The sequence below is a fragment of the Paraburkholderia sp. BR10937 genome, assembly GCF_040965695.1.
In the GTDB taxonomy this organism is placed as follows: domain Bacteria; phylum Pseudomonadota; class Gammaproteobacteria; order Burkholderiales; family Burkholderiaceae; genus Paraburkholderia.
In genome coordinates, this window is the sequence record NZ_JBFRCL010000021.1 from 1 (window position 1) to 55947 (window position 55947).

Annotated in this window: 50 protein-coding genes and 5 tRNA genes (1 of these 55 only partly in view); 22 read left to right on the plus strand and 33 right to left on the minus strand. The window is 65.2% G+C overall.

Annotated features, from left to right (window positions below):
• Positions 1–141: 141 nt before the first annotated feature.
• A complete protein-coding gene (locus AB4Y44_RS18455; RefSeq protein ID WP_368700471.1) occupies positions 142–840 on the minus strand; it encodes a DUF4136 domain-containing protein in 699 nt (232 codons plus the stop codon).
• A 391-nt stretch (positions 841–1231) separates the two neighbouring features.
• On the opposite strand from AB4Y44_RS18455, the gene pepN reads away from it, so the two are divergent.
• The 3 genes from pepN (at position 1232) to AB4Y44_RS18470 (ending at position 5345) form a co-directional block, all read left to right on the plus strand.
• Positions 1232–3922 (plus strand): aminopeptidase N, encoded by a 2691-nt coding sequence (gene pepN, locus AB4Y44_RS18460; RefSeq protein ID WP_368700472.1) that lies wholly within the window; start codon positions 1232–1234, stop codon positions 3920–3922.
• A 265-nt stretch (positions 3923–4187) separates the two neighbouring features.
• Positions 4188–5204 carry a class 1 fructose-bisphosphatase gene (locus AB4Y44_RS18465; RefSeq protein WP_368700473.1) on the plus strand — a complete coding sequence of 339 codons (1017 nt, stop codon included), beginning with the start codon at positions 4188–4190 and terminating at the stop codon, positions 5202–5204.
• Positions 5205–5269: 65 nt separating this feature from the next.
• Positions 5270–5345: transfer RNA gene (locus AB4Y44_RS18470), tRNA-Thr, on the plus strand.
• A gap of 130 nt (positions 5346–5475) precedes the next feature.
• On the opposite strand, the gene AB4Y44_RS18475 is transcribed toward AB4Y44_RS18470, so the two are convergent.
• The gene (locus tag AB4Y44_RS18475) at positions 5476–6429 is read right to left on the minus strand and encodes a LysR family transcriptional regulator (RefSeq protein ID WP_368700474.1); all 954 of its coding nucleotides are present in this window, start codon (positions 6427–6429) and stop codon (positions 5476–5478) included.
• Between the two features lie 117 nt (positions 6430–6546).
• On the opposite strand from AB4Y44_RS18475, the gene AB4Y44_RS18480 reads away from it, so the two are divergent.
• The 3 genes from AB4Y44_RS18480 to AB4Y44_RS18490 all read left to right on the plus strand — a co-directional run bounded on the left by AB4Y44_RS18480 (position 6547) and on the right by AB4Y44_RS18490 (position 9220).
• Positions 6547–7665, plus strand: a complete 1119-nt coding sequence (locus tag AB4Y44_RS18480; protein WP_368700475.1) for an aldo/keto reductase — start codon at positions 6547–6549, stop codon at positions 7663–7665.
• Positions 7666–8224: 559 nt separating this feature from the next.
• Entirely contained in the window at positions 8225–8374 is a 150-nt protein-coding gene (locus AB4Y44_RS18485) for a hypothetical protein (protein WP_027795377.1), read from the plus strand.
• 255 nt (positions 8375–8629) lie between these two features.
• Entirely contained in the window at positions 8630–9220 is a 591-nt protein-coding gene (locus AB4Y44_RS18490) for a chorismate mutase (RefSeq protein WP_342924120.1), read from the plus strand.
• A gap of 9 nt (positions 9221–9229) precedes the next feature.
• On the opposite strand, the gene AB4Y44_RS18495 is transcribed toward AB4Y44_RS18490, so the two are convergent.
• Both AB4Y44_RS18495 and AB4Y44_RS18500 read right to left on the minus strand, forming a co-directional pair.
• The gene (locus tag AB4Y44_RS18495) at positions 9230–10396 is read right to left on the minus strand and encodes an exonuclease domain-containing protein (protein WP_368700476.1); all 1167 of its coding nucleotides are present in this window, start codon (positions 10394–10396) and stop codon (positions 9230–9232) included.
• A 278-nt stretch (positions 10397–10674) separates the two neighbouring features.
• Positions 10675–10878, minus strand: coding sequence for a cold-shock protein (locus AB4Y44_RS18500; protein ID WP_028205165.1), 204 nt, complete (start codon positions 10876–10878; stop codon positions 10675–10677).
• A 1175-nt stretch (positions 10879–12053) separates the two neighbouring features.
• Between AB4Y44_RS18500 and AB4Y44_RS18505 the strand changes: the two genes are divergently transcribed.
• Positions 12054–13208 (plus strand): porin, encoded by a 1155-nt coding sequence (locus AB4Y44_RS18505; protein ID WP_368700477.1) that lies wholly within the window; start codon positions 12054–12056, stop codon positions 13206–13208.
• Between the two features lie 89 nt (positions 13209–13297).
• Here AB4Y44_RS18505 and greB read toward each other — a convergent pair whose 3' ends face one another.
• Positions 13298–13855 (minus strand): transcription elongation factor GreB, encoded by a 558-nt coding sequence (gene greB, locus AB4Y44_RS18510; RefSeq protein ID WP_368700478.1) that lies wholly within the window; start codon positions 13853–13855, stop codon positions 13298–13300.
• A gap of 128 nt (positions 13856–13983) precedes the next feature.
• On the opposite strand from greB, the gene AB4Y44_RS18515 reads away from it, so the two are divergent.
• Both AB4Y44_RS18515 and AB4Y44_RS18520 read left to right on the plus strand, forming a co-directional pair.
• Positions 13984–14060 (plus strand) — tRNA-Arg (locus AB4Y44_RS18515).
• A gap of 81 nt (positions 14061–14141) precedes the next feature.
• A tRNA-Arg gene (locus tag AB4Y44_RS18520) sits at positions 14142–14218 on the plus strand.
• Positions 14219–14313: 95 nt separating this feature from the next.
• Here the strand turns inward: AB4Y44_RS18520 and AB4Y44_RS18525 are convergent.
• The 5 genes from AB4Y44_RS18525 to AB4Y44_RS18545 all read right to left on the minus strand — a co-directional run bounded on the left by AB4Y44_RS18525 (position 14314) and on the right by AB4Y44_RS18545 (position 19316).
• Positions 14314–14796, minus strand: coding sequence for a phage protein NinX family protein (locus AB4Y44_RS18525; RefSeq protein WP_368700479.1), 483 nt, complete (start codon positions 14794–14796; stop codon positions 14314–14316).
• Positions 14797–14946: 150 nt separating this feature from the next.
• Positions 14947–17313, minus strand: coding sequence for a bifunctional (p)ppGpp synthetase/guanosine-3',5'-bis(diphosphate) 3'-pyrophosphohydrolase (locus tag AB4Y44_RS18530; RefSeq protein ID WP_342924115.1), 2367 nt, complete (start codon positions 17311–17313; stop codon positions 14947–14949).
• 92 nt (positions 17314–17405) lie between these two features.
• Positions 17406–17609, minus strand: a complete 204-nt coding sequence (gene rpoZ, locus AB4Y44_RS18535; RefSeq protein WP_006400783.1) for a DNA-directed RNA polymerase subunit omega — start codon at positions 17607–17609, stop codon at positions 17406–17408.
• Positions 17610–17649: 40 nt separating this feature from the next.
• Positions 17650–18363 (minus strand): guanylate kinase, encoded by a 714-nt coding sequence (gene gmk / locus AB4Y44_RS18540; RefSeq protein ID WP_342924114.1) that lies wholly within the window; start codon positions 18361–18363, stop codon positions 17650–17652.
• Between the two features lie 14 nt (positions 18364–18377).
• Positions 18378–19316, minus strand: coding sequence for a YicC family protein (locus tag AB4Y44_RS18545; protein WP_069262677.1), 939 nt, complete (start codon positions 19314–19316; stop codon positions 18378–18380).
• Positions 19317–19619: 303 nt separating this feature from the next.
• Between AB4Y44_RS18545 and rph the strand changes: the two genes are divergently transcribed.
• The 8 genes from rph (at position 19620) to AB4Y44_RS18585 (ending at position 25557) form a co-directional block, all read left to right on the plus strand.
• Positions 19620–20360, plus strand: a complete 741-nt coding sequence (rph, locus tag AB4Y44_RS18550) for a ribonuclease PH (RefSeq protein WP_342924113.1) — start codon at positions 19620–19622, stop codon at positions 20358–20360.
• A complete protein-coding gene (gene rdgB / locus AB4Y44_RS18555) occupies positions 20353–21000 on the plus strand; it encodes an RdgB/HAM1 family non-canonical purine NTP pyrophosphatase (protein WP_368700480.1) in 648 nt (215 codons plus the stop codon). The genes rph and rdgB overlap by 8 nt, the downstream gene beginning before the upstream one ends.
• Before the next feature lie 44 nt (positions 21001–21044).
• Positions 21045–22214 (plus strand): radical SAM family heme chaperone HemW, encoded by a 1170-nt coding sequence (gene hemW / locus AB4Y44_RS18560; protein ID WP_368700541.1) that lies wholly within the window; start codon positions 21045–21047, stop codon positions 22212–22214.
• Between the two features lie 65 nt (positions 22215–22279).
• Positions 22280–22369 (plus strand) — tRNA-Ser (locus AB4Y44_RS18565).
• Between the two features lie 308 nt (positions 22370–22677).
• Positions 22678–22890, plus strand: a complete 213-nt coding sequence (locus AB4Y44_RS18570) for a hypothetical protein (protein WP_028205175.1) — start codon at positions 22678–22680, stop codon at positions 22888–22890.
• A 203-nt stretch (positions 22891–23093) separates the two neighbouring features.
• Complete coding sequence (locus AB4Y44_RS18575; protein WP_342924137.1) at positions 23094–23528, plus strand: TonB family protein; 435 nt, start codon at positions 23094–23096, stop codon at positions 23526–23528.
• Between the two features lie 388 nt (positions 23529–23916).
• Positions 23917–25233 carry an MFS transporter gene (locus AB4Y44_RS18580; protein ID WP_368700481.1) on the plus strand — a complete coding sequence of 439 codons (1317 nt, stop codon included), beginning with the start codon at positions 23917–23919 and terminating at the stop codon, positions 25231–25233.
• A 144-nt stretch (positions 25234–25377) separates the two neighbouring features.
• Positions 25378–25557 (plus strand): hypothetical protein, encoded by a 180-nt coding sequence (locus AB4Y44_RS18585; protein WP_342924110.1) that lies wholly within the window; start codon positions 25378–25380, stop codon positions 25555–25557.
• Between the two features lie 421 nt (positions 25558–25978).
• Here AB4Y44_RS18585 and waaC read toward each other — a convergent pair whose 3' ends face one another.
• From waaC to map, 7 genes are all read right to left on the minus strand, one after another.
• Positions 25979–26986 carry a lipopolysaccharide heptosyltransferase I gene (gene waaC, locus AB4Y44_RS18590; RefSeq protein WP_368700482.1) on the minus strand — a complete coding sequence of 336 codons (1008 nt, stop codon included), beginning with the start codon at positions 26984–26986 and terminating at the stop codon, positions 25979–25981.
• A 380-nt stretch (positions 26987–27366) separates the two neighbouring features.
• Positions 27367–27684, minus strand: a complete 318-nt coding sequence (locus tag AB4Y44_RS18595; RefSeq protein WP_342924107.1) for a YXWGXW repeat-containing protein — start codon at positions 27682–27684, stop codon at positions 27367–27369.
• A gap of 230 nt (positions 27685–27914) precedes the next feature.
• Positions 27915–28169 (minus strand): cell division topological specificity factor MinE, encoded by a 255-nt coding sequence (minE, locus tag AB4Y44_RS18600; protein ID WP_027795398.1) that lies wholly within the window; start codon positions 28167–28169, stop codon positions 27915–27917.
• 14 nt (positions 28170–28183) lie between these two features.
• On the minus strand, positions 28184–28999 hold the full coding sequence (minD, locus tag AB4Y44_RS18605; protein ID WP_042260914.1) for a septum site-determining protein MinD: 816 nt from the start codon (positions 28997–28999) through the stop codon (positions 28184–28186).
• Positions 29000–29091: 92 nt separating this feature from the next.
• Positions 29092–29970, minus strand: a complete 879-nt coding sequence (minC, locus tag AB4Y44_RS18610) for a septum site-determining protein MinC (RefSeq protein WP_368700483.1) — start codon at positions 29968–29970, stop codon at positions 29092–29094.
• Positions 29971–30208: 238 nt separating this feature from the next.
• Positions 30209–30745, minus strand: a complete 537-nt coding sequence (locus AB4Y44_RS18615) for a GNAT family N-acetyltransferase (protein ID WP_342924105.1) — start codon at positions 30743–30745, stop codon at positions 30209–30211.
• A 142-nt stretch (positions 30746–30887) separates the two neighbouring features.
• Positions 30888–31673 (minus strand): type I methionyl aminopeptidase, encoded by a 786-nt coding sequence (gene map, locus AB4Y44_RS18620; protein WP_368700484.1) that lies wholly within the window; start codon positions 31671–31673, stop codon positions 30888–30890.
• Positions 31674–31890: 217 nt separating this feature from the next.
• Here map and AB4Y44_RS18625 point away from each other — a divergent pair, with 217 nt between their 5' ends.
• On the plus strand, positions 31891–32688 hold the full coding sequence (locus tag AB4Y44_RS18625) for a glycosyltransferase family 2 protein (RefSeq protein ID WP_368700485.1): 798 nt from the start codon (positions 31891–31893) through the stop codon (positions 32686–32688).
• A gap of 85 nt (positions 32689–32773) precedes the next feature.
• Here the strand turns inward: AB4Y44_RS18625 and AB4Y44_RS18630 are convergent.
• The 3 genes from AB4Y44_RS18630 to AB4Y44_RS18640 form a co-directional block, all read right to left on the minus strand.
• Positions 32774–32864: transfer RNA gene (locus AB4Y44_RS18630), tRNA-Ser, on the minus strand.
• A gap of 129 nt (positions 32865–32993) precedes the next feature.
• Positions 32994–34286 carry a serine--tRNA ligase gene (gene serS / locus AB4Y44_RS18635; protein ID WP_368700486.1) on the minus strand — a complete coding sequence of 431 codons (1293 nt, stop codon included), beginning with the start codon at positions 34284–34286 and terminating at the stop codon, positions 32994–32996.
• Between the two features lie 96 nt (positions 34287–34382).
• Positions 34383–35714, minus strand: a complete 1332-nt coding sequence (locus tag AB4Y44_RS18640) for a replication-associated recombination protein A (RefSeq protein ID WP_368700487.1) — start codon at positions 35712–35714, stop codon at positions 34383–34385.
• A 226-nt stretch (positions 35715–35940) separates the two neighbouring features.
• Between AB4Y44_RS18640 and cytX the strand changes: the two genes are divergently transcribed.
• Positions 35941–37257, plus strand: a complete 1317-nt coding sequence (gene cytX / locus AB4Y44_RS18645; protein WP_368700488.1) for a putative hydroxymethylpyrimidine transporter CytX — start codon at positions 35941–35943, stop codon at positions 37255–37257.
• 79 nt (positions 37258–37336) lie between these two features.
• On the opposite strand, the gene bioB is transcribed toward cytX, so the two are convergent.
• The 10 genes from bioB to AB4Y44_RS18695 all read right to left on the minus strand — a co-directional run bounded on the left by bioB (position 37337) and on the right by AB4Y44_RS18695 (position 48937).
• Positions 37337–38422, minus strand: a complete 1086-nt coding sequence (bioB, locus tag AB4Y44_RS18650) for a biotin synthase BioB (RefSeq protein ID WP_368700489.1) — start codon at positions 38420–38422, stop codon at positions 37337–37339.
• A gap of 42 nt (positions 38423–38464) precedes the next feature.
• Complete coding sequence (bioD, locus tag AB4Y44_RS18655) at positions 38465–39175, minus strand: dethiobiotin synthase (RefSeq protein WP_368700490.1); 711 nt, start codon at positions 39173–39175, stop codon at positions 38465–38467.
• Positions 39172–40380: an 8-amino-7-oxononanoate synthase gene (bioF, locus tag AB4Y44_RS18660; RefSeq protein ID WP_368700491.1), complete on the minus strand. Its 1209-nt coding sequence runs from the start codon at positions 40378–40380 to the stop codon at positions 39172–39174. Before bioF ends, bioD begins: the two co-directional genes overlap by 4 nt.
• A gap of 1 nt (position 40381) precedes the next feature.
• Positions 40382–41761 (minus strand): adenosylmethionine--8-amino-7-oxononanoate transaminase, encoded by a 1380-nt coding sequence (bioA, locus tag AB4Y44_RS18665; RefSeq protein WP_368700492.1) that lies wholly within the window; start codon positions 41759–41761, stop codon positions 40382–40384.
• A 416-nt stretch (positions 41762–42177) separates the two neighbouring features.
• The gene (locus tag AB4Y44_RS18670) at positions 42178–43572 is read right to left on the minus strand and encodes a CocE/NonD family hydrolase (protein ID WP_342924095.1); all 1395 of its coding nucleotides are present in this window, start codon (positions 43570–43572) and stop codon (positions 42178–42180) included.
• A 565-nt stretch (positions 43573–44137) separates the two neighbouring features.
• Entirely contained in the window at positions 44138–44599 is a 462-nt protein-coding gene (locus tag AB4Y44_RS18675) for a YchJ family protein (protein ID WP_368700493.1), read from the minus strand.
• 53 nt (positions 44600–44652) lie between these two features.
• Complete coding sequence (locus AB4Y44_RS18680; RefSeq protein ID WP_342924093.1) at positions 44653–45330, minus strand: SDR family oxidoreductase; 678 nt, start codon at positions 45328–45330, stop codon at positions 44653–44655.
• Between the two features lie 88 nt (positions 45331–45418).
• The gene (locus tag AB4Y44_RS18685; protein ID WP_368700494.1) at positions 45419–46615 is read right to left on the minus strand and encodes an acetyl-CoA C-acetyltransferase; all 1197 of its coding nucleotides are present in this window, start codon (positions 46613–46615) and stop codon (positions 45419–45421) included.
• Positions 46616–46667: 52 nt separating this feature from the next.
• Entirely contained in the window at positions 46668–48470 is a 1803-nt protein-coding gene (aceK, locus tag AB4Y44_RS18690) for a bifunctional isocitrate dehydrogenase kinase/phosphatase (protein ID WP_342924136.1), read from the minus strand.
• A gap of 23 nt (positions 48471–48493) precedes the next feature.
• Entirely contained in the window at positions 48494–48937 is a 444-nt protein-coding gene (locus tag AB4Y44_RS18695; RefSeq protein WP_342924091.1) for a MerR family DNA-binding transcriptional regulator, read from the minus strand.
• Between the two features lie 335 nt (positions 48938–49272).
• Here AB4Y44_RS18695 and AB4Y44_RS18700 point away from each other — a divergent pair, with 335 nt between their 5' ends.
• Complete coding sequence (locus AB4Y44_RS18700; RefSeq protein WP_368700495.1) at positions 49273–50343, plus strand: MBL fold metallo-hydrolase; 1071 nt, start codon at positions 49273–49275, stop codon at positions 50341–50343.
• Positions 50344–50422: 79 nt separating this feature from the next.
• On the opposite strand, the gene lolA is transcribed toward AB4Y44_RS18700, so the two are convergent.
• A complete protein-coding gene (gene lolA / locus AB4Y44_RS18705) occupies positions 50423–51130 on the minus strand; it encodes an outer membrane lipoprotein chaperone LolA (RefSeq protein ID WP_342924089.1) in 708 nt (235 codons plus the stop codon).
• 87 nt (positions 51131–51217) lie between these two features.
• Positions 51218–53539, minus strand: a complete 2322-nt coding sequence (locus AB4Y44_RS18710) for a DNA translocase FtsK (RefSeq protein ID WP_368700496.1) — start codon at positions 53537–53539, stop codon at positions 51218–51220.
• Positions 53540–53961: 422 nt separating this feature from the next.
• On the opposite strand from AB4Y44_RS18710, the gene trxB reads away from it, so the two are divergent.
• Together trxB and AB4Y44_RS18720 are read left to right on the plus strand one after the other, a co-directional pair.
• Positions 53962–54957 carry a thioredoxin-disulfide reductase gene (trxB, locus tag AB4Y44_RS18715; protein WP_342924087.1) on the plus strand — a complete coding sequence of 332 codons (996 nt, stop codon included), beginning with the start codon at positions 53962–53964 and terminating at the stop codon, positions 54955–54957.
• A gap of 35 nt (positions 54958–54992) precedes the next feature.
• Complete coding sequence (locus AB4Y44_RS18720; protein WP_342924086.1) at positions 54993–55769, plus strand: Smr/MutS family protein; 777 nt, start codon at positions 54993–54995, stop codon at positions 55767–55769.
• Between the two features lie 98 nt (positions 55770–55867).
• On the opposite strand, the gene AB4Y44_RS18725 is transcribed toward AB4Y44_RS18720, so the two are convergent.
• Positions 55868–55947 carry the 3' portion of a sn-glycerol-3-phosphate ABC transporter ATP-binding protein UgpC gene (locus AB4Y44_RS18725; RefSeq protein WP_342924085.1) on the minus strand. 1039 nt of this gene lie beyond the right edge of the window, so the window shows 80 of its 1119 coding nt (coding positions 1040–1119); its start codon lies off the right edge, out of view — the gene reads right to left on this strand; it ends in the stop codon at positions 55868–55870.

Genomic DNA, 55947 nt, shown 5'->3' on the forward strand with positions numbered 1-55947 from the left:
TCGCGGCGGTGCTGTTCGCCGTACTCGGCGTGCTCGCGATTCTCGGCGAGGAGTTCTGACGTGCTGTTGCGCATGGCAAAAAAAACGCGCCGGACAGAAGTTCCGACGCGTCGCCTGGTGGGCGGGCAAGGCGAAGCGTGCCTATTTTGCCGGCGCGCTCCCCGTCGCGGCCGTACCGCCCTGCCCCGCACCCGCCGGAACCGCAGCGGTCTCGTTCGGCGCGCCGCCGTTCTTGCCGACCGGGATCTTGACCTCCGTGACCGTGCCGTTGGCCAGCGGGAAATTCCCCAGCGCGCTCTGCACGAGAAAGGGCATCACGCGTACGAGCGAGGGATCGTCGCCCGAAGTGCGCGCCTGCACGTTATAGACCTCCTTGCCGCTCGCCTTTTCCGTGATGCGAATGGCGAGCGCATGCGAATACACGGGATAGCTCTGGTTCACGTAGGCGGGCTGGTACGGTCCCCATGCACCCCACGGGTTCCACGGCCCCCAGTACGGGCCCGGCCAGGGGTTGTAGAACACGGGCTGCGCGACCGTCACCGTGTCGGTGCGGCTGCCGTAGGCGAGGCCCACGAGATAGCGCGCCTGCGGCTCGGCCACGAGGCGGAACGCGTGCATGGCGAGCCCGTTGGCGACGAACTGCTCGTAGGTGCTCTGCTCGATGCTCTGGTTCTGCTCGGGGCTGCGTTTGAATGCGAAGGTACGCGTGGCGTCGCTGGCGCCGTCCCATGCGGAGAAGGCGGTCACCTGGCTCGTCACGTAAGTCGTGCAGCCGGAGAGCGTGAGGGCGAGCGCCGCCAGCATCAGGAGGGCGCGGCGGGTCCATCTGTCGTGCATCATGGTCTTCTCGTAGCAGTATTGCTTCAGTTGGAAAAGTGCAGTCGTGGGGGCCGCTCTCTCCGATACGATCTTTGCGCCGCGCTTATTCCGTGTCCGATCCGTGCGCATTCCACGCCGGTCGTGTCCTGTTTTGCGTTCAGCCAGCCGCGCGGCAGGGCCTGATCATACTGACTCGCGGCGCGGCGCGAAAGTTCGGCGACCGGGCCCCGACGGACAAAGCGGCCCGAGCCTTTGTACAATGGGGCGATCCGCCGCGCTCCCGCGACGGCAGGCAGCGCCCGGCGGGCGCACACGCCGCCGCGGCCGGCCCATTCGATCAACACCGAGCGATCAACACCGAGCGATCCACACCGATCGATCCACCCCGATCCGACACGCCCCTATCCAGACCATGTCCGATACCGCCACGCCCACCGTGATCCGCCGTGAAGACTACGCGCCGCCCGCGTTTCTGATCGATACCGTCGACCTCGAATTCGACCTCGTGCCCGAGCGCACGATCGTCAAGAGCACGTTGCGCGTGCGTCGCAATCCCGACGCGCAACCCACCGCGCATCTCGAACTCATGGGCGAGCAGCTCGAATTCATCGGCGCGGCGATCGACGGCAAGCCTTACGCGAATGTGCGCGCGCACGAACACGGGCTCACGATCGAGAACGTGCCCAAAGCTTTCGAGCTCACGCTCACCGGCGCATGCGCGCCCGCCGCCAACACCACGCTCTCGGGCCTGTACGTGTCGAGCGGCAACTTCTTCACGCAGTGCGAGGCCGAAGGGTTTCGCCGCATCACCTGGTTCCTCGACCGGCCCGACGTGATGGCGACCTACACGGTCACGCTGCGCGCAGACAAAACCGCGTACCCGGTGCTGCTCTCGAACGGCAACCTGATCGCCGAAGGCGAGCTGCCCGATGGCCGTCACTATGCGAAATGGGAAGACCCGTTCCGCAAGCCGAGCTATCTGTTCGCGCTCGTGGCGGGCAAGCTCGTGGCGCTGGAAGAGCGCATCCAGAGCGGCTCGGGCAAGGAAAAGCTGCTGCAGGTCTGGGTCGAGCCGCACGATCTCGACAAGACGCGCCACGCGATGGACTCGCTCATTCACTCGATCCATTGGGACGAGCAGCGCTTTGGCCTCGAACTCGATCTCGACCGCTTCATGATCGTCGCCGTGAGCGACTTCAACATGGGCGCGATGGAGAACAAGGGGCTCAACATCTTCAATACGAAGTACGTGCTCGCGAATCCGGAAACGGCCACCGATGTCGACTTCGCCAACATCGAGGCCGTGGTCGGCCACGAGTACTTCCACAACTGGACCGGCAACCGCGTGACCTGCCGCGACTGGTTCCAGCTGAGCCTGAAGGAAGGCCTCACGGTGTTCCGCGACCAGGAGTTCTCGGCGGCGATGTCGGGCGGCGACGAGAACGAGGCGGCGCGCGCGACCAAACGCATCGAAGACGTGCGCGTGCTGCGCCAGATGCAGTTCGCCGAAGACGCAGGCCCGATGGCACATCCGGTGCGCCCCGAGAGCTACGTCGAGATCAACAACTTCTACACGATGACCGTCTACGAAAAAGGCGCGGAAGTCGTGCGGATGTATCAGACGCTGCTCGGACGCGACGGCTTCCGCAAGGGCATGGACCTGTACTTTCAGCGCCACGACGGCCAGGCCGTGACCTGCAACGACTTCCGCGCCGCGATGGCCGACGCCAACGGCCGCGACCTCGCGCAATTCGAACGCTGGTATAGCCAGGCGGGCACGCCGCGCGTGAGCGTGAGCACGAGCTACGACGAAGGCACGCGCTGCTACAGCGTGACGCTCACGCAGGGCTACGCCAACGGCTCGCCCGCCGCGCGCGAAACGCAAAAGGGCCCGCTGCACATTCCGTTTGCGATCGGCCTGATCGGCGCGGACGGCGCGGACCTGCCGCTGCGCCTCGAAGGCGAAGCCGACGCGCACGGCACGACGCGCGTGCTGGAGCTGACCGACACGCAGCAGACCTTCACGTTCGCCGACGTGATGGCCAAGCCCCTGCCCTCGCTGCTGCGCAACTTCTCGGCGCCGGTCATCGTCGACTACGACTACGGCAACGACGAACTCGCGTTCCTGCTCGCGCACGACAGCGATGCGTTCAATCGCTGGGAAGCGGGCCAGCGCCTCGCCACGCGCGAACTGCTCGCGCTCGCCGGACGCGCCGCCGCGGGCCAGCCGCTCGAAATCAACGACGCGCTCGTCGATGCGTTCCGCCGCGTACTGACCGACGAATCGCTCTCGCCGTCGTTCCGCGAGCTGGCGCTCATGCTGCCTTCGGAGACGTATCTCGCCGAGCAGATGACCGAATCCGATCCGGCCGCCGTGCATGCCGCGCGCCAGTTCGTGCGCAAGCAACTGGCAACGGCGCTGCAAGGCGAATGGCTCGCCGCCTATGAACGCAATGTCACGCCGGGCGCATACGAGCCGACGCCCGAGGCCGCTGGGCACCGCGGGTTGAAGAACCTCGCGCTCTCCTATCTCTCGGAACTCGACGATTCTGCGCAAGCAGTGCGACTCGCCACGGCGCAATACGACGCCGCGAACAACATGACCGACCGTTCGGCGGCGCTCTCGGCGCTGTTGAACGTGCAGGCGGCCACGGGCGGCGACGTCGCGCGCCGCGCGCTCGAAGACTTCTACGCACGCTTCGAGAAGGAACCGCTCGTGATCGACAAGTGGTTCGCGCTGCAAGCCACGCAACGGGGCACGGCGCAACGTCCGACCATCGAGACGGTGCGCGCGCTCATGGGCCACCCGGCGTTCAACATCAAGAATCCGAACCGCGCACGCTCGCTGATCTTCAGCTTCTGCGCCGCGAACCCCGCGCAGTTCCACGCCGCCGACGGCTCGGGCTACGCCTTCTGGGCCGACCAGGTGATCGCGCTCGACGCGCTCAATCCGCAGGTCGCGGCGCGCCTCGCCCGCAATCTCGAACTCTGGCGCCGCTTCACGCCCGCGCTGCGTGACGCGATGCGCACGGCGCTCGAGCGCGTCGCCGCTGAGGCCAAATCGCGCGACGTACGCGAGATCGTCGAAAAAGCGCTGGCTTGATCAGACGAAACCGGACGAAGCGGCACACGCCGCGCGGCGCCTGAGCAGCGCCGCGCGGCGACCCATGAAACCGGCCTGCGCGCCGGTTTTTTTGCGCTTTTTTTCACGATTATTTTGGCGGTGGGAAGCGACCCGGCACCGCGCCCAAAGCCGCGCCAGCCAACCCGGCCGGGCCCCGGCGCTTTATTTTGCGCGGCTGTGCGGCGGGCGGTCACAGTCGAGCGGGTAGAATTGCGAGATCCCTAAGCGTATCCGGAGTACTGCAATGGCTTTGCAACGTCGCACCACCCTCACCAAGTACCTGATCGAGCAGCAGCGCCAGCACAGCAACCTGCCCGCCGACCTGCGTCTCCTGATCGAAGTCGTCGCGCGCGCGTGCAAGGCGATCAGCTTCAACGTCAGCAAGGGCGCGCTCGGTGACGCCCTCGGCACGGCCGGCAGCGAGAACGTCCAGGGCGAAGTGCAGAAGAACCTCGACATCCTCTCGAACGAGATCCTGCTCGACGCCAACGAATGGGGCGGCAACCTCGCCGCGATGGCCTCGGAGGAAATGGAAACGTTCTTCCCGATCCCGGCCAACTATCCGAAGGGCGAATACCTGCTCGTGTTCGATCCGCTCGACGGCTCGTCGAACATCGACGTGAACGTGTCGATCGGCACGATCTTCTCGGTGCTGCGCTGCCCGGACGGCCAGCAGGCGACCGAGGAATCGTTCCTGCAGCCCGGCACGAAGCAGGTCGCCGCAGGCTACGCCGTGTACGGCCCGCAAACGGTGCTCGTGCTCACGACCGGCCACGGCGTGAACTGCTTCACGCTCGACCGCGAACTGGGCTCGTGGGTGCTCACGCAAAACAACATGCGCATTCCGGAAGAGACGCGCGAATACGCGATCAATGCGTCGAACGCACGCCACTGGTACGAGCCGGTGCAGAAGTACATCGGCGAACTGAACGCCGGCAAGGACGGCGAGCGCGGCGAGAACTTCAACATGCGCTGGATTGCCTCGATGGTCGCGGATGTGCACCGCATTCTGAACCGCGGCGGCATCTTCATGTACCCGGCCGACAAGCGCGACCCGTCGAAGCCCGGCAAGCTGCGCCTGATGTACGAAGCGAACCCGATGTCGTTCATCGTCGAACAGGCGGGCGGCATGGCGACCAACGGCGAAGAGCGCATTCTCGACATCCAGCCGAAGAGCCTGCATGAGCGGGTCGCCGTGTTCCTCGGTTCGAAGAACGAGGTCGAGCGCGTCACGCGCTACCACCGTGAAGCGAAAAAATGAAAAAGACGAGGAAAGGGCTTGCATAGTTCGCGGCACTTTCCTATAATCTCTCTTCTCTGATGCACGCCGGAATAGCTCAGACGGTAGAGCAGCGCATTCGTAATGCGAAGGTCGGGGGTTCGATTCCTCTTTCCGGCACCAGGATTCAAGCAAAAAGCCCAGTCTTCGGACTGGGCTTTTTGCTTTGTGGCGTCGGCGCACGGCACTCCATGCGCTGTGCCTGATCCCTTCGATCATCTGATCCCATCGCCCCACCTCGCGTTACGTGAGCTTAGGCGCCCTCACGCTTCTCGCGCAGAAAGTCGATGAACGCACGCAGCTTGGGCGGCAACTGCGCACGCCCGGCCGTATACAAATAGAACCCCGGAAACGATGCACCCCACGGCTCGAGCACCGGCACGAGCCGGCCTCCCTCCAGCTGCGCACGCACGTAGTCTTCGATCACGTGCAGCAGACCCACGCCCTGCTCGGCGGCACGCACCATCGTACGCAGATCGTTGGTCACGAAGCGGCCCTCGGTGACCACATCGAACACGCGCCCAGGATCCCCTGGCTGCGCGAACTCCCAGCGGTAGACGCCGCCCGTCGCGAAGCGATAGTGCAGGCAATCATGCGCGGCGAGGTCGTCTGGGGTGACGGGCCGAGCGCGACGCTCGAAGTATGCAGGCGAGCCCACCACGACGATGCGAATCGGCCCGCCGATCGGCACCGCCACCATGCCCGGCGCAACCGATTCGCCCAGACGGATGCCGGCATCGAAGCCGTCGCCGACCAGATCGGCGAAACCGTCGTCGAGCGCGAGTTCGAGCTTGATCTGCGGATAGCGCGCCATGAATTCCACGAGGTGCGGCATGACGAGCAACTCGCTCGCCACGCGCGGCAGGTTGATGCGCAGCGTGCCGGCCGGGGCGTCGCGCGTGGCGTCGAGCGCATCGAAGGCCGCCTCGATCTGTGAGAGCGCGGGCTGGACGCGCGCGAGAAACTGCGCGCCCGCCTCGGTCAGCGCGACCCGGCGCGTCGTGCGATTGAAGAGCCTCACACCGAGTTGCGCTTCGAGCGCACGCACGGTTTGCGATAACGCCGAAGTCGAGAATCCCGCGGCGGACGCCGCACGCGTGAAGCTGCCATGGCGCGCGACAGCCGCCACCGCCAGCAGCGCGGGCAGGCGTCCCGCCAGTCCCGACGCGGCGGCCGGCGCGAACGGTGGAGTGGAAACCGGGCCCATGATGCCTCCATTGTGAAGCAGGGCTTCACAGTGCTTTCAGTTGAACCCGATTTTTCCACAAAAAGGAATAGCGCAAGATGAGTTCGCGTTCGCCATTCACTGTTTGAGGAAACCGCCATGAAACTCGCTAGCTACACCCTGCTCGGCCGCTCGGGCCTGCGCGTCAGCCCCATCGCCCTCGGCACGATGACGTTCGGCACCGAATGGGGCTGGGGCGCCGACGAAGCCACCGCACAGCGACTCTTCGACCTCTATGTCGATGCAGGCGGCAATTTTATCGACACCGCCGACCTCTATACAGAAGGCACGAGCGAAACCTGGGTGGGGCGCTTCGCGGCGACGCGCGGTCTGCGTGAGCGGCTCGTCATCGCCACCAAGTATTCCTACAACGCGCAAGCGGGCAATCCGAACGCCGGCGGCAACCATCGCAAGAACCTGCTGCGCGCGCTCGACGGCTCGCTCAAGCGCCTCGGGACCGACTACATCGATCTCTATTATCTGCACACGTGGGACCGCATGACGCCCGTCGACGAAGTGATGCGCGCCATGGACGACGCCGTGCGCGCGGGCAAGATCCGCTACGTGGGTCTCTCCGACGTGCCCGCCTGGTACGCGGGCCGCGCGCAGACGCTGGCCGACTGGCGCGGCTTCGAGCCGGTGGCGGCCATGCAGCTCGAATACTCCCTGATCGAACGCAACGTGGAACACGAATTCGCCGATCTCGCGACGCAACTCGGCATGGGGCTCGTGCCGTGGAGTCCGCTCGGCATGGGGGTACTGTCGGGGAAATATCGGCCGTCGCAGGCCAGCGAAGCCGTGAGCGGTGCGGGCCGCTTGCAGACGATGGGGGCAAAGCCGCCGCCCGGCTTCGACAAGCTCTCGGCGCGCAACTTCGCGATCGTCGCCGAGCTCGAGCGGGTCGCGCACGAGGCCAACCGCCCCATGGCCCAGGTGGCGTTGAACTGGCTGTATCAGAAGCGCGGCGTGGCGAGCATCATCGTGGGCGCAACCAAAGCCGCGCAACTCGAAGAGTCGCTGGGCGCGCTCGACTTCACGCTCGCCCCCGAACTGGTCGCGCGTCTCGACGCGGCCTCCGAGCCTGCCCACCCGTTTCCGTACTACATGTTCGCGGACGGCCACCAGTCACGCATTCATGGCCAGGTGGACGTGCGCGCGACGCCCGCGAACCATGCTCAAGTGCAGCGTGTGCCGGCGCCGCCGGAGGCCCAAACGTAACGAATTATCGGAGTGCATCAATACGCCGAGCCCGAATGCGCGGCTATTTATGCACGTTCGATCATTAAATCGCGGCCAAATGACGCACAACAAAGTATTAATCGTCCAATCGCATAGAAACGGTCGCTTACATAGTTTTAATTCTTATTAACGTTTCGACGTCAACGACTAATCATAATTGACCGTTGTAAACGAATGGTGTCTGCACGCTGAAGCTGAAGCCGGAGGGACCGGCCCGCGCTTGCGGCACCGCGCAAGACGAACGCGGCAAGACTGCACGGCCTGCGCGGCGCCCAGAACCGGGGGAAGCGCGATCGAGGCGTTGTGCGACCGCAGCAGACACTGCGCGGGAGAGTTGGGAGAAACGTGGAGCCTGCGCGATTCACGCAGCATGCGGCAGTGCGAAGGACATCTCAACAATTATATTCCCGCGCCGTTAATCATTTGTATCGCTGTGCGAAGAAAGCAACAGGCGTGCGAGAAAAGCACTGTTACCGTAAGCGGGACTAGCGCAGCAGAAGTGCCGAGCCGGATAATCGGCTTACATAGGAGAAAGATCATGGACGCCAAACCGCCAAGGATTCCGACCCCGGACCAAGTCTTCAGCCCGGATCCGGAACCGGTGGCCGTCGAGTTTCTCGGCGATGAATTGCCCGCTCACGTGCGGGCATTTCTCGACGAGCAACGCAAGGCACACGAACAGAAGTGACGGGGAAGAGCACACGTACGCGCTCGCGGGCTCACGCTCGCTGCACACGTTGGTGTGCATAGCGACACGCGTAGTTCGGGGGACGCGCGTGTCATGCCGCGCGCGCAGTTTTGCGCCGTAGCGGTTAGCATTCGGCGCGCTCGAACGTGCGCGTCTCGATGCGGCCATCTCGAATCGACCTCAACACCGTTAGACGCAAGCGCACCATAACCGGCTATGCTGCGGTTTTCCTTGCCGGCGTCTTGCTTCCACTCGATGACTTTGCTGACCCGCGCGAGCGCACGTTGCGCTGCTGCGCTGCTCTTCGCCCTGCCGATCGCATCCGTCCACGCCGACGGTGACGACACCGCCCTGATCAACCTCGTCGCGCTCGTTTCGCAGCGGCTGGCGCTCGCCGAGCCGGTCGCGCACTGGAAATGGCAGCATCACAAGCCGATCACCGATACTCCCCGCGAAGACGCCCTGCTCGCCGACGTGCAGAAGCGCGCCACGGCAGCCGGCGTCGATCCCGCGTTTGCGCGTGCGTTCTTCCGCGATCAGATCGATGCCAGCACGCAAATGCAGAAGTCGTTATTCGACACGTGGCGTGCCTCCCAGGCGCCCAGCGAGCCGGCACCGGATCTCGCCACGGCGACGCGCCCGCAACTCGACAGACTCACCGGACAATTGATCGGCGCGCTTGCACGCGTACAACCGCTGCGCGGCGCGCCAGATTGCCCGGCGCGCGTCGCAAGAACTGTTGCAAACTGGAAGGAGCTGACGCGCTACGACTCCGCGCGCGCGAATGCGATGAATCAGGCGCTGGAGCACGTGTGCGAATCGGGCGGCGTAGGCGGAGTCGCCTAAGCGCGGTTGTTATGCCGCGCTCGTGAGGCCGTCGGCCTCGGAGGGTAGCAGCACCTGCACGCGCAGGCCGCGCTCGAAGTGCGTCTGCAGGATGCGCCAGGTCGCAAGCTCGAACACCCGCTCGGCGCTGCTGTCCACCAGCGCCTCGGCCTCGGCCGTGCTCGGAAAGGCGCCGACATAGCACCAGCGATCGATCAGGTGATAGACGTCGGCGCCATTCGTCGCGTCCTGCTCGAGCACGACCACAGCGCCGCCGAATGGCCAGGGCGCCGCCCCGAGGTCGGCGGGGTCGCGCTTCGACACATGCGGCACGCGATTGAACGAGGGCTTGAGCGTGGCGATCCATTGCGCCTCGACCAGCCGCGCGCCAAGCTCGCCGCCGGTCGCACGCCACTCCACGCGGCGGACCTGTTGCGCCATCCGTTGTTCGCGCGACGAGCGCCGCTCACCCGATAGATGCGCGCGCACACGCTGCCGCACCCGCACGCTGCGCCCCACATAGAGCGGGACATCGTTCTCGCCATAGAACGCATACACGCCGTGGCCTGCCGGCGCCGTATCGATGAGTTCGTCGGTGATGTCGCCGGCCAGAACGTGACGGCGCGTCGTGCGCTCGATCTGCGAGGCCAGCGCCTCCCCGGGCACCAGCGCGGGCAGGCGCTGCCAGAACTGCCAGAGGAGATCGGCATCGGCGAGCGCGCGATGGCGATCCGACGGCACGAGCGCGTGGCGCTCGACCAGCGCGTCGAGCCCGTGGCGCTTCTCGCCCGGAAAAAGCGCTCGTGACAGGCGCACGGTGCACAGCACGTCGGGGTTGAAGGAATAACCGGCACGCTCGAACTCCGCGCGCAGAAAGCCGCGGTCGAAGGCCGCGTTATGCGCGACGAAGAGCTTGCCGGCGAGCCGCCCATGGAGTTCCGCGGCGATCTCGGCGAAGCGCGGCGCGCCGCGCACCATCTGGTCGGTAATACCGGTGAGTTGCTGGATAAAGGGCGGGATAGGCTGACCGGGATCGACGAGGGTGCTCCATCGTGTCACCTGCCCTTGCGCCACCTCCACCACGCCAACTTCGGTAATGCGGTGCTCGCCTACCGAACCGCCGGTCGTCTCGAGGTCCACGAAGACGATGGGAAGGTCGCCGGCGGGCTGTGCGGCGCTCAAGGAGGATTCAAACATGGGAAAACGACAGGGGAAATGGAAAACGGCCCAAGTATGCACCGTTTGGACGCCACGCGCCGACGGTCCCGGCGGTATAAGTGCGACTTTTGGCTTTTAGTGAAGACCCGAAACAGGCAAATCACGGATTCCCAGGGTTTTCCCGATTAATTCCGCGAGTAAAAACATGATCAGTAAATTAGCTAAACATCAATATGTCAAAAATAAAAAAGCCCCGGGGTTTGCCCGGGGCCTGGTGTCGCATGAGCGTTCGCGTAGCGAGCGCTCGCACGCTGTACTTACAGCGGCTGGATGTTCGCGGCCTGCTTGCCCTTCGGGCCGACCTTGACGTCGAACGACACACGCTGGTTCTCCTTCAACGACTTGAAGCCGTCGGCGCGGATTTCCGAGAAGTGCGCGAACAGATCGTCGCCGCCAGCGTCAGACGTGATGAAGCCAAAGCCCTTCGCATCATTGAACCATTTGACGATACCGGTTTCCATGTTTCAGTTTCCCTCGAGATTTTAATGACGCGGGTAATCACCCTCACGCCGTATCCAGCCAATTCCCGCCGTCCCGCTTCAGCGAATTCCACGTTTTGAAATTGCAGCAGAACGAAAATCAGCTTTGCCGTTATACGGGGAACGTCAATCGCCAGTCAAGCGAATTTTTTATAACAGCATTCCCGATTCAGCGATAAAAGCGGTACGCATCAAAAAGCGGCAAGAAAATCATATGCGGACCGAATCGATATATAGCTCTGCGTCATTTTTACCCGATTATCTCGCTCATGTCATTCCTACCGGGAAGTTTTCCCGAACTGTAACAATTAGTGTCAAACGTAAGTGTTTCTCCCGGTTGTTCGAGTAATACATTCAATTCATGATCCATATTGTTAGCGGCATCGGAGGTCATCATGCTGACAGCTCTGCGGCGATGGATTCACTGGCTCGTACAAACGGACGGGATTGCGCCCACGGCTGAAGAAGCCGAAACCTATGGCGCATGGCACGGGGACCACTGGCACAACCTGCTGTGTTCCCCTATGGACGCAAGGCACTACGTAATGGAAGACTGGAGCCTGCAGTCTGAGCCGCCGCAAGCGGGTACCCAATAAGGTACGCGTCGCGCGCGTGGCCCGCACGTGGCCAGATGACAGGCAAAAAAAAAGCGCGGCTGAAAAGGCCGCGCCGACAAAGGTTTGGAGATCTTTTTCGTCAACGAAAAAGTCTGCTTCGGAAAGCAGCGATTGAAGTATAGCCGCACCCACGTCTGACGATTAAGCATGCGGCGCACAATCATCTGTTACGCTGGGCGCAATAATCAGTTGAGACCGCTTTAAGGCGTTTTTCGCAGTCAATTGTTGTAGCGATTGCACAACGCTCGAGCGGTTGACAGTTTCACCCCCTTCCCCGGAAATCCGCTCAAAGCCTTTACCAGCAGGGCTTAAGACGAGCGAGATAATCATTTCCGATAGCGCAATACTTTATTGCGGATTTCGGAATACCCCCTCTTCGAGCACCCTCTCTACACTCTGCCTGTCTGGAAACCGACTCGGACGGATTGTCTCAGACGGATTAATTCGTACCACGCGAACTTGCCTCTCGCTGCGCTTCGCATGGACGGTTTCCCAAACGGGGTTCAACGAAACCCACCTCTGTTCTCGGAGTTTACAAAGATGAAAAAGACTCTCATGGTCGCCGCCCTGACGGGCGTTTTTGCAACGGCTGCACACGCGCAAAGCAGCGTTACGCTGTACGGCCTGATCGACGCCGGCATCACCTACACGAACAACCAGCACGGCCACAGCAACTGGCAAGCCACGAGCGGCACGGTCAACGGCAGCCGCTGGGGCCTGCGTGGCGCTGAAGATCTCGGTGGCGGTCTGAAGGCCATCTTCACGTTGGAAAACGGCTTCAGCATCATGAACGGCACCTCGAAGCAGTCGAGCCGCATGTTCGGCCGTCAAGCTTTCGTGGGTCTCGCAAGCGACCAGTACGGCGCGGTCACCCTCGGTCGTCAGTACGACTCCGTGGTCGACTACCTCGCACCGCTGTCGAACACCGGCACGCAATACGGCGGCACGATCGCTGCACACCCGTTCGATAACGACAACCTGAACAACTCGGTCCGTTTCAACAACACGGTCAAGTACTCCAGCGTCAACTACGCTGGCTTCAAGTTCGGCGGTACGTACTCGTTCTCGAACGGCACCGAGTTCGCGAACAACCGTGCATACAGCTTCGGCGCGTCGTACAACTGGGGCGGCCTGAACGTTGCGGCTGGCTACCTGCAGCTGAACAACGACATGAACAACCCGGCGAACACGATCTCGGGTTCGGGCGCGCAAACCGGCGAATGGACGTTCCTGGCCGGCCGTCAGCGCACGTTCGGCGGCGGCGTGAACTACACGTTCGGCCCGGCAACGGCTGGCTTCGTGTACACGCAGACGAACCTGAGCGGCACGGTGGGCGGCGGCATCTCGGCTGCGCAGTCGGGTACGTCCAACGGCATCGGCTTCGCTGCCAACAGCGCTCGCTTCCAGAACTTCGAAGGCAACATCCGTTACGCTCTGACCCCGGCTCTCAGCCTGGCTGGCGCGTACACGTACACGCGTACGAACTTCGGCGGCGGCGTGAACCCGAACTACAACACGGTCGCACTGCAGTCGGACTACGCACTGTCCAAGCGCACCGACGTCTACCTGCAAGGCGACTGGCAACACGTGTCGTCGAACTCGGCCAACATCGGCCCGTTCCTGAACGGCCTGTCGGGCGCTTCGGCAACGCAAGACCAGGTTGCTGTGACGGTTGGTATGCGTCACCGCTTCTAAGCAGCACGCTGCTGGCCGTCTCGGCCAGCACTGCAGCTGAAAAAGGCACCCTCGGGTGCCTTTTTGTATTTCTGCGACAAGGGGTTCATTCAGGCGTGCGGCGTCGGATATCGCACGTCCAGCACGTCGATCGGCTCCGGCCCAGCCGGCGTGTGCAGCGTGACCTGATCGCCGATCTTCGCCTTCAGGAGCGCCCGCGCGACGGGTGAAACCCAGCTCACGTGACCGAGGTCGAGATCGACCTCGTCGATGCCGACGATCGTGATCGTATGCGCCTCGCCGTCCTCGGTACCGTATTCGACGGTCGCGCCGAAGAACACCTGATCCACGCTCTCCTGCCGGCTGCTGTCCACGACCTCGGCCAGATCCAGTCGCTTCGTGAGGAAGCGGATGCGCCGGTCGATTTCGCGCAGCCGGCGCTTGCCGTAGATGTAGTCGCCGTTCTCGGAACGGTCGCCGTTCGAGGCCGCCCACGAGACGAGCTTGACCACTTCGGGCCGCTCCTCGTCTATCAGGTGCAGCAGCTCGCTGCGCATGCGTTCATAGCCGGCGGGCGTGATGTAGTTCTTCGTGCCGGCGGGAATCTCCGGGAGACCGGCTTCGAGATCGTCGTCGTCGGTCGATTCTTTGACAAAGGCCTTGTTCATGATGGGATCACTGCGTAACGTGTACTGATTGACTCATGACTACCAGCGTACACGAACCTCGTCCCAAGACAAATCACGAAAAGGGCCTTCCCTTTTTTCGAAGCCCTGCTATAATCTCTTTTCTGCGTGCGGCTGTAGCTCAGTTGGATAGAGTACTTGGCTACGAACCAAGGGGTCGTGGGTTCGAATCCTGCCAGCCGCGCCACTCATTCGAAGCGTTTCCCGTCTGTTTGATCCGGGAAAGGTTTCAAGCAGTATAGTGTTGCAAGGAGTATCGTTTTAGCGTGCGGCTGTAGCTCAGTTGGATAGAGTACTTGGCTACGAACCAAGGGGTCGTGGGTTCGAATCCTGCCAGCCGCGCCACCAAATGAAGGGCCTTTCCGAATGGAAAGGCCCTTTGTCTTTTCAGCTGCAGATTGGGTGCTTCAGGTGTCGCGCGAGAAGCGAGAAGCGGCACCCTAGCGCGGCGGCGTGCCGATGTCGCCGATCTGGGCATCGGGGCGCGGCAGATCCTCCACGTCGCCGATCGCACTGGGCTCCGCCACAGGCTCCATACCGATGCCCAGCAACGCCTGGGGCTGCCGCAGCATCTCCCCTACCGTCTTACCGAAGCGGCTCGCGACGAACGCGCGCAGCAGCGCCTCGCGCGTGGTTTCTCCGTAGGCCTCCAAGACTGCGCCCGCCTCCCCCTCGAACTCGGCCACGCAGGAAGCCGGCTCGCCATCGCGCAGCTCGACGCGCCTCGCGCGGTCGAGCACCACACCGGCCGCCTCCCACGAATCGGTGGGCATGAAGCGGCCATCCCACGGACGCCCGCGGTCGTTGCCGCGCACGGCGACCGTCTCGCCACTGTCGGTGAAATAGATTTCGCGCACGAAGTCCGGCAGGCTGCGCGCCACCCAGTAGTCGAGTGCGAGGCCGGTCAGTTCAGCTACGTTCATTGCGAGTCCCTCGTTTCGGTTCGAAGGAAAGTGGCGCCGTGACCGGCAGGCGCGGTCAGGCTGCCGCGAAGGTGCGGCCGATGAGATAACGATAGATTACTGCGCGAGACGCGCTATGGGAGCGCTCCGTGCCACGCGACAGCGTTGCCGTCAATAATCCGCGCGCTCGCGCTCGATGCGCATGCCGCCGTCGTGGCGATGGTGCCCGTCGTCGCTCGAACGCTCGCGCGCGATGCGCATCACGTCCGGATTCGTGCGCACGCGGCGCATGACGTTCGCGAGGTGCACGCGATCGCTCACCTGGATCACGAAACGCAACATGTTCGATTCCTGTGCCAGATCGTCGTCCATCGCGATGTGCACGATGTTGGCGTCCGCCGAGGTAATGTCGGCCGCCACGCGCGCGAACACGCCCTTGGTGTTCTTCACCAGCACCTTGACGGCTACGTCGAACAGGCGCCCCGGCTGCGGTGCCCACGCCACGTCGATCCAGCGGCCCGGGTCGCGCCGGTGGATGCGCTGCGCCACGCGGCAGTCGGTCGTATGGATCGCCATGCCAAGGCCGATGCCGATGTAGCCCATGATGTCGTCGCCGGGAATCGGGCGGCAACAAGCCGAAAGCTGCACCGACATGCCCTCGGTGCCCGTGATGACGACAGGCGGCGCCGGCGGCGCATTCGGGTCGCGCGGCGGATGGTGATGCTCGGCGTCGTCGGCGTCCTGGCCGCTCATCAGCACTTCGATGCGCTTGGCCATGACCGCCGCCACGCGCCGGCCAAGACCGATATCGGCGAAGATTTCCTGGCGGTTCTTGTTGCCGGTCCACAGGACCAGCTTCTCCCATACTTCCGGCGTGACTTCCGCAAGCTGGTAGCCGTAGCCTTTGAGCGCCTGATCGACGAGCCGCTCGCCCAACTGCACCGACTCTGTGAGACGCATCGTCTTCAGGTAGTGCCGGATCGCCGAGCGCGCCTTGCCGGTGCGCACGAAACCGAGCCACGCCGGATTCGGCTTGGAGTACGGCGCCGTGATCACCTCGACGATGTCGCCGCTCTTCAGTTCCGTACGCAGCGGCAGCAGCTCGTTGTTGATCTTCACGGCCACGCACTGGTTGCCGAGGTCGCTGTGGATCGAATAAGCGAAGTCGAGCGCGGTGGCGCCGCGCGGCAGCGCCATGATCCTGGACTTCGGCGTGAAGACGTAGACGGCGTCCGGGAACAGGTCGATCTTGACGTGTTCGAGGAACTCGCTCGAGTCGCCCACCTCGCTCTGGATGTCGAGCAGCGACTTGAGCCACTGGTGCGCGCGCTTTTGCACGTCGTTGAGATCCGCGCCGCCGTTCTTGTAGAGCCAGTGCGCGGCTACGCCGGCTTCGGCGATCTCGTGCATCTTGCGCGTGCGCACCTGGAATTCGATCGGCGCGCCGAACGGGCCCACGAGCGTGGTGTGCAGGGACTGATAGCCGTTCACCTTGGGAATGGCGATGTAGTCCTTGAACTTGCCCGGAACCGGCTTGTAGAGCGCATGGAGCGCGCCGATACAGGTGTAGCACTCGAGCGCCGACTCGACCACCACGCGAAAACCGTACACGTCGAGCACCTGCGAGAACGACAGCTGCTTGTCGCGCATCTTCTTGTAGATGCTGAAGATGGTCTTCTCGCGGCCGGTGACTTCGGCGTCGAGCTTCGCGTCGGCAATCGCGCGCTGCACCGCTTCCAGAATCTTGCTCACCACTTCGCGGCGATTGCCGCGCGCGGCCTTCACCGCCTTTTCGAGCGTGGCGTAGCGATTCGGATTGAAGTTCGCGAAGCTCAGGTCCTGCAGCTCGCGATAGGTGTTGTTCAGGCCGAGACGGTGCGCGATGGGCGCGTAGATGTCGATGGTCTCGCGCGCCACGCGGCGGCGCTTTTCGGGCGGCACCGCGCCGAGCGTGCGCATGTTGTGCAGCCGGTCGGCGAGCTTCACCAGAATCACGCGCACGTCGCGCGCCATCGCGAGGAGCATCTTGCGGAAGTTCTCCGCCTGCGCTTCCTCGCGGTTGCGAAACTCCATCTTGTCGAGTTTCGACAGGCCATCGACCAGTTCCGCGACTTTCGCGCCGAAGCGCTCGGCGAGTTCCGCCTTGGTCACGCCCTGGTCTTCCATCACGTCGTGCAGGAGCGCGGCCATGATGGACTGCGCGTCGAGCTTCCAGCCGGCGCAGATTTCAGCGACGGCGACGGGATGGGTGATATAGGGTTCGCCGCTCTGGCGATATTGCCCGAGGTGGGCTTCATCGCTGAAGTGGAACGCCGCCTTGACCTCCTTGATTTCCTCGGGAGTGAGGTAACCGGAGAGCGCGGCAGTCAGATTGGCGATGGAGACGACCCCGTGCTTGCGGGGCTGCTCCGGCGTCGCGGTCGGACCGAACAGATGGCGAAACGACTGTTCGAGGACCGCGTCGATGTAATTGCGCGCAGGGCTCGCAGTCTCGGCTTCCTGGTCCACCTCGGTGGCCGGCGAGGGCGTGATGCTCATGTTCCCCTCCGTATCAGGTTTGGCGTTGACGGTTAAAGCGGCTGCGGCGCTACAAAACTACATGGCGACCGACAATGCCTCGGAACGCGCCCTTAGACGGGCACCTTCTTCAGCATTTCGAGGCCGACCTGGCCAGCCGCGATCTCGCGCAGCGCGACAACAGTTGGCTTGTCGCGGCTTTCGATCTTGGGCGTGTGACCTTGTGCGAGCTGGCGGGCGCGATACGTCGCGGCGAGCGCCAGTTCGAAGCGGTTCGGAATCTGTTTCAGACAATCTTCGACGGTGATGCGGGCCATGTCGGGTTCCTTCTCATTCTCAGCAGGTTCTTATTCTACCTTATGTGCCCGACGCGCCGGGCTGCGGGTGGTGGATACCGAGCTGCACGAAGAGCTCGGTATGCCGCGCGTATTGCGAAGCGAAGCGCAGGCGCGTGGCGCTCACGATATTGCGCAGCTCCTGCAACGCGCGTTCGAAGTTCTCGTTGATCACGACATACTCCGATTCGCTCGCATGCGCGATCTCGCTGCCCGCTGCGAGCAGGCGTCGCGTGATGACGTTCGGCTCGTCTTCGCCGCGCTTTTTCAGGCGGTCGGCGAGCGCTTCGAGCGAAGGCGGCAGGATGAAGATTTCCACCGCATTGCGGAACTGCTTCTTCACTTGCTGCGCGCCCTGCCAGTCGATTTCGAGCAGGACGTCATGGCCGATTTTCATCTGGTCTTCGATCCACACGCGCGACGTGGCGTAGTAGTTGCCATGCACTTCCGCGCTCTCGAGAAACTCGCCCGCGGCGTGGCGCGTGAGGAAGTCGTCGACGGTCGTGAAGTGATAGTGCTCGCCGTCGCGCTCCTTCGAACGCGGCGCGCGCGTCGTGTACGAAACCGACAGGCGGATCGCGCTGTCTTCAGCGAGCAGCGCGTTCACGAGCGTCGACTTGCCCGCCCCCGAAGGCGCCACCACCATGAAGAGGTTGCCGGGGTACATGCCCGCGTACGGATTGCGCTTCTTGTCCTGCTTCGCGTCCGCTTTGGGGGCGCTGCTTTGGTCGGTCATGTTCGTTGCTTCCTTCATTCGAGATTCTGAACCTGCTCGCGCATCTGCTCGATGAGCAGCTTGAGCGTCATCGAGGCGTCGGCGAGTTCCTTCGCCGCCGCCTTCGAGCCGAGCGTGTTCGCTTCGCGGTTGAGCTCCTGCATCATGAAGTCGAGACGCTTGCCGACGCGGCCGCCCTTCTCGATCACGTGACGCGTTTCGTTCAGATGCGCCGTGAGGCGCGAGAGCTCTTCGGCGATGTCGATGCGAATGCCATACATCGTCACTTCCTGGCGAATGCGCTCGGCGATTTCTTCGCGCGAGATGTTGCCGATGCTGCCGCCGTTGCCATTGCTGTCCGGCGCGGCGATGCCGAGCGCTTCCTGCAGACGCTCGACGATCTTCTGCTGGTGCTTCGCGATCAGCTCCGGCACGAGCGGCGTGATGCGCGCGACGATCGCTTCCATCTCGGTCACGTTCGCGAGCAGCATGTTGGCGAGCTGCGCACCCTCGCGAGCGCGCACTTCGATCAGATCGGCGATGGCCTGCTTGCCGCAGCCGAGCACCGCGTCGCGCAGCACCTCGGGCGCCACGCCGCTTTCCGCCAGCACGCCGGGCCAGCGCAGGATCTCGCCCGTGCGCAGACGGCCCGACTCGGGAAACGCTTCGAGCACGGCGCGCTCGAGCCCGGCGAGCTGATCGAGCGCGTCGCGGTTGAGCGCGCCCGCGTTGGCGCCCTGCTCGCTCTTCTGGATGTTGATGCGGATGTCGACCTTGCCGCGCGAGAGCTTCGTCATCAGCATTTCGCGCAGCGTGGGCTCGCACACGCGCACGTCTTCGGGCATGCGGAAGTTCAGGTCGAGAAAGCGCGAATTCACCGTGCGCAATTCGACGGAGACACTCGCGCCGCCCGTGCCCGAAGCCGCAGCAAGCTCGCGCGTGGCGCTGGCATAGCCGGTCATGCTGTAAATCATGGTTCGTCTCGCGAAGAAAGCCGTGGCGTCGCGCGCTGGGCGCGCGGGTCACGGCGGGGAAATCGAGGCGCCCGGCGTGTTGTCGCGAATGGACGAAAAGCGCGGGGCGGAGAAACCGCATTATCCCATTTTTGAGGGCGCGCCTTCGCAAGTGCGGGCTGCATGCCGCTGCCGGCCGGGGCCGCCCGCTTTCCGCCCGTCCGTCGCCGTCCCGCCGCCTTCCGGCCGCGCCCGTCGCGTCGCGCGCGGAGGCGGTAAAATCATAGTTTCCCCTTCCCTCTCGTGCCCTCGCGCACCTTCACGATGACCCAATCCATCCAGCGCCCCTCCGGCCGCGCCGCCGACCAGCTTCGCGAAGTCCGCATCACCCGCAACTACACGAAGTACGCCGAAGGATCGGTCCTCGTCGAGTTCGGCGACACCAAGGTGCTGTGCACCGCGAGCGTGTCCGAAAGCGTGCCGCCGTTCCTGCGCGACAAGGGCCAGGGCTGGCTCACCGCCGAATACGGCATGCTGCCGCGCGCCACGCACACGCGCAGCGACCGCGAAGCCGCGCGCGGCAAGCAAACGGGCCGCACGCAGGAAATCCAGCGCCTGATCGGCCGCGCGATGCGCGCCGTGTTCGATCTCGAGGCGCTCGGTGCGCGCACCATCAACCTCGATTGCGACGTCCTGCAAGCTGATGGCGGCACGCGCACGGCGAGCATCACGGGCGCGTTCGTGGCGGCCCACGACGCCGTCTCGAAGCTGCTGGCCACGGGCCGCATCGAACGCTCGCCGATCACCGACTACGTGGCCGCGATTTCGGTCGGCGTGTACGAAGGCGTGCCCGTGCTCGACCTCGACTACGACGAAGACTCGCAGTGCGACACCGACATGAACATCGTCATGACGGGCTCGGGCGGCATGGTCGAAGTCCAGGGCACGGCTGAAGGCGCGCCGTTCTCGCGTGAAGAACTGAATGCGCTGCTCGATCTGGCACAAAGCGGCATCCGCTCGCTGATCGAGAAGCAGAAGGCGGCGCTGGAGATTTCGCATGGCTGATCTGCAGCCGGATTCGACGGTTAAAAGCGCAGCTCGCGCGCTCTCGCGCGTCGTGCTCGCCTCGAACAACGCAGGCAAGCTGCGCGAGTTCGCGGCGCTGCTCGGCGCGGCCGGCATCGAGCTCGTGCCGCAAGGCGCGCTCAACGTGCCCGAGGCCGAGGAGCCGCATCCCACCTTCGTGGAGAACGCGCTCGCCAAGGCGCGCCACGCGGCGAAGCTCACGGGCCTGCCCGCGCTCGCCGACGACTCGGGCCTGTGCGTGCGTGCGCTACGCGGCGCGCCGGGCGTGTATTCGGCGCGTTACGCGCAGCTCGCGGGCGGCGAGAAGAGCGACGCGGCGAACAACGCGCTGCTCGTCGCGAACCTGAAAGATCACGCGGATCGCCGCGGCTACTACTACTGCGTGCTCGCGCTCGTGCGCCATGCCGACGACCCCGAGCCGCTCATCGCCGAAGGCCGCTGGCACGGCGTGGTGCTCGACGCGCCTCGCGGCGACAACGGCTTCGGCTACGACCCTTACTTCTACGTTCCGGAGCTCGAGGCCACGGCCGCCGAGCTCGATCCGGCGCTCAAGAACGCGTCGAGCCATCGCGCCATCGCGCTGCGCCAACTGCTCGCGCGACTCCGGGAGGAAACGTGAGCCAGCAGCATCGAATCGGCATCGAGGTGGTCCAGTCGTTCACGATGCCTGGCAGCATTCGCCTCGCTTCGCTGCCACCGCTCGCGCTCTACGTGCATTTTCCGTGGTGCGTGCGCAAGTGCCCGTATTGCGATTTCAACTCGCATGAGTGGAAGGGCGAGCGCTTTCCCGAAGACGATTACCTCGACGCGCTGCGCGCCGATCTCGAACAGGCGCTGCCGCTCGTCTGGGGCCGCCAGGTGCATACGGTGTTCATCGGCGGGGGCACGCCCAGCCTGCTTTCCGCAGCGGGTCTCGATCGACTGCTTTCGGACGTGCGCGCCCTGCTGCCGCTCGACGCCGACGCCGAGATCACGCTCGAAGCGAATCCCGGCACCTTCGAAGCCGCGAAGTTCGCGCAGTTTCGCGCGAGCGGCGTGAACCGGCTCTCGGTGGGCATCCAGAGCTTCAACGAGGCGCATCTGAAGGCGCTCGGACGCATTCACGACGCGGCGCAGGCGCGCCATGCGGTCGAGGTCGCGGCGAAGACTTTCGACAACTTCAACCTCGACCTGATGTTCGCCCTGCCGCAGCAGACGCTCGCCGAATGCCAGGCCGACATCGAGACGGCGCTCTCGTTCAAGCCGCCGCATCTGTCGCTGTATCACCTGACGCTCGAACCGAACACGCTGTTCGCCAGGTTTCCGCCCGCCCTGCCCGACGACGACCAGTCCGCCGACATGCAGGACTGGATTCACGAGCGCGCGTCGGGCGCCGGATACGGACGCTATGAGGTTTCGGCTTACGCACAGCCGGATCGCCAATGCCGGCACAACCTCAACTACTGGCGCTTCGGCGACTACCTCGGGATCGGCGCCGGCGCGCATACGAAGCTCTCGTTTCCGAACCGCATCATGCGCCAGGCGCGCTACAAGCATCCCGCAACCTTTATCGAGCAGGCGCGGGCGGGCACGCCGGTCCAGGAAGCGCACGAAGTCAGCGCGCGCGATTTGCCGTTCGAGTTCATGCTCAATGCGCTGCGGCTCGTGGAAGGATTCCCGGTGCATCGCTTCATCGAGCGCACGGGACTGCCGATCACGACGATCGAACCGGCGCTGCAGGAAGCCGAGCGGCGCGGGCTCATCATGCGCAACTACGAGAAGATCGCGCCGACCGAGTTGGGGCAGCGCTTCCTCAACGACTTGCAGGCGCTGTTCCTGAAAGACCCGCACTGAGACCGACGCTGATCGACTGGACGACTGCCGGCGCGTGTGGGTTTCGGGTTACAATGCGCGGCTCCGGAGGTGTGGCAGAGTGGTTGAATGCACCGGTCTTGAAAACCGGCGAAGGGGTAACCCTTCCGTGAGTTCGAATCTCACCGCCTCCGCCAATTCGTGAAACCTGGCGCATCTCAGCGCCAGCGTGTCTCAAGGTGACGGCCGTCAGGCCGAAGCGCCCCTGATCAACGCAATTCCGTCCCTGCGCTACGCGAAAATGCGTGGTCGATATCGCGCCACAAATAATCAGGACTGCGAGTTAATTGGCGCTGCCAGATCGCGGTCGCGCTGAGCGCATCGACACACGACCGCAATTAAAGGGTCAAACCCAAAAATCGGTTCAGCAAATTGCGCTCAATTCACTAGGTGAAAACCCTAATCATGAGGTAAAATCCTGCACATTGAGATGGGAAAGATCGCCATGCCGCACCAATACCAACTCCTCGAAAAATTCGCGTTTTCGCTCGTCGTCCTGTTCGCCGTGATGTGCTCCAGCTACATCGCGTGGGAAAGCTCGCCCAACCTGCGTGACAACTTCCAGGTCGGCAAGGAGCTGTTCCTGAAGAGCGGCGAATACTCGTACGCCTGCGCAACGACCGCGGCCGATCCCTGCGCGCAGTTCCCGGTCGAATAAGCAGCCTCAGGCAACCGCCATTTCGCACGTCCCGTGACTACGCGGGACAGTTCTGATTGCTTCCCGCTGCGTATCGTCTAAGCTCGATTCAGGTTCCGCTTCCGAGCTTGTTCGACATGCTCATCCGCGTCCAGTGGTCTTGCGGTTCATCCGCACACAGCGCCTCCCTCGCACGGCGCCTCGGTCTGGTTTTGCTGCTCGCGATGCTCGGGTGCTTGGGCGCCTGCACGATCACGCCGCCGCCCAGGCCGCTTCTCGTCATCCCCCCCGCGGCGATCAATAGCGTCACACTCGACGACTACCGCACCACGGTCGCGAAACACATCGTCGAGCACAACCCGTCCTACGTTCTGCACGGCGCGCCCCAGGCCATGCTGCGCTCGCTCGTGGTCGTGTCGTTCACGGTCAATCGCAGTGGCCAGATCGTGAAGTCGTCGGTGTACCGGACCAACGGCGACGACGAAGCCGAAGCCACCGCCCTCGCAACATTGCGCCGCGCCGCGCCGCTGCCACCGCCGCCCGGCGGGCTGCTCAATTCCGCGGGCCAGCTCGAGATGTTCGAGGACTGGCTCTTCAACGACAACGGCAAGTTCCAGTTGCGCACGCTCGCCTCGCCGCAGGCGCAGAACTACCAGTGACCCACACGCTTCGCGCCGATGCCTGACGCGCGCGCCTGCTTACGCCCGCCTTGCTGCACGGCGCGCACGGTCGTTATAATTTTTCGCTATCCCCAGCCGGCGCCCGCCGGCCATGCCTCCTGCCACGCGCCATCCGCGCGGCCGCGCGAGGCTTCGACCGCGCTTTCGCCCTGCTGCGCCTATCGGCGCGCGCTTTGGCCGGTCAGGAATCAACGCGCACGGCTCGCGCCGTGCGATGCATACTGGCGAAGCGTCGCCGCCTGACGGACGCTGCCGCGGCGTTGGGCGCCAGCCACGCGCCCCGTCACGCTGCGAGCCTGAACAAAGACGCCCGCGCTAGCCCCGCAAACTCAGGCGCGAGCGCGTCACAACGACTGGAGACCCCTGGATGTCCACCTCACCCATTTCGCCCGCGCGCGCCGATCAGGCAGACGCAGCGAAGCAGCAAAGCACCGCGCGTGTGATCTTTGCGAGCTTTATCGGCACCGCAATCGAGTTCTACGACTTCTATGTGTACGCAACGGCCGCCGCGCTCGTGATCGGCCCCGTGTTCTTCCCGCACGGTTCGGCCACGGCGCAGGCGCTCTCGGCGTTCGTCACCTTCGGCATCGCGTTCGTCGCGCGGCCGATCGGCTCGTTCATCTTCGGCCACTTCGGCGACCGTATCGGCCGCAAATCGACGCTGGTGGCGTCGCTGCTCGTCATGGGCCTGTCCACCACGCTGATCGGCTTCCTGCCCGGCTATGACGCGATTGGCAGCCTCGCGCCGATCCTGCTGTGCATCCTGCGCTTCGGCCAAGGCATCGGCCTGGGCGGCGAATGGGGCGGCGCCGCCCTCCTCGCGACGGAATACGCGCCGCAAGGCAAGCGCGGCTGGTTCGGCATGTTCCCGCAGCTCGGGCCGTCGGTGGGCTTCCTCGCCTCGAATGGCCTGTTCTTCGGCCTCGCCTCGACGCTCTCCGACCAGCAGTTCCGCGACTGGGGCTGGCGCGTGCCGTTCATCGTCTCGGCGGTGCTCGTCGCGCTCGGTCTGTACGTGCGGCTGAAGATCGCCGAAACGCCCGCCTTCAAGGCCGCCGTCGAGCGCGAGGAACGCGTCAGGGTGCCGGTCGCGACGCTGCTCTCGCAGTACTGGTGGCCGACGCTGCTCGGCGCGCTCGCCATGGTCGTGTGCTACACGCTCTTCTACAACGCCACGGTGTTCTCGCTCTCGCACGGCGTGACGGCGCTGCACATTCCGCGCCCGACCTTCCTCGGCATGCTGTGCATCGCGGTGGTATTCATGGGCATCGCCACGCCGATCTCGGCCTGGCTGTCCGACCGCTTCGGCCGCAAGCCCGTGCTGATCGTCGGCTGCATTCTGGCGATTCTCTCGGGCTTCACGATGGAGCCGCTGCTCGGCAGCGGTGCGACGCCGCTCGTGCTGCTCTTCCTCGTCATCCAGCTGTTCCTGATGGGCGCCACGTTCGCGCCGATGGGCGCACTGTTGCCCGAGCTGTTCCCGACCAGCGTGCGCTACACGGGCGCGGGCGTGGCGTACAACCTCGGCGGCATTCTCGGCGCATCGGTTGCGCCGTATATCGCGCAGGTGCTGGCCGCGCGCGGGGGGCTCTCGTGGGTCGGCGCGTATGTGTCGATCGCCGCCTGCGTGAGCCTGTTCGGCGTCCTGTGCATGCGCGAGACGCGCCATACGTCGCTCTCGTAACGCATCGCCACATCAATAAAAAAAAGCGGAGGCCGCCTGGCGGTCTCCGCTTTTTTTATGCCCTTTTTGATCGCTTTGGGTATGCGCGATGCGTGTCTATACTCGAATCAACAAGCGGGGAGCGATCTCCCGGGGGAGCCGACGATGAACCTGCATCTGAGCAACGCCGACATTGTCGTGATCATCGCCCTCGCCCTGGGCATCTCGCTCCTGCTGGCGTTTCGCCTGCGCACCGCGACCTGGCGTGCGGTCCTGCTCGAAGCGCTGGCGGCGAACGCCGCGGCAATTGCCGCGGTCGTCGCGATTGAAATGCTGCTTGCCTGAAGGCCGCCGTGCCGCGGGTACCGCTGGTGCGGCACCGTCCGGCGGCGATCAGCGATAGTAATAGCCGTGATGGTAGCCGCCGGCCGGCACCACGACGCAGCCGCCCAGCGAAGCCGCGAGCAATGCGCCGGCGATGAGGGTAAGCGTCAATCGTTTCACCGTGGTCTCTCCCTTCAAGTCAGTGTCTGTGTCCGGCCATGCGATATCGGGCTGGACGGTTACGATTGAACACGACGGCGAAGGCGTGAGGCGTTGCAATTTGTAAGCAGCGTTGTGACCCGTGTAACAGCATCGGCGCGCAAAGCCTTTTGCATGCGCAGCGAGGCGCGCGCCTGCAATACAAGCGCGACACTTTTAACAAGCTCGTAATGGGAAACGGCGGGGAAAGCACGGCGCAACGCGCGTGACGCCCCGCGAAAACTCAAGCGGCGTGAACGCGCGACGACTGCGTAGACGCGCCGCCGTCGTGCGCCGGGTAGATGCGATCGACGGCATCGATCGCCACCTGCACGGGCGGCACGTGATGGCCGTCGCCGATCGAGATCGAGCGATTGGGCGCACGCACGCCGCTGTGTTCGGCGTCGGTCGAAACGAACACCATCACGGTCGGCTTGAGGAGCGCGTGCGAGAGATGTACGAAGCCCGTGTCGGTGCCGACCACGAGCGCGCAATCCTCGATGCGCTGTGCGACCTGGGAAACCGTGAGGCGCGGCAGCACCGTCGCGCCCGGGATCAGCGCCGCGATCTCGCGCGCCGTGGCGAGCTCGTTATCGGATCCCCACGGCAGTTCGATTCGCAGGCCACGCGCGATCAGCGCATTACCCAGTTCGCCCCAATGCGCGACCGGCCACTTCTTCTCGTCTTTCGAAGTCGCGTGAAAGAACAGCGCCGTGGGTGCGTCGGGCGCGGGCAGCGCGGTGCCGTCGCGCGGCACGCGCATCTGGAATTCGGGCGGCGCGTCGACCGTGTAGCCGAGCGCCTCGCCCGCGCTGATGCGCATGCCGTGCCACGCATCGCACTTCGGACGCGGCCCGAAGCGGCCGTTGTACGCGAAGGCCGCGCCGCGTTCGCCGAGGTCCTGCGAGAGATAGCCAAAGCGGCGCCGCCCGCGGGCGAGAAACGCGATGATCGCGCTCTTGTACACGCCGTGAATGTCGACGATGGCGTCGTAGCGGTAGGCGCGCAAGTCCGATATCGACGCCCAGATCGCCTTGAAATCGCTCCAGCGGCGCGCCTTCTTGAAGCGGCGCAGCGGCGCGCAGAGCACGCGGTCGACGCCGGCGTTCCAGCGCACGATATCGGCAAAGGCCTCGTCCGCGGCCCAGTCGACCTTGACGCCGGGGAAGGCGCGCTGCACGTCGGCCACGACCGGAAGCGCCTCGACGATGTCGCCGAGCGAAGTCACTTTGACAATCAAAACTCGTTTCATTGTGCTGCGGACCGCAGGGCCCGTTATTCCAGTCTTCAAGGGATTAGCCGAGATTTTAGCGGACGAACCTTGCGCCGGCCTGCGAATGGGCGATCCTGGATGAGCGAAATCTGTCCCTTTGTTACCGATGCCTCGTGGGGCATCGAGAATGCATGCCGCAAAACGCGCCGGGCCCGACACGCCAATGCGCGCCGGGCCCGGTCGGAACGATCCGTCGAGGGATCGATAAAAACGGTCGACGACTAGTACACGACGACCGGTGCGGGTCTCACGTACATGGGCCGCGCCGGCACGACGATGCAGCCCGCCAGCATAAGCGCAAGCATGGCCGCCGCGAGCAGTTTTTTACTCATGACAGGGCTCCCCTCAGGCTTGAACGATCAGGCAGCCCAGTGGCCTTCGACCCAGCGCCAGTTCGGGCCGTGCGCGATCCAGTGGCCCGGCACCCAGTGATAGCCGACACGCTCGGCCTGCCAGTGGCCCCTCACCCACACGTACTGGCCGTGGTCCCAGCGCCAGTGGCCCTTGTCCCATACATAACCCACGCGCGGCGCCGGCACGACTTCCACGCGTTCGGCAGGCGGCGGTGCACTCGGCTCGACCACGACGATCTCGGCAAGCGCCGGCGCCGCGACGGCGCAGGTGCCAGCGGCAACGATCGCGGCCTTGGCGATGAAGAGGCGAATGGAGTTGTTCATGTTGCTCACCCTTGAATGTTGACGCCATGATTGGCGTTACCCGATCAATGCGCGAGCACAGGGTTGCGCTGACACCGGCGGTGTAACGGCGCGGGGTGAAGTGAAACGGAATATTTCGGTTAGGCAGGCGAGCGGGCCAAAACGCGGCGCGCGAGAGAGGAAGGCGCGAAGGAACAACGAAGCGATACGACGAACGACGCGCGCAGCGCAGCGGCTGCGCGCGTGGAAACTCAAGCCTGCGGAATCTCGATCTTGACCTCGAGCACTTCGAGATCGTCCTGACGTTCGAGGCTCACGCGAATGTCTTCATCGGAGATCTTCACGTACTTGGAGATCACCGCGACCAGTTCGCGTTGCAGGGCCGGCAGATAGTCGGCGGGCGGATGGCCGCCTGCGCGCTCGTGAGCAATGATGAGCTGCAGGCGTTCCTTCGCTACCGAGGCGGACTTCTTCTTCTCGCCGAGAAAAAACGAAAGAAACGACATGACGTTCGCCTCCCTTACTTGCTACCGAAGAGGCGCTGCAAGAGGCCCGGCTTCTGGTAATCGGTGAAGCGAAGCGACTTGTCCTCGCCGAGAAAGCGCGACACGACGTCCTTGTACGACTCGGCGACGTCGGTGCCGTCCAGATGCACTGCCGGCAGACCCTGGTTCGATGCGTGCAGCACCGCTTCCGATTCGGGAATCACGCCGATCAGTTCGATGCGCAGGATTTCCTGAATGTCGTTCAGCGAGAGCATCTCGCCTTCGCTCACGCGCTTCGGGTTGTAGCGGGTGATGAGCAGGTGTTCCTTGATCGGGTCCTTGCCTTCGATCGCGCGCTTGGTCTTCGACGACAGCATGCCGAGGATACGGTCCGAGTCGCGCACGGAAGACACTTCCGGATTCGTCACGATGAGCGCTTCGTCGGCGAAGTGCATCGCGAGCAGCGCGCCCGACTCGATGCCCGCGGGCGAATCGCACACGATGTACTCGAAGTCCATCTTGCGCAGGTCCTCGATCACCTTCTCCACGCCTTCTTTCGTGAGCGCATCTTTATCGCGCGTTTGCGAGGCCGGCAGGATGAAGAGGTTTTCGCACTTCTTGTCCTTGATGAGCGCCTGATTGAGGTTCGCCTCACCCTGGATCACGTTGATCAGGTCGTACACGACGCGGCGCTCGCAACCCATGATGAGGTCGAGATTGCGCAGGCCCACGTCGAAGTCGATGACCGCGGTCTTGTGGCCGCGCAACGCGAGGCCCGATGCGAAACTCGCGCTCGTGGTCGTTTTACCGACACCACCTTTGCCCGAAGTCACCACAATGATTTTTGCCATTCCCTTACCTTGCGTTCGTCAGTTTCTCAGTTTGGTCTCATCGCGTGCCGCTCATGCCCCTGCCCGCCTGCGCACGACGCTCGAGCTGCGACTCAGGTGAGCCTCAACGGTTCGATCAACAGCTTTTCTTCCTCGAGCCGGATCTGGGCCGGCTTGCCCCGCACGTCGTCGGCGAGAGGTACTTCAGTGGTACGGTAGATGCCCGCAATCGAAATCAGTTCCGCCTCGAGGCTCGTGCAGAAAATGCGTGCGTCGTGGTTGCCGTGCACGCCCGCGAGCGCGCGGCCGCGCAGCGGCGCGTAAATGTGGATGTTGCCCTCGGCGATCACTTCCGCGCCGTTGGAAACGAGGCCGAGCACGACCACGTCGCCCTTCGCGTAGATACGCTGGCCCGAGCGCAGCGGCCGGTCGATCACGAGCGTGGGTTCCGCGCGCGCGCCCGATACGCCGGCGTCGAGCGCCGCCGCTGCGTTGACCGTTGCCGCAGCGCCCGCTTCGGCGGCGGCCGGGTCCGTTTCGGTGGTAAAGAGTTCGGGCTGTGCAGCGGTGGCTTGCGGCGCGGCCGAGGCGGCGGCAGATGCGGTGGCCGAAGCATGCGCTGCCTCGCCTTCGCTGGCGCCTTCTTCGGCGGCCGGCTTCGCGCCCGCGCCGCGGCGGTCGCGGGCCTCGAGGAACGGCAGGCCTGCCGCAGCGGCCCAGCCGTGCTGTTCAGGTTGCGCAACCACGCCGACCGGGCGCATGCGCACGCTTTCGAGCAGACGGGCGATGTCGCCGAGCGCGACCTGCTCGCCGTCGGCGAGACGCCGCACGTCGATCGCGACGGTGTCGTTGGCGAAGAATTCGGGCGTCGCCTCGAAGCGCCGCGTGAGCTCGGCGCGCATGGCATCGAGCTCGGTCGTCTTGACGACGAACAGAAGCGTATCGACTGAACCGCTCTTCAGTTCAAAATATGGCGATTTCCTGGGCGACATGGCGTTCGGCTAAAAATTTTGCGTATTTTACAGGCGCGGACGCACACGGCCATTATTTTTAATGGTGTATTCGGCCAAATTCGCCGCCGGATGCGCACCAACGCACCACCAAAAATGGCGCAAAAAAGCGCGCGAAGCGCGAGTGCGCCGCGCGTGCGCAAACAATCTGGTTCGGTGTGTCGCAGGGAGGGAAGCGAAACGCGGGCGATGTCGTACGCAGCAGCGCGAACGTCGGGCGTTACGGCGTGGCAGCGGACTTCGCGTGCTCGCCGAGCGCTCGCATGAGCAGCGTTTCCCACTGCTCGGGCTGCTGCTGGCTGCGCGCGTGGTCGCCGGTGGCGACGAAGCCGAGGCGCTCGTAGAAGCGCATGGCCGTGGTGTTCGTGTCGGTGATCCAGGCGTAGACCTGCGTGGCGCCTTCGCTCACGAGCCAGTCGATGGCACTGTTGAGCAGCAGTTCGCCGCCGCTCAGATGACGCACCGCAGGCGCGACCCACAGCGCCGAGACGAACGCGCGGCGCGCCGGCGCGCTTTCGAAGCTCGCGCCGATCAGACCGGCCGGATGGCCCTCGGTATAGAGAATGAACGACGTGCCCGTGTGTGAAACCGCATGCCGGGCCGCCGCGGCGTCGAAAACGGCGGCATCGGCGGATAGCGCGTCTTCGAGCGTGTCGCCGAATGCATAAGGCGCGTCGCGCAGCGAAGCTGTTCGAAGCTCGCGGAGCACGGCACCCTGATCGGCGGCGATACGGCGAACGGTCAGTGACGGACTCATGCAGTCGTAAACCCCAATAAAGCGCTAACGCGTAGCTTTAACCGAACTGGCTTGAGAGTCAAATCCTTATTTGACAATTGCCGGCACGCGACGCCCTGCGCGCGAGCCTTGACAGACGGCCCCAGAGGCCGCACAGCCACGCTCACGGGGCCTCGTAGGCGCCTGTGCCGTCCGGCCAGGGCGTGAGGAGTTCGTAGCCGTCGTCGGTGACCGCGACCATGTGTTCCCACTGCGCCGAGAGCGAGCGGTCCTTCGTGACGACCGTCCAGCCGTCGCGCTGCACCGACGTGCCGGCGCGGCCCGCGTTGACCATCGGCTCGATCGTGAAGACCATGCCCGGCTTCAGGCGCACGCCCTGCCCCGGCTGGCCGTAGTGCAGCACCTGCGGTTCCTCGTGGTAGACCTTGCCGATGCCGTGGCCGCAATACTCGCGCACGATCGAGAAGCCGTCCGCCTGGGCGCGCTTCTGGATCGCGTTGCCGACGTCGCCGAGCGTCGCCCCCGGCTTCACCTGGCGGATGCCCGCGAGCATCGCCTCATAGGTCGTGTCGATCAGCTGGCGGCCGACCGTGCTCGGCGTGCCGACGCAGTACATGCGACTCGTGTCCCCGAAATAGCCGTCCTTGATCACGGCCACGTCGATGTTGATGATGTCGCCGTCCTTGAGCACCTCGCCGCGATCGGGAATGCCGTGGCAGACCACGGAATTGACGGACGTGCAGATCGTCTTCGGAAAGCCGAGGTAGCCGACATTGGCCGGCACGGCCTTGAGCGTGTTGACGATGTAGTCGTTGCAGATCGCGTCGAGGTCGTCGGTGAAGACGCCCGGCTTCACGTGCTCGCCGATCATCGCGAGCACGTCGGCGGCGAGCCGGCCCGAAATGCGCAGGCGGGCGAGATCGTCGGCAGACTTGTAGGTGATAGGCATCGATGGACCGAAGTGGGCGCGGCGGTGGCAGAGAACCCTGCGCCGCAAATTCAAAGGAGCGATTGTACCGGCGCTGCGGCGTCGCTAGCGCAGCAACCCGCAAACCATGTCATCCCGATGACGCCGGACGCGGGAATTTCAGAGATCTCCGATTGTTCGAGCACAAGCCGCCGTCAAGAATGAGAAATATCTTACATCGCGCGCAGGCAGTCCGATCATGACCCCAAGTAATCCCGCCCCCACCTCCTCCACGCCGAGCGCGGCGCCCCACATCCTGATCGCGCTGCCCACTTACGACAACTCGGTGCATTTCGACTTCGCCATGGCCCTCGCGCGCCTCATGGAGGCGCTCAAGGAACGCGACGTCCGCTACGAGTACATCCATACGGCCTCGTCGCACATCATCCGCGCGCGCAATTTCTTTGCGAATTATTTTTTGAGCCATCGCGAGTTCAGCCATGTCCTCTTTCTCGATACGGACATGGACTTCTCGCGCGAAGCGGTTCTGCGCCTGCTCGCCGGCGACAAGCCCGTGGCCGGCATTGCCTGCCCGTACCGCTATTTCGACCGGGAAAAGCGCATCACGAGCGCCGACGTGGGGCTCACGCTGCGCGAATGGCAGGAAAAGACCGTGGACTACAACACGGCGATTCTCGCCGATGAAGCGGGCAGCAGTGTCGTGTCCGACGGCTGGGCCGAGGTGAGCCATGTCGGCACGGGCATCTTCCTCGTGCGGCGCGACGCGCTGGAGGCGACCGCGGCGCATACGGCGCTTTACCGGCCGCCCGCGCAGTACGCGGGCTACCTGCCGGACGGCAAGTTCCACGCGTTCTTCGACACCGTTGGCGAGAAAGGCGTGTACCTCTCGGAAGATCTATCGTTTTCCCGGCGCGTGCGCGCGGCGGGCAAGTCGGTGTGGGCGCTCATCGACGAGAAGATCGTGCATCACGGAGGATCATCGATCTCGGGCACCTACCTGCATGCGCTGGAGATGCGCGGCCACCTGCGCAAGTGAAAGTGCGCTCCGGCATGCACGCCGGAACGCGAGCAGAAAAGCAAAAACCCCTGCAGCGGTCAAGCATGCAGGGGTTTTCTGAATCTGGCGGAGAGGGTGGGATTCGAACCCACGGTACGGGGAAACCGTACGCCTGATTTCGAGTCAGGTACATTCGACCACTCTGCCACCTCTCCGGTGTACTGCTTTTTTACTGCTTCCCCGGTGTTGGTCGGCAACCGGAGAAGCGAAGATTATAGAACATTTTTTGAGTTCTGCAAGCCCTCTTGTGCAAAAAGTTTCGAGAGCAAGCAAATCTCCCGCGCTCAGGCCGACGCTTCGAGACGCGCCACGCCGCCCATATACGGCCGCAGCACCTCCGGCACGGTGACCGAGCCGTCCGCTTCCTGATAGTTCTCCAGCACCGCAACCAGCGTGCGGCCCACGGCGAGGCCCGAGCCGTTGAGCGTGTGCACGAGTTCCGGCTTGCCCTGCGCGTTGCGATAGCGCGCCTGCATGCGGCGCGCCTGGAACGCTTCGGTGTTCGAGCAGCTCGAAATTTCACGATAGGTGTTCTGCGCGGGCAGCCACACTTCGAGGTCGTAGGTCTTGCTGGCCGAGAAGCCCATGTCGCCCGTGCACAGCGTGATGACGCGATACGGCAGGCCGAGCTTTTGCAGGATGGTTTCCGCGTGGACGACCATCTGCTCGAGCGCGTCGTACGACGTTTCGGGCGCAACGATCTGCACCATCTCGACCTTGTCGAACTGGTGCTGACGGATCATGCCGCGCGTGTCGCGGCCATACGAACCGGCTTCCGAACGGAAGCACGGCGAGTGGGCCGTGAGCTTGATCGGCAGCGCGCTGCCTTCCACGATGCTCTCGCGCACCGTGTTCGTGAGCGAGATTTCCGAGGTCGAAATGAGGTACTGCGTGACCGTGTTCTCGCCGCCGCCCTTTTCCACGCGGAACATGTCGTCGGCGAACTTGGGCAGCTGGCCCGTGCCGTACAGGATTTCCGGGTTGACGATGTAGGGCGTGTACGTTTCCGTGTAGCCGTGGTGGAGCGTGTGCGTGTCGATCATGAACTGCGCGAGCGCGCGGTGCAGGCGCGCGATCTGGCCACGCAGCATCGTGAAGCGTGCGCCCGAGAGCTTCGCGCCCGTCTCGAAGTCCAGACCCAGCGGCGTGCCGACGTCCACGTGATCCTTCACCGCGAAGTCGAACGCGCGCGGCGTGCCCCAGCGGCGCACTTCCACGTTGTCGGCCTCGTCCTTGCCCGCGGGCACGCTCTCGTGCGGCAGGTTCGGCACGCCGAGCAGCAGGTCCGAGAGCTTCGACTGGATCTCGTCGAGCTTGGCGGCCGACGTCTTCATCTCGTCGCCGATGCCGCCCACTTCGGCCATGACCGCCGAGGTGTCCTCGCCACGGCCTTTCATCGCGCCGATCTGCTTCGACAGGCTGTTGCGGCGTGCCTGGAGCTCTTCGGTGCGGGTCTGGATGGCGCGGCGTTCCGCTTCGAGCGCGGCAAAGGCCGCGACGTCGAGGGTGTAGCCGCGGTCGGCGAGGCGCTTCGCGACGCCGTCGAGGTCTTTGCGCAGCAGCTGGATGTCGAGCATGGGATTGTGAGACGCAGTGTCGTTGTGTGAAGGGACGATTTTAGCGCACCGGCCGGGCCATCCCGGCGCGCCGGGCATCGCCGTTGTTTGGGGGATTCAGCCCTTGCGCTTCCTCTCGCGGAGTTCCTCGCGGTGCTCGTCGCGCCATTGCGCGTCGAGGTCGGCCAGACGCGCGAGCTTTTCGCCGATCTTGCCTTCGAGCCCGCGCGGCGTGGGCTGATACCAGCGCGGCTCGCGCATGCCGTCGGGCAGATAGGTCTCGCCGGCCGCGTACGCGTCGGGTTCGTCGTGCGCGTAGCGGTATTCGTGGCCGTAACCCAGCTCCTTCATCAGCTTGGTCGGCGCGTTGCGCAAATGGATCGGCACCGCGCGCGACTGGTCCTTGCTCACGAAGCGCCGCGCCTCGTTATAGGCGTTGTAGCCCGCGTTCGACTTCGGCGCGACGGCCAGATAGATCACGGCCTGCGCGAGCGCGAGTTCGCCTTCGGGCGAGCCGAGGCGCTCGTAGGTCTCGGCGGCGTCGAGCGTGATGCGCCCGGCGCGCGGATCGGCCAAGCCGATGTCCTCCCACGCCATGCGCACGATGCGCCGCGCGAGATAACGCGGGTCCGCGCCGCCGTCGAGCATGCGGCAGAACCAGTAGAGCGCGCCGTCCGGGTTGCTGCCGCGCACCGACTTGTGCAGCGCGCTGATCTGGTCGTAGAACGCGTCGCCGCCCTTGTCGAAGCGGCGCAGGTTTTCCGCCAGCGCGCTGCCGAGCAGTTCGCCGTCGATCTCGGTCTTCTTCTGCTGGGTGGCCGCGCGCGCGACGATTTCGAGGTTGTTCAGGAGCTTGCGGCCGTCGCCGTCGGCCGAACCGATCAACGCCTTTTTCGCTTCGTCCGTGAAGGTCAGGCCGCCCAGTTCCTCGCTCGCACGGGCAAGCAGTTCGCCCTGCTCTTCCTCGTCGAGGCTCTTGAGCACGTACACGGCGGCGCGGGAAAGCAATGCGCTGTTCACCTCGAACGACGGGTTTTCCGTCGTCGCGCCGATGAACACGAAGAGGCCCGACTCCACATGCGGCAGGAAGGCGTCTTGCTGGCTCTTGTTGAAGCGATGGACCTCGTCGACGAACACGAGCGTCTGGTGGCCACGCGCGCGATGCAGCTGGGCCTGCTCCACGGCCTCGCGGATATCCTTCACGCCCGAGAGCACCGCCGAGAGCGCGATGAATTCGGCGTGGAAGGCATCGGCCATGAGGCGCGCGAGCGTGGTCTTGCCCACGCCCGGCGGCCCCCAGAGGATCATCGAATGCGCTTCGCCGGACTCGAACGCGACGCGCAGCGGCTTGTTGGGCCCGAGCAGATGCTTCTGGCCGATGACCTCGTCGATGGAGCGCGGGCGCAGCCGTTCGGCGAGCGGGACGTTGGCACGGGTTTCTTCAAACATGACGTTTTCGCGATAATGACGGCTTTCCGGCTGGCCGCACGTGTGTGGCAAATTCGGTGGCAGATTCGGGGACACAGCGCCCGACACCACAAAACGGCCCGCCGCACCGGATGCAGTCGTGCATTATGACAGCGTGCGCCGCGGCGCGAAGCGCGGGCATTGCCGCTCGAGCCGAAGCACCCGGATAAAACAGACAAAACACACGATACAGAGGAAAGCGTTCCATATGACTCAAGATTCGCACGCCGGCGAGGCCGGCTCCACCTACGCGCCGAACGTGCCCGTGCCCGACGCGCGCCGCCAGTTCCGCACCGGCGACGCCTTCGCGCTGTGGTTTTCGCTCGGCATCGGCCTGCTCGTCGCGCAGGCGGGCGCGCTGCTCGTGCCGGGCCTCTCGCTGCCGCACGCGCTGATGGCCATCGTCATCGGCAGCGTGATCGGCGTCGTACTGCTCGCGCTCGCGGGCGTGATCGGCACGGACACGGGCCTCGCCGCGATGTCGTCGCTGCGCCCGACACTCGGCGTGCGCGGCGTGTCGGTGCCGGCCGTCATCAACATGGTGCAGCTCGTGGGCTGGGGCTCGTTCGAGATCATCGTGATGCGCGATTCCGCCGACGCGCTCGCCAAACAATCCTTCGGCCTGTCGATGCCGCTCGTCTGGACCGTGATCTTCGGGGTGCTCGCCACGCTGCTCGCCGTGAGCGGCCCGCTCTCGTTCGTGCGGCGTTTCCTGCGTACCTGGGGCATCTGGCTGCTGCTCGCGGGCGCGGCCTGGCTCACGTGGAGCCTGCTAGTGAAGCAGGATCTGGGCGCGCTGATGCGCCGCCCCGGCACGGGCGAGATGCCGTTTGGCAGCGCGATCGACCTCGTGGTGGCGATGCCGCTCTCGTGGCTGCCGCTCATCGCCGACTACACGCGGTTCGGCCGCAAGGCGGGCGAAACCTTCCGCGGCACGCTGTTCGGCTATGGCATCGCGAACCTGTGGTTCTATGCGCTCGGCGCGATCTACGGCCTCGCCGCGGGCGGCGGCGACGCGCTCCTCACCACGGCGCTCGCGCAGGCCGGCGGCGGCCTCGCGCTGCTGCTCGTGCTGATCGACGAAATCGACAACGCCTTCGCCGATATCCACTCGGCCGCGGTCTCCACCGGCACGTTCTGGACGCGCGCCAGCGTGCCCTGGCTCTCGGCGGCGTTCGGCGCGCTGTGCACGCTGATCGGCCTCGTCGTGCCGATGGCGAAGTACGAGAACTTCCTGCTCTTCATCGGCTCGGTGTTCGCGCCGCTCTTCGGCGTGGTGCTCGCCGATCATTTCATCGTGCGCCGCCGCCGCATCGACACCCAGGCGCTCGCCGATCTGAACGGCGCCTATGGCTATTCGGGCGGCTGGCACGTGAGCGCGTTCGTCGCGTGGGTGGTCGGTTTCGGCGCCTATCAGGCGCTCAACCAGTGGCTGCCGAATCTCGGCGCGACGCTGCCTTCGCTCGTGACCGGCGCGCTGTGCTATCTCGTGCTCGCGGGGCGCCGGCGCGCGGCTTACGCGTAACGCGCCTTACTTTCGCTGGACAATAAAAAACGCCAGGCTTCGCAGTCTGGCGTTTTTGCATCTGGCGATCTGCGAAACGTCACTCGCAGTGGCCGCAGCCGCCGTGCGAATGACCGTGATGGTCGTGATGAGCATGGTCGTCGGCGGGCAGATGCTGCGCGGCCTGCGCGGTGATGCCCAGACGCTGCAGCAGCCTGCGGTCGGCTTCCGCCTGCGGGTTGCTCGTGGTGAGCAGCTGGTCGCCGTAGAAAATCGAGTTCGCGCCCGCCATGAAGCACAGTGCCTGGAGCGCGTCGTCCATCTGCTCGCGGCCCGCCGAGAGGCGCACCATCGCCGTGGGCATCGTGATGCGCGCCACCGCGATCGTGCGCACGAATTCGAACGGGTCGATCGGTTCCGTGCCTTCGAGCGGCGTGCCCGTGACCTGCACGAGATTGTTGATGGGCACCGACTCCGGATACGGCTCCATGTTCGCGAGCTGGGCGATCAGGCCTGCACGCTCGCGGCGCGATTCGCCCATGCCGACGATGCCGCCGCAGCACACGTTGATGCCCGCGTCGCGCACGCGCTCGAGCGTCTCGAGGCGGTCCTCGTAGGTGCGCGTCGAAATGATCTTGCCGTAGAACTCCGGCGACGTATCGAGGTTATGGTTGTAGTAGTCGAGGCCCGCGTCGGCCAGCGCCTTCGCCTGGTGGTCTTCGAGCATGCCGAGCGTCACGCACGTTTCGAGACCCATCGCCTTGACGCCGCGGATCATGTCCTTGATCGGCTCGAGGTGACGATCCTTCGGGTTGCGCCACGCCGCGCCCATGCAAAAGCGCGTCGCGCCGTTGGCCTTGGCCGCGCGCGCCGCGTCCAGCACGGCGTCGACTTCCATCAGCTTGCCGGCTTCCAGTTCCGTGTCGTGATGCGCCGATTGCGGGCAGTACGCGCAGTCTTCCTCGCAGCCGCCGGTCTTGATCGAGAGGAGCGTGGAGAGCTGCACGGCGTTCGCATCGAAATGCTCGCGATGCACCTGCTGCGCGCGCAACATCAGGTCGTTGAACGGCAGTTCGTAGAGCGCGGCGACGTCGGCGACCTTCCAGCGTGCGGCGGCTTCGGCGGCGGCCTGGGCGCGCGGTGCGGTGGCCTTCAGCGAGGTGATGTCGATGTGGGTTTGCGTCATGGTGTCGGGGTCCTTCTTTACGTGACTGTGCTTGACTGTGCGTTAAGCGTTGGCGCGCAGGCGCGCGAGCAACGTGTCGATGTCCAGATGTCCGGCTGCGTCGTCGGCACTCGCACCGCGCATGTGCGGCACGACGCCGACGAGCGGCGCGCCGTACTGGACGGAGAGCCGCTCGCGCAGCGCGGCGATGTTTTCTTCGGGGAACGTCATGGCCGGGTCGATACGGTTCGCGACCCAGCCCGCGAGCGTCAATCCGCGCGCGGCAATCGCTTCGGCCGTGAGCAGCGCGTGGCTGATGCAGCCAAGGCGCATGCCCACTACGAGTACCACGGGCAGACCGAGCGCGACGGCGAGATCGGCGGTGTCTTCGGTCGCCGTGAGGGGCACGCGAAATCCGCCCACGCCTTCCACGACGACGGCATCCGCGCGCTCGCGGGCCGCCTCGTAGCAATCGACGATGCGCGCCATGTCGAGCGTCACGCCCTCGAGCGCGGCGGCGATGTGCGGCGCGGCGGGCTCCTTGAGCAGGAACGGCGTGCGGATCGCGGGCGGCAGCAGCACGCTCGCGGCGGCGTCGAGCTGGTCGGCGTCTTCGTTGTGCCACACGCCGTCGCGCTCGTCAGCGCCCGCGGCGATCGGCTTGAGCGCCGTGGCGCGCAGCCCCGCGTGGGCGAAGCCGCGCAGCAGCGCCGCGCTCACGAAGGTCTTGCCGATCTCGGTATCGGTGCCGGTGACGAAAAGCGAAACCGTCATTGCGCGAACTCCTGCGCGTTTGTGCGTGCTTCCAGACTCGCGCGCTGCAGCGAGGCGTTCAACCGGTCGAGGTCCGCGTCCGAATGCGCAGCGGAGAGCGAAATGCGCAGGCGCGACGTGCCCTCGGGCACGGTAGGCGGACGAATGGCGGGCACCCACAGGCCGTCGCGCTCCAGCGCGGCCTGCAGCGCGAGCGTCGCCTCGTTCGCGCCGATGACGAGCGGCTGCACGGCGGTATGCGAATCGACGGGCTGCCAGCAGGTATCGCCGAGCAGTGCACGCGTGCGAGCGATCAGATGCTTGAGATGCGCGCGGCGGGCATCGCCCTCCTCGCCTTCGATCAAGCGCAGGCTCGCGGACACGGCATGCGCAACGGCCGGCGACGAAGCCGTGGTGAAGATGTACGGCCGCGCACGCTGCACGAGCCATTCGATCACGGTGCCATGCGCGCAAACGAACGCACCCGAAACACCCGCTGCCTTCCCGAGCGTGCCGACCATCACGAGATGTTCCGAGCGCAGCGCGGCTTGCGCGAGCGCGCCGCGGCCTTGCGGGCCCAGCACACCGAAGCCATGCGCGTCGTCGACCACGAGCCACGCGCCATGCTGTTCCGCCAGTTCGACGAGACGCGCGAGCGGCGCGACATCGCCGTCCATGCTGAACACCGTGTCGCTCACGATCAGTTTTGCGCTCGCGTCGGAGGCTTCGAGCAGCGCGGCGAGCGCCGCCATGTCGGCATGCGGATAGATCTGGATGTCGGCGCGCGAGAGCCGCGCGCCGTCGATCAGCGAGGCGTGGTTGAGCGCATCGGAAAAGATCGTCGTGCCGCGCCCCGCGAGCGCGGTGAGCACGGCCAGGTTCGCCATGTAGCCGGTGCTGAAGTACAGCGCGCGCGGCGCCGCGACGAAGGTGCCCGAGAATGCCGCGAGATCGTCTTCGAGCTGGGCGTGCGCGCGCGAGTGGCCGCCCAGCAGATGCGAGCCGCCGCTGCCCGCGCCGTAACGCTGCGCGCCCTCGGCGATAGCCGCGACCAGTTGCGGATGCGCGGCAAGACCGAGATAGTCGTTGCTGGCAAAGCCAACAGTCGCGCGGCCGTCCACCTGCATATGCGCGCTGCAGGGCGTGTCGGCGGTACGGCGGCGGCGGCGCAGGCCGCGCGCGTCGATGTCGCGCAAGCCGTGTTCGAGGGTATCGAGCAATGCCATGTCAGAAGTCCTCCGCGACGGTGGCGTCGAACGTCTCGCGCGTGCGTGTAGCGAGGAACGCCTGCATTTCGTGGTCCAGAATATACGGCGGCATGACGTAGACCGTCGTGCCGATCGGGCGCAGCAGCAGTTCGCGCTGCAGTGCGTTTTCGAAGAAGCGGCGTGAAAACGTCGCCGCGCGCTGCGCGTCTTCGAGCGCTACGTCGAACGCGAGAATCGTCCCGCACTGGCGCAGGTTGCGCACGAGCGGATGCGCGGCGAGAGGATCGAACAACTCGCGCAGTCGCGCCGATTTGCGCGCGTTCGCAGCCAGCACGTCATCGCGCTCGAACAGGTCGAGCGTGGCGAGCGCCGCGCGACACGCGAGCGGATTGCCCGTGTACGAATGCGAGTGGAGGAAGCCGCGCGTCGTGTCATCGTCGTAGAACGACTCGTAGATCGCGTCGCGCGACAGCACGATCGAAAGCGGCAGATAGCCGCCGCTGATGCCCTTCGAAAGCGTGAGCAGATCGGGCCAGATGCCCGCCTGCTCGCACGCGAAGAAGGTGCCGGTGCGCCCGCAGCCCACGGCGATTTCATCGGCGATCAGGTGAACGCGATGGCGCTCGCACAGCGCGCGCAGGCCCTTGAGATAGGCGGGATCGTGCATCGCCATGCCGGCTGCGCACTGCACGAGCGGCTCGACGATCAGCGCGGCGATTCGCCCTTCGCGCTCGATGAAAAGACGCTCGATATCGGCCAGCGCGCGGGCCGCGACATCCGCTGCCGTTTCGCCGGCTTGCGCCGCGCGCGCGTCGGGCGAAGCGACCACATGCGCGTGATGCAGCAGCGGATCGTAAGCATCCCTGAAGAGCTTCACATCGGTCACGCCGAGCGCGCCGATGGTCTCGCCGTGGTAGCTGTTGGCAACGCAGACGAATTCGCGCTTGCCGCTCTCGCCGCGGTTGCGCCACGCATGAAAGCTCATCTTGAGCGCGATTTCGACGGCAGAGGCGCCATCGGAAGCGAAGAACGCGTGGCCGAGCACGCCGCCCGTGCGCGCCGAGAGCCGCTCGGCGAGTTCCACGGCGGGCTCGTGCGTGCAGCCCGCGAGCATGACGTGCTCTAGCGTGTCGAGCTGCGCCTTGAGCGCCGCATTGATCGAGGCATTGGCATGGCCGAAGAGGTTCACCCACCACGAACTGATCGCGTCCAGATAGCGGCGGCCCTCGCGGTCATACAGCCACGGGCCTTCTCCGCGTGCGACGGCCACGAGCGGCAGGCGCTCGTGATGTTTCATCTGGGTGCAGGGGTGCCACACGGCGCGCAGGCTGCGAGCGACCCAGTCGGTCGCGGCGCGATCTTCGCGGGCAAGGTGTGCAGGGTGAGATGGCGAATTCAAATACGACTCCCGATACGACAGCGGGACCGAGATTAACGTGTTAGCTGCCGCAATGCACTACCCCGAAAATCGCCTTCCTACGCACGGCGGCGCGACGTTTCGAGCGGTTCGGAACAACTCCGGACCGATGGAAAAGAAAGACCCGAAATGCGCGGAGATGACGACGGCAAAGTGAACCCGCCTTACGCAAAAAAATCTGTGCGACGGTGCGAAATTGCAGAACGCGGGACGGTGCGGCGGATATTTTTGGCAACGCGTGGCCAGCGCGCAGGCGCGCGAAAGTCAGACGATATGGGGCGACACAACGGGTTGCGTGCCAGGAAATGGCCCATGCAAAAGCAAAGCGGCCCGCTTTGGGGCCGCAAGCTTCCGATGCGATGGAGTGTATGAGCCCGGCAGTGGCCGGGCAGCGCGCCTTACCGGCTCGCCAGCGGGTGGTCGCTGTCGTCGGTGGTGTTGTCCGCCGTCGCACGCGTCGTGTCGCTCTCGCCGGTCTGGGCGGTCTGCGTGCCGCCGTTGTTCCAGACCACCGTGTTGTTGACGGCATAGAGGCGGCAAGGATCGGCGCTGTGCTTTTCACAGTTCGAGATCGCCACGGCCATCGGATTGTCGCCGCCTTCGGCCCACGACCATGCGCCGGAATCGGACACCGCGAAGGCGCGGCTCGGATACTGCTTGAGGAAGTTGCGATAACCGTCGCGGCCCGCCTGATCGACGAACGGCACCGAGCCGACCGAATCGATCTGCGCGAAGCCGGTGCCGCGCGGCGCGACCGGCGCGGCCACGCGGTACTGCACGGCCGTCGGCAGGCCGCGGTTGGCGAGGAACGCCTCGACCGTGGGCCACCATATCTTTACGCCGTCGCGATCGCCCACGAGGCGGTGCGCGTCGTTCTTGTAGGCGCCGAAGTCCACGAGCTTCGCCATCGCGGCCGGGCGATTCTCACCCGTTTGCGCGTCGCGGTAGGCGGCGAACATCTTCGTGACGAGGTCGGGCGACCAGACCGAGTCGTTGTCGCCGTAGAGCCAGAGCGAGGCCACGCGGGCCTTGCCGCCGTAGTCGCCGAACGCCTGCGTGAGGTTGTTCTGCCAGCCCGTGCAGGCGTCCTGGCGCAGGCCGCCCGAGAAGTTGATCAGTGCGCGCACGCCGTTGGCCGCCTCGGTGCCATAGGCCATGGTGGCCAGGCCGCCGTGCGAGGTGCCCGCGACGATGATCTGGCTCGCGTCGACATAGGGCTGCTTCGACATGTACGCGATGGTCGATGCGACATCGGCCGCCTGGCCGAGGCCGTTGCTCGCGACATCGCAGCCGTCCTGCTGATACGAGCCGCCCGACTCCGCGAAGCCCTGGCGGTTCGGCGCGACAACGACGTAGCCGCGGCGCACGAATTCGCGCGCGAACGAGAGCGGGTCGCTGCGAGCCTGGAGGTGCGGGTCGCCGGGAATCTTGCCGTGGTTGAAGATCACCATCGGGAACGGGCCGGGGCCGTTCGGGCGGTAAATCGTGGTTTCGAGCGTGACGTCGCCCGATGCATCGACGGGAACGCGGATCACCTGCTCGTTCATGCTGGCGGGCACGACCGGCAGATACGCGTCGTCAAGCGCAATGCGCGGCACGTTGGCGCTGCCGAGGGGACCGCCTGCGAGGCTGGATTGGGGAGCGTTGGCGGAATGCGTGGCCGGGGTGTTGGCGGCGAGTCGCGGGTTCGCACTCGCACTTGCCGGATCGGAAAGCGACGCTGCGTGAGCAACCGAAAGCACACACGCGGTGCCGGCTACGACCCATCCGGTAAGGAGCTTCCTGAACGCCATGCGCTACACCACCTGCAAAAGACCTGCTGCTGTGAATCCGACAACCGTCCGACCATTACCCACGCTTCAGCCCTTTCAGGGCACAACGAGACACCGTTGCGCCTGGCCGCGAAGCCAGGAGCGGGCGTGTACCCGTAACGTGGAATTGCATCGATCGGAACACCTGCGCGGCGCAGTTCTATCGTCGATCAGACCCGCCGCCAGCACCCGTTGCAGTCGATACACGCATCACGTGAAAAAACTTCTTCACTATGCACTTACGTATCGTGCGGGGCACCGTGATTAGATACTCGCACGACAAATATTTGTTGTGCAATTCAGGGGTAACCCGGCATAAGGCATGCCAACTTCGCGCAGCCCTATGAGGCAAGGCGAACACAGGACTTTTCGGCATGCGCCGAACGCGCGTTTTTAAAAAAGGTCCGGGTGGTGAGCGTCGCGCGCGGACAACAGCCGCGCGATTGTGCAGTAAGCGCTTGTTTGCAAAGGCATTATTTCCGGCGTCATGTTAGCCGGCCGGAGCGGGAATTCGTTGCGGAAAATATTGTCGGCAGTCAGTTATTTGTTAGCCAGACGAAACGTCGCCGTCAACATAGCGCCAGCGGCCGTCGTCGCCGCGCGTGAAGCGACTCGTTTCGTGCAGCCGGAACGCGCGGCCGCCCGTTTTGTAACGCGCGACGAATTCGACGATCGCGTGCGCGTCGTCGCGTTGTTCGTGACGCTTCACGGCAAGACCCAGCCAGCGCGGCGCGCCCTCGGCTGCGGGATCGACGTCGAGATCGGCGGGACAGGTTTCGGGCGCCCACGTCGCGCGCAGATACGCCTCCTCGCCCAGCACGTAGGCCGTGTAGCGCGAGCGCATCAGTTCGAGCGCCGTGACGGGGATCGCCGCGTCGTCGATGAAGCGGCCACAGCACTGCGCGTAACGCGGCGGCTTGCTGACCGCCTTCTGGTTGGGCGCAGCGCCGCCGCAAGGACAATCGGCGGGCCGGGTGGCGGGCGAGACGCGCGCGGTTTCAGCGTTCATGGGTCGAGGCTCCGTTGCGAGAGGCCGCAAGCGTAGCGCAGACGGGCGGCGCTTTACCAGTCGAGCTCAGTGCCGTCGTACTGGAAGAAGCGGCCGTTGAAGACGTCTCGCGCGGCGGCCGCCTCGGCCACCACCTCGCGCATGCCGGCGACGCTCACCGCCGGGTCGATCGCCGCATGCGCGCCGCCCATGTCGGTGCGGACCCAGCCCGGATGCAGCGCGACACAGGTGGCGCGACGCGTTTGCAGCGAGGTGATCTTCAGCACGTCGTTGAGTGCGGCCTTGCTCGCGCGATAGAGCCAGCCCGTCGTGCCCGTGGTCTCCGCAATGCTGCCCATCCGGCTCGACAGCACGCCGAGCACGCCGTGGGCGTCGTCGACGAGCGGCAACAGCACGGGGATCAACTGCATCGGGCCGCGCACGTTGGTGTTCATCACGTATTCGAAGTCTTCGGCCGTGATGGTCTCCACCCCCTCGGTGCGCGGGCCGTAGACGCCGGAGACGACGAGCGCCACGTCGAGCCGCTCGCCGTCGAGCTTCCAGCCGAGTGCAGCGATTTCCTCGGGCCGCGCGATGTCGAGCTGGAAGGTCTGCGCGCCGATTGCGCGCAGGGCTTCGAGCGCTTCGGGCCCGCGCGCCGTGGCGAGCACGCGCCAGCCGGCCTTCGCATACTGCCGCGCGAACTCGAAACCCAGGCCCCGCGACGCGCCCACGATCAACGCTGTTTTCATCTCGTCACCTTGCTTGTCCGTGCATTCAAACCGCTGCAGCGCGCCGCCTGCCCGCCATGCAAAGCGGCGCGCTTCTTCTGGCGCTAGCCTACAGCAGCTCGACGCCCATCGCCGTGGCTTCTCCGCCGCCGATGCACAGCGTCGCCACGCCGCGTTTGCCGCCGCGTGCGCGCAACGCGCCGATCAGCGTCACGAGAATGCGCGCGCCCGACGCGCCGATCGGGTGACCGAGCGCACACGCGCCGCCGTTCACATTGACCTTCTCATGCGGCAGATCGTGTTCCTTCATCGCGGCCATCGTAACCACGGCAAAGGCTTCGTTGATCTCGTAGAGATCGACGTCGCTCGCCGTCCAGCCGGTCTTCTCGAACAGCTTGCGGATCGCGCCCACCGGCGCCGTAGTGAACTTCGCGGGCTGCTGCGCAAAGGTCGAATGGCCCGTCACGCGCGCGAGCGGCCTGAGGCCGAGCTGCTTCGCCGTCGATTCGCGCATCATCACGAGCGCCGCCGCGCCGTCCGAAATCGACGACGAATTTGCGGCCGTCACCGTGCCGGTCTTGCTGAACGCGGGCTTGAGCGTCGGGATCTTGTCGAGATTGGCCTTGAACGGCTGCTCGTCGCGCGCGATGGTCGTTTCGCCCGCGCGCGAGGCCACCTTCACCGGCGCGATCTCCCATGCGAACGAGCCGTCCTCGTTGGCGCGTTTCGCGCGCTTGAGCGACTCGATCGCGAACGCGTCCTGGCGCTCGCGCGAGAAATCGTACTCGCCCGCGCATTCTTCCGCGAACGTGCCCATCAGGCGGCCCTTGTCATAGGCGTCTTCGAGGCCGTCGAGGAACATGTGGTCGAGCACCTGGCCGTGGCCCATGCGCATGCCGGCGCGCGCCTTCGGCAGCAGATAAGGCGCGTTCGACATGCTCTCCATGCCGCCCGCGACGATCACATCGGCCGAGCCCGCCAGCAGCATGTCGTGCGCAAACATCGCCGCGCGCATGCCCGAACCGCACATCTTGTTGACGGTCGTGGCACCCGCTGCGAGCGGCAGCCCCGCGCCGAGCGCCGCCTGGCGCGCGGGCGCCTGGCCCTGCCCCGCGGGCAGCACGCAGCCCATCACGACCTCGTCGACCTGTTCGGGCTTCAACCCGGCGCGCTCGACGGCCGCCGCGATCGCCGCCGCGCCAAGCTGCGGCGCGGTGAGCGTCGCGAAATCGCCCTGAAAGCCCGCCATCGGCGTGCGCACCGCCGAAACGATCACGATGGCGTCCTGCTTTTGCGTCTCACTCATGTTTGTGCTCCTTGATGAATCCGTTTGCATTCGCTGTTGGCCGCACGCGCGTTCAGGCAACGCGCACGGCCGGCGCGTCTTCACGCCCGAAACGTTCCGGGTAACACACGCTGAAACGAATCGATGCGTCGTAGGGAAAGCAGTCCGGCACTTCGCCCGCGATGAGCCTCGCGCGGCTCTCCTGCCAGAGCGCGGGCTCGAAAAAGTCCGCGTGATGGGCGAGAAATGCGCGCTTCACGCGCGGATCGCCGAGCAAAAACGTGCCGTACGTCTCCGGAAAGATGTCGCGCGGGCCGACTGCGTACCACGGCTCGCCCGATAGTTCGTCTTCCTCATGACGCGGCGGCGGCACGGCACGCACGTTGCAGTCGGTGAGATATTCGATCTCGTCGTAGTCGTAGAAGACCACGCGGCCGTTGCGCGTCACGCCGAAATTCTTGTAGAGCATGTCGCCCGGAAAGATATTCGCGCGCAGCAGGTCCTTGATCGCGTTGCCGTATTCGCGAATGCCATGCTCGACTTCCGCGTCGCTGCCGTTCTGCAGATAGAGGTTGAGCGGCACCATGCGCCGCTCGATGTAGACGTGACGGATCACGAGGTTGTCGCCCTCGTATTCGAGCATCGAGGGCGCGAGTGTCTCCAGCTCGCGCACGAGCGCGTCGTCGAGCCGCGCGATGGGCAGCGCGACGCTCGAATATTCGAGCGTGTCGGCGAGGCGCCCGAGCCGGTCGTGGCGCTTCACGAGCTGATACTTCGCTTCGACCTGCTCGCGCGTAGTCTCTTTCGGCGCGGGAAAGCTGTCCTTGATGACCTTGAACACGTACGGATACGAAGGCAGCGTGAACACGATCATCACCATGCCGCGGATGCCGGGCGCGACGATGAACGGGTCGCTCGAATGCGAGAGGTGGTGCAGCAAGTCGCGATAGAACAGGTTCTTGCCCTGCTTCTGCAAGCCGAGCGAGGTGTAGATTTCGCCCTTGGCCTTGCGCGGCATGACGGTGCGCAGAAACTCGACGTAGGCGGACGGCACTTCCATGTCCACCAGAAAATACGAGTGCGAGAAGCTGAAGAGGATGAGCATCTGCTCCGTGCGCAGTAGCACCGTGTCCAGTGCAAGCCTGCCCGACTCCACATGACGGACCGGCACGACGAACGGCGCGAGCAGATCGCCGTTGATGATGCGCCCGACGATATACGCGCCTTTATGCCGGAAAAACAGCGACGAAAGTACGTGAATCTGGAAGTTCGGCTTGGGCTCGACCACCCCGAAGGTGTCGAGCATCGTCTGCATGATGCAGTCGACGTCGCGCCCGAGATCCTCGAACGGCGTCTCCAGCTGGAAGTTCGTGACGATGCGCTCGAGCGTCGCCGCGACGCCGTCCTTGCCCGGATAGTACGCGCGATAGGTGGGCTTCGCGGCGGGCTCGTCGTTCTCGATGTATTCGGTCGAGATGGCGGGCCGCACGAAGATGAAATCGTTGTTGAAGTACGAGCGATGCAGGATCTTGCAGCACACGGAGTTGAAGAACGTCTCCGCACATTCGGGCTGCCGGTGCGTCGTGAGCAGGCCGATGTAGTGCAGCTTGATCTGCTGCCACACTTCGTCGTCGATGCTCTCGGCGCCGTATTCGTCTTCGAGCGCAACCACACACTCCTTCACGCGGTCGTCATACGAGGCGATACGTTCGCGCGCGAGCTGTTGCAGGGCGCGCCAGTCTGCGGCCTCGAAGAACGTCCGCGCCCTCGCCGCCGCGTCGCAGAAGTTGTGGTAGTGACGGTTGAAGCCGTCGAGCATGGTCTGCGCGACATCGAAGCCGATCTGCGAAGAGAGCAGTTTCGGGAAGTGTTTCATGGCGGCCATGCCCGTTGCGCGCGTCAGCGTTTCGCGCGAGCGGCGGCGGGAGCGTCGCTCTCGTGCGCCGCGCTCTCGTGCACCGCATTCCTGTCGAGCAGCGCGCGCGCCTGGGCCTCGTACTGCGCGAGGTCTTCGAGCGTCGCGTCGAGGTCCGCGCGCTGGCGCTCGAGTATCTCGCGGTGATGCACCACCGTGTCGAGGAACGCCTGAAGCTGCGGGAGCGTGTCGGTCGGCGACTCGTAGAGGTCGAGCAGCGTGCGGATCTCCGAGAGCGTGAAGCCGAGCCGCTTGCCGCGCAGCGTCAGCTTCAGCCGCGTGCGATCGCGCCCCGAAAAGACGCGCTTCAAGCCGCCCGCGCCTTCGCGGCTCGGCGCGAGCAGGCCCTGGTCCTCGTAGAAGCGGATCGCGCGCGGCGTTACGTCGAATTCCCGGGCGAGTTCGGTAATCGTGTACTGGGTCGTCATGGTGTGCGGAAGGCGGCTGGCCCGGCTGTTGTCTGCACGACAGCGCGAGGGACGATAGAATCGACGTTTACGTTATCGTCAAGTACGCGGTTACGCAACCGGCAGGAGCGACGCGCAAGACGCGCTTTGCATGGGGCCGGAGCAGGCGCACAAGCGCCAGCGCCGGCCGACCGTTTTACGTGGGACCAGAGTAAGTGCTTTGCATGGGCCCGGAGTAGGTGCTAAAGCACCAACTCCGGCCGACAGCTAAAGCGCTAACTCTGGTCGACCGTTTTACGTGGGACCAGAGTAAGCGCTAAAGCGCTAACTCTGGTCGACAGGAGAAGACACCCCCAATGAATGCCCTCGAACACCAACTCGACTATCCCTACGCCGACACGCTGCCGGAGCCCGGCCTCGCCTTCGATGTCGCGCCGGGCGTGAAATGGCTGCGCATGCCGCTGCCGTTCGCGCTCGACCACATCAACCTCTGGCTGCTGCGCGACGAGATCGACGGCCAGCAAGGCTGGACCGTGGTGGACTGCGGCATCACCAACGACACCATCAAGGCCCGCTGGGAAGCCGTGTTCGAGAACCAGCTGGAAGGCCTGCCGGTGCTGCGCGTGCTCGTCACGCATTGCCACCCCGACCATATCGGCCTTGCGCACTGGATTTGCGCGGGCGGGGACAAGGCGCGCTGGGACGTGCGCCTGTGGACCACGCTCGGCGAATACATGCAGGCCCGCGTGATGGCCGCCGGCGACGGCTCGAACGCGGGCGGCGAAAGCGCCGCGCGCCATTTCGCACGTCACGGGCTCACGGACGAAGCCGCGCTCGACAAGCTGCGCAATCGCCGCGGCTATTACGGCAGCCTCGTGCCCGCGCTGCCCACGCAATACCGCCGCCTGCGCGAAGCCGATACGGTGGCGATCGGCGGGCGCGACTGGCGCGTCATCACGGGCTACGGCCACTCGCCCGAGCATTGCGCGCTGTTCTGCGAAGCAACCGGCGTGCTGATCTCCGGCGACATGGTGCTGCCGCGCATCTCGACCAACGTCTCCGTGTTCGACATGGAGCCGGAAGGCAATCCGCTCGGCCTCTACCTGGCGTCGCTCGGCCGCTACGAAACGCTGCCCGAGAACACGCTCGTGCTGCCCTCGCACGGCAAGCCGTTTCGCGGCGTGCGCACGCGCATCGCTCAGTTGCGCGCGCACCATGACGCACGCCTTGCCGAAGTGATCGAGGCGTGCGGGCGAGCGCCGCAAAGCGCCGCCGACATCGTGCCGATGATGTTCAAGCGCGAACTCGACATCCACCAGATGACCTTCGCGATGGGCGAGGCGCTCGCGCACCTGAACCTGCTGTGGCTCGAAGGCAAGGTCACGCGCACGACCGGCTCGGACGGCGTGATCCGCTTCATGGCCTGAGACGCCACTGCGCACAAAAAAAACGGGCGGCCCGCAAGGAGCTGCCCGTTTTTTTATGTTTAGCGCGAAATGAACGGCCTTAGTTCGAGCCGCCCGTGATCAGATCGGCGCCCGGCGGCCGCACGAACTTGAAGGTCGAGGCCGGCAGCGACGGGTTCTTCTCGATGTTGGAGAACGTGAGCAGCGTCACGTTGCCGAACACGTCGTGCAGTTCCATGGCTTCGAGGTTGCCGTCGCGAAAGCCGATGCCCACGCTCTTGAACTGCGTGTCCTTCGACTTCGGGATCAGCTCCAGCCAGTCGATGCCGTTCTTCACGCCCGCGTCCGAGAGCGTGAAATTCTTGTCGAGATCGTTGCTGCCGAACAGGATCGCCGCGGGGCTAGCGCCGAGCGCGCCGCCGAGCTTGCGCTCGGTCACCTGGTTCAGGTCCTTGTCGTAGACGTAGAGGTTGTCGCCGTCCGACTGCAGCACTTGCTGATACGGCTTCTCATACGACCAGATGAACTTGCCGGGCCGCGCGAACACGAACGTGCCGCTCGAGGTCTTGGCGTTCATCGTGGCTGTGGCAATGGCGTCGCTGGCGTTCTTCGCACCCGAGGGCGCCTTGAGTTCCCGCTGCACGAAGCTGCCGCGCGCGGAGTGCACCTGCGAGACGAACTGCTTCAGTTGATCGGTGCCGCTCGCATACGCCTGCGAGATCATCAGGACCGACGCGCCTAGCGCAACGAAGAGCGCGCGGCGCGCGGTGTGCGCAAAGCGGGTCGGAAGTCCAGCCGGATACTGCATCAATCGTTCTCCAAGAGGTGTGTCTTTGGCCGTCGGGTTGCCGGAGCCACGCCAGGCCGTTGCCGAAGCGCGGCGGCCCGGCGCGGCTTACTCGGCGTCGCCGCGGTTGGGCACGAGGATCTCGCGGTTGCCGCTCGACGACATCGCCGAGACGAGCCCGGACTGCTCCATCTGTTCGAGCAGTCGCGCCGCGCGGTTGTAGCCGATGCGCAAGTGCCGCTGCACGAGCGAAATCGACGCGCGGCGATTCTTGATGACCACTTCGACGGCCTGGTCGTACAGCGGATCGGACTCGTCGCCGGTGCCGCTGGTTCCCGCAGCCGTGCCCTCGTCGCCTTCGCCGCCCACCCCGCCTTCGAGAATGCCCTCGATATAGTTCGGCTCGCCCTGCTCCTTGAGCTTCTCGACGACGCGGTGCACCTCGTCGTCGGCGACGAACGCGCCGTGTACGCGCACGGGCAGACCCGTGCCCGGCGGCAGGTAGAGCATGTCGCCCATGCCGAGCAGCGACTCGGCGCCCATCTGGTCGAGAATCGTGCGCGAGTCGATCTTCGAGGAGACCTGGAAGGCAATGCGCGTGGGTACGTTGGCCTTGATGAGGCCCGTGATGACGTCCACCGAAGGCCGCTGCGTCGCGAGAATCAGGTGGATGCCGGCGGCGCGCGCCTTTTGTGCGATACGCGCGATCAGCTCTTCGACCTTCTTGCCGACCACCATCATGAGGTCGGCGAGTTCGTCGATCACGACCACGATATGCGGCAGCTTCTGGCACGGTTCCGGATCCTCCGGCGTGAGGCTGAACGGGTTCGGGATCTTCTCCTCGCGCTTGTTCGCCTCTTCGATCTTGTTGTTGTAGCCCGCGAGATTGCGCACGCCCAGCTTGCTCATGAGCTTGTAGCGGCGCTCCATCTCGGCCACGGTCCAGTTCAGCGCGTTGCCGGCCTGGCGCATGTCGGTCACGACCGGGCAGAGCAGATGCGGAATGCCCTCGTAGACACTCATTTCGAGCATCTTCGGGTCGATCAGGATCATGCGGACCTGCTCGGCGCTCGCCTTGTAGAGCAGCGACAGGATCATCGCGTTGATCCCCACCGACTTGCCCGAGCCGGTCGTGCCGGCCACGAGCAGGTGAGGCATCTTCGCGAGATCGGCGCACACCGGCTTGCCGCCGATGTCCTTGCCGAGGCCCATGGTGAGCGCCGAAGGCGCGTCGGCATATACCGCCGAGCCGAGGATTTCCGAAAGACGCACAGTCTGGCGGCGCTGGTTCGGCAGCTCCAGCGCCATGAAATTCTTGCCCGGAATCGTTTCCACCACGCGGATCGAGACGAGCGAGAGCGAACGCGCGAGGTCCTTCGCGAGGTTCACGATCTGGCTGCCCTTCACGCCCGTGGCCGGCTCGATCTCGTAGCGCGTGACGACCGGGCCCGGATACGCGGCCACCACGGCCACGTCCACGCCGAAGTCCTTGAGCTTTTTCTCGATCAGGCGCGAGGTGAATTCGAGCGTGTCGTCGGAGATGGTTTCCTGGGTGGCCGAAGCCGGATCGAGCAGCGAGATCGCCGGCAGCGTGGAGTCGCCCGGCAGATCCTTGAAGAGCGGCACCTGGCGCTCTTTCTCGACGCGCTCGGAGCGCTGTGGCGTGACCACCGGCGGCACGATCGTGACCGGCTCGTGTTCCTCGATCTTCACGCGGCCGCGCTCGACCTTGCCTTCACGCTTGACGGCCGCCGCTTCGCCGAGCTTGCGGTCGCGGCCTGCTTCGCGGCGCAGCCTCGCCATGGTCACGGCGTTGATGATGGATTCGCCGACCCGTTCGGCGACCGAGAGCCACGAAAAGCGGAAATAGAGCGAAAGACCGATCGCGAGCGCGATCAGCAGCGCGAGCGTACCGCCCGTGAAGCCGAGCGCGTGCGAAACGCCGCGCGCCACCGCGCCGCCGACCACGCCGCCGGGCGTCTGGGGCAACTGCACCTTGAGCGACCACATGCGCAGCGCTTCGATGCCGCAGCTCGACAGCATGACGAGCACGAACGACAAGGCTTCGGCGACCCAACTGATGTCGCGCGGCTTGTCCTCGTCATCGTCGGCAATCGCTTCGTGGCGCGTGATGCGCTGGTAGTTCGCCGAGATGAGGCGCCCCAGCAGCACGATCCACCAATAGGCGGAAAGTCCGAACAGCAGCAGCAGGATGTCCGAGACGCGCGCGCCGACGCGCCCCGCCCAGTTCGAGATGTGGTCGACCTGGGCCGCGTGCGTCCAGCTCGGGTCGTGGCGGCTGTAGCTGATGAGCGCCATCAGCAGGAATACGCCTAGCGCGACCTGCAGGATCCAGCGAATTTCGGTGAAAAGGCGCGACATGCGGTGAGGCAATGCCTGCGCCTGCGCGGAATAGGGAGCTTTGGCCATTGAATCCTGGGCTGATTCTTGATGCGTTTGCGGTCCGCCAGTCCTTCCGTATGCCCGAAACCCCGGGCAGACGGGCGCGGCCGCCGTCGTCCGATCCGGCCTATTGTAAACGCGTTGTTTCGGCCCCGGCGGCCCCTCGCTGTAAATGACGGTAACTGACAACGCTGCGGGCGCGCCACAGGGCGACATCCGGCCGCGCCGCGCCGCGTCGAGCCGCCCTGCACGGCCGGCCGCAAGCCTCAGGCTATCGCGCCGATGAGGAAGCTTCATCGAGCGGCGAACTCCCCCCGCCTTTATAATTGCGGGCTGATGCCCAATTACATGCGTGAGCCCCGCCGCAACGCCGGGCGGCCCGACCAGGCACCCCTAAGCCGGGCGCCCGACATTTCGCGCCACGCAGCGTCTTTCTACGGAATTCGATCATGTCTGCAACCAAACACGCCAAAGTCCTGATTCTCGGTTCCGGCCCCGCCGGCTACACGGCCGCCGTCTACGCGGCGCGCGCGAACCTTTCGCCGCTGCTCGTCACGGGTCTCGCCCAGGGTGGCCAGCTCATGACGACGACCGACGTCGAAAACTGGCCGGCAGACCCGAACGGCGTGCAAGGCCCCGAGCTGATGCAGCGTTTCCTCGAGCACGCCGAGCGCTTCAACACGGAAATCGTGTTCGATCACATCCATACGGCGAAGCTGAACGAAAAGCCCATCCGCCTGATCGGCGACTCGGCCGAGTACACCTGCGACTCGCTCATCATCGCGACCGGAGCGTCGGCGCAATACCTCGGCCTGCCGAGCGAAGAGCTGTACATGGGCCGCGGCGTCTCGGCCTGCGCGACCTGCGACGGCTTCTTCTACCGCAACCAGCACGTCGCCGTGATCGGCGGCGGCAACACGGCCGTCGAAGAGGCGCTCTACCTCTCGGGCATCGCGAAGAAGGTCACGGTCATTCACCGCCGCGACAAGTTCCGCGCCGAGCCGATCCTGATCGACCGCCTGCTGGAAAAGGAAAAGGAAGGCGTGGTCGAGATCAAGTGGGATCACGTGCTCGACGAAGTGAAGGGCAACGAAGGCGGCGTGAACGGCCTGCGCATCAAGAACGTGAAGACGGGCGAGACCACCGAGCTCGACCTGCAGGGTCTGTTCGTCGCGATCGGCCACAAGCCGAACACGGACATCTTCGAAGGCCAGCTCGAGATGAAGAACGGCTACATCATCACGAACGGCGGCCTGAACGGCAATGCTACCGGCACGAGCGTGCCGGGCGTGTTCGCGGCCGGCGACGTGCAGGATCACGTCTATCGCCAGGCGATCACGAGCGCGGGTACGGGCTGTATGGCCGCACTCGACGCGCAGCGCTACCTCGAGACCGTCAACGAGCTGGGCCAGGCGCACGTGATGAGCGCCGAAGCCGACCGCTAAGCCGGGCGAGCGAGCTTCACCCAGCGTCTTTCGCCATGCCCAAGAACGTGCCCCACCCGGGCGAACCGAGGCGCCCCGCCCCGGCTCGCCCTGATCCGGCGCCCGCGCCTGCTCCCGCGGCGGACGAAGCCACGCCTGGCAAGACGGCTTCCGGCTTCGCCGGCCTCGGCAGCCTGCGCGACGCGCTCAAGGTGCAAACCCGCCAGCGCGAGCGCGAACGCGTGGCCGCGCAGGCGGCGCGTGTCGAAGCCGCTGCGGACAGCGACCTGTTTCGCCGCGAGATCGGCCAGGTCGCGCCGCTCAAGCAGCCTGTGCGTGCGCATCCGCGCCGCGCAGCACCGGTGCCGCTGCCACTGCAAACGCGGCTCGACGAGCAGGCCGTGCTGCACGAAGCGATCTCCGACGAATTCGACCCGGAAGCGTTTCTCGACACCGACGACTCGCTCTACTACCACCGCCCCGGCGTGAGCGAGGAGGTCGTCAAGAAGCTGCGGCGCGGCACGTGGATCGTGCAGGCGCAACTCGACCTGCACGGCATGCGCCGCGAGGAAGCGCGCGAGGCGCTGCAGAACTTCATCCGTGAAGCGGGCAAGCGCGGGCTGCGCTGCGTGCGCGTGATCCACGGCAAGGGCCTGGGGTCCGTCGGCAAGGAGCCGGTGCTCAAGGGCAAGGTGCGCGCGTGGCTCGTGCAGAAGGAAGAAGTCATCGCGTTCTGCCAGGCGCGGCCGCACGACGGCGGCGCGGGCGCCGTGCTCGTGCTGTTGCAGCCGCACCCGGTCGGGCACGGACAGCATCATTCACACGCGCCCTGACCGAACCCGTCATCGGCGCGTCGATATGAAAAAACCCCGTTGCTGCCTGCGCAGCGAACGGGGTTTTTTATTGCGCCGGGCAAACCGGCGCACGGCGATCAGGCGAGGCGCTCTTCCGTCTTCGGGTCGAACAGCACGGCCTTCGAAACGTCGAACAGCAGTTCCATGTTGTTGAGCG

What these genes read in the sequence shown, in the direction of transcription:
- AB4Y44_RS18455 (WP_368700471.1), bottom strand. Translation starts at nt 840, where the DNA reads ATGATGCACGACAGATGGACCCGCCGCGCCCTCCTGATGCTGGCGGCG.
- pepN (WP_368700472.1), top strand. Translation starts at nt 1,232, where the DNA reads ATGTCCGATACCGCCACGCCCACCGTGATCCGCCGTGAAGACTACGCG.
- AB4Y44_RS18465 (WP_368700473.1), top strand. Translation starts at nt 4,188, where the DNA reads ATGGCTTTGCAACGTCGCACCACCCTCACCAAGTACCTGATCGAGCAG.
- AB4Y44_RS18475 (WP_368700474.1), bottom strand. Translation starts at nt 6,429, where the DNA reads ATGGGCCCGGTTTCCACTCCACCGTTCGCGCCGGCCGCCGCGTCGGGA.
- AB4Y44_RS18480 (WP_368700475.1), top strand. Translation starts at nt 6,547, where the DNA reads ATGAAACTCGCTAGCTACACCCTGCTCGGCCGCTCGGGCCTGCGCGTC.
- AB4Y44_RS18485 (WP_027795377.1), top strand. Translation starts at nt 8,225, where the DNA reads ATGGACGCCAAACCGCCAAGGATTCCGACCCCGGACCAAGTCTTCAGC.
- AB4Y44_RS18490 (WP_342924120.1), top strand. Translation starts at nt 8,630, where the DNA reads ATGACTTTGCTGACCCGCGCGAGCGCACGTTGCGCTGCTGCGCTGCTC.
- AB4Y44_RS18495 (WP_368700476.1), bottom strand. Translation starts at nt 10,396, where the DNA reads ATGTTTGAATCCTCCTTGAGCGCCGCACAGCCCGCCGGCGACCTTCCC.
- AB4Y44_RS18500 (WP_028205165.1), bottom strand. Translation starts at nt 10,878, where the DNA reads ATGGAAACCGGTATCGTCAAATGGTTCAATGATGCGAAGGGCTTTGGC.
- AB4Y44_RS18505 (WP_368700477.1), top strand. Translation starts at nt 12,054, where the DNA reads ATGAAAAAGACTCTCATGGTCGCCGCCCTGACGGGCGTTTTTGCAACG.
- greB (WP_368700478.1), bottom strand. Translation starts at nt 13,855, where the DNA reads ATGAACAAGGCCTTTGTCAAAGAATCGACCGACGACGACGATCTCGAA.
- AB4Y44_RS18525 (WP_368700479.1), bottom strand. Translation starts at nt 14,796, where the DNA reads ATGAACGTAGCTGAACTGACCGGCCTCGCACTCGACTACTGGGTGGCG.
- AB4Y44_RS18530 (WP_342924115.1), bottom strand. Translation starts at nt 17,313, where the DNA reads ATGAGCATCACGCCCTCGCCGGCCACCGAGGTGGACCAGGAAGCCGAG.
- rpoZ (WP_006400783.1), bottom strand. Translation starts at nt 17,609, where the DNA reads ATGGCCCGCATCACCGTCGAAGATTGTCTGAAACAGATTCCGAACCGC.
- gmk (WP_342924114.1), bottom strand. Translation starts at nt 18,363, where the DNA reads ATGACCGACCAAAGCAGCGCCCCCAAAGCGGACGCGAAGCAGGACAAG.
- AB4Y44_RS18545 (WP_069262677.1), bottom strand. Translation starts at nt 19,316, where the DNA reads ATGATTTACAGCATGACCGGCTATGCCAGCGCCACGCGCGAGCTTGCT.
- rph (WP_342924113.1), top strand. Translation starts at nt 19,620, where the DNA reads ATGACCCAATCCATCCAGCGCCCCTCCGGCCGCGCCGCCGACCAGCTT.
- rdgB (WP_368700480.1), top strand. Translation starts at nt 20,353, where the DNA reads ATGGCTGATCTGCAGCCGGATTCGACGGTTAAAAGCGCAGCTCGCGCG.
- hemW (WP_368700541.1), top strand. Translation starts at nt 21,045, where the DNA reads ATGCCTGGCAGCATTCGCCTCGCTTCGCTGCCACCGCTCGCGCTCTAC.
- AB4Y44_RS18570 (WP_028205175.1), top strand. Translation starts at nt 22,678, where the DNA reads ATGCCGCACCAATACCAACTCCTCGAAAAATTCGCGTTTTCGCTCGTC.
- AB4Y44_RS18575 (WP_342924137.1), top strand. Translation starts at nt 23,094, where the DNA reads ATGCTCGGGTGCTTGGGCGCCTGCACGATCACGCCGCCGCCCAGGCCG.
- AB4Y44_RS18580 (WP_368700481.1), top strand. Translation starts at nt 23,917, where the DNA reads ATGTCCACCTCACCCATTTCGCCCGCGCGCGCCGATCAGGCAGACGCA.
- AB4Y44_RS18585 (WP_342924110.1), top strand. Translation starts at nt 25,378, where the DNA reads ATGAACCTGCATCTGAGCAACGCCGACATTGTCGTGATCATCGCCCTC.
- waaC (WP_368700482.1), bottom strand. Translation starts at nt 26,986, where the DNA reads ATGAAACGAGTTTTGATTGTCAAAGTGACTTCGCTCGGCGACATCGTC.
- AB4Y44_RS18595 (WP_342924107.1), bottom strand. Translation starts at nt 27,684, where the DNA reads ATGAACAACTCCATTCGCCTCTTCATCGCCAAGGCCGCGATCGTTGCC.
- minE (WP_027795398.1), bottom strand. Translation starts at nt 28,169, where the DNA reads ATGTCGTTTCTTTCGTTTTTTCTCGGCGAGAAGAAGAAGTCCGCCTCG.
- minD (WP_042260914.1), bottom strand. Translation starts at nt 28,999, where the DNA reads ATGGCAAAAATCATTGTGGTGACTTCGGGCAAAGGTGGTGTCGGTAAA.
- minC (WP_368700483.1), bottom strand. Translation starts at nt 29,970, where the DNA reads ATGTCGCCCAGGAAATCGCCATATTTTGAACTGAAGAGCGGTTCAGTC.
- AB4Y44_RS18615 (WP_342924105.1), bottom strand. Translation starts at nt 30,745, where the DNA reads ATGAGTCCGTCACTGACCGTTCGCCGTATCGCCGCCGATCAGGGTGCC.
- map (WP_368700484.1), bottom strand. Translation starts at nt 31,673, where the DNA reads ATGCCTATCACCTACAAGTCTGCCGACGATCTCGCCCGCCTGCGCATT.
- AB4Y44_RS18625 (WP_368700485.1), top strand. Translation starts at nt 31,891, where the DNA reads ATGACCCCAAGTAATCCCGCCCCCACCTCCTCCACGCCGAGCGCGGCG.
- serS (WP_368700486.1), bottom strand. Translation starts at nt 34,286, where the DNA reads ATGCTCGACATCCAGCTGCTGCGCAAAGACCTCGACGGCGTCGCGAAG.
- AB4Y44_RS18640 (WP_368700487.1), bottom strand. Translation starts at nt 35,714, where the DNA reads ATGTTTGAAGAAACCCGTGCCAACGTCCCGCTCGCCGAACGGCTGCGC.
- cytX (WP_368700488.1), top strand. Translation starts at nt 35,941, where the DNA reads ATGACTCAAGATTCGCACGCCGGCGAGGCCGGCTCCACCTACGCGCCG.
- bioB (WP_368700489.1), bottom strand. Translation starts at nt 38,422, where the DNA reads ATGACGCAAACCCACATCGACATCACCTCGCTGAAGGCCACCGCACCG.
- bioD (WP_368700490.1), bottom strand. Translation starts at nt 39,175, where the DNA reads ATGACGGTTTCGCTTTTCGTCACCGGCACCGATACCGAGATCGGCAAG.
- bioF (WP_368700491.1), bottom strand. Translation starts at nt 40,380, where the DNA reads ATGGCATTGCTCGATACCCTCGAACACGGCTTGCGCGACATCGACGCG.
- AB4Y44_RS18670 (WP_342924095.1), bottom strand. Translation starts at nt 43,572, where the DNA reads ATGGCGTTCAGGAAGCTCCTTACCGGATGGGTCGTAGCCGGCACCGCG.
- AB4Y44_RS18675 (WP_368700493.1), bottom strand. Translation starts at nt 44,599, where the DNA reads ATGAACGCTGAAACCGCGCGCGTCTCGCCCGCCACCCGGCCCGCCGAT.
- AB4Y44_RS18680 (WP_342924093.1), bottom strand. Translation starts at nt 45,330, where the DNA reads ATGAAAACAGCGTTGATCGTGGGCGCGTCGCGGGGCCTGGGTTTCGAG.
- AB4Y44_RS18685 (WP_368700494.1), bottom strand. Translation starts at nt 46,615, where the DNA reads ATGAGTGAGACGCAAAAGCAGGACGCCATCGTGATCGTTTCGGCGGTG.
- aceK (WP_342924136.1), bottom strand. Translation starts at nt 48,470, where the DNA reads ATGAAACACTTCCCGAAACTGCTCTCTTCGCAGATCGGCTTCGATGTC.
- AB4Y44_RS18695 (WP_342924091.1), bottom strand. Translation starts at nt 48,937, where the DNA reads ATGACGACCCAGTACACGATTACCGAACTCGCCCGGGAATTCGACGTA.
- AB4Y44_RS18700 (WP_368700495.1), top strand. Translation starts at nt 49,273, where the DNA reads ATGAATGCCCTCGAACACCAACTCGACTATCCCTACGCCGACACGCTG.
- lolA (WP_342924089.1), bottom strand. Translation starts at nt 51,130, where the DNA reads ATGCAGTATCCGGCTGGACTTCCGACCCGCTTTGCGCACACCGCGCGC.
- AB4Y44_RS18710 (WP_368700496.1), bottom strand. Translation starts at nt 53,539, where the DNA reads ATGGCCAAAGCTCCCTATTCCGCGCAGGCGCAGGCATTGCCTCACCGC.
- trxB (WP_342924087.1), top strand. Translation starts at nt 53,962, where the DNA reads ATGTCTGCAACCAAACACGCCAAAGTCCTGATTCTCGGTTCCGGCCCC.
- AB4Y44_RS18720 (WP_342924086.1), top strand. Translation starts at nt 54,993, where the DNA reads ATGCCCAAGAACGTGCCCCACCCGGGCGAACCGAGGCGCCCCGCCCCG.